The organism is Nonomuraea basaltis (genome assembly GCF_005893125.1).
Lineage (GTDB): Bacteria > Actinomycetota > Actinomycetes > Streptosporangiales > Streptosporangiaceae > Nonomuraea > Nonomuraea basaltis.
On record NZ_VCJS01000058.1, the window covers coordinates 1 to 56977 of the forward strand.

Consider the following 56977-nt stretch of genomic DNA (forward strand, 5'->3'; position numbering starts at 1 on the left):
CGGCCGGGCGGCGGGCCGGGACGGGGCGGCGTTCGGACAGGAACAGCGGGCCGCGGGTGCGCGAGGTGCCGTCCGGGAGCCGGAGCAGGCGGGGCAGCAGGTGGGTGGTGCCCGTCTCCCAGTACACCCGCTCGACGGCGCCGCCCTTGGACCGGACGGGCGCGCGCCGGTGCTCTAGGTCGAGGTCCTCGACGTTCAGCGCCAGGATCTCCGCGGCCCGGGCCGCCGTTTCGTAGAGCATCCGCCACAGCGCCCGCTCCCGCAGTGGGATGTCACGGCGTGACAGCAGCCGGTGGATGGCGGTCTTGGCGACCGCGCGGGTCTCGTCGGCGCTCTCCTTGCGGCGTTCGGCGTCGGCCGGGACCGATGGGGCGGCCCAGTGCTTCTTGGTCTGGCACCAGGACAGCCAGGAGGTGACGGCGGCGCGATTGCGGTTCCAGGTGGCCGGTGCGCTGGTTCCCCACAGGGCGGTGAGCGCGTGGCCGATCTCGGCGTCGGCGACCTCATCGAGCGACCGGTCGCGGCCGAGCCGCTCGATGGTGCGGTCGATGGCGGAGGCGTAGGCGCGGTGGGTGCTGGGGTTGGCCGTGCGCGGGGTGACCAGGAAAGCGTCGGCGGTGCCCTCCGCCTTCGGGTCAAGAACCGTAGGCGCCAGAGTGATGGTGTCCTGCGGAAACGTCGGTGAGGATGAGTCCATGTCCGCCTGGTGGTCAAGGACGATATCCAAGCGGCGATGGCACAGGGCTCCGGCGGCGGTCGCGATCGTACTCGTCGCGCTGGGCGCCGTGGCGATCGCCGCCCGCCTGGACGCGCCCTCGGACGGCACCCTGGTGCGGTTGGGCTGGCGGCCCGACGGCGTGGTGGTGGACGTCCCGGCCCCGGCCGGCGGCTCTGGGCTGCGGACCGGCGATCTGGTCACCGGCGTCGCCGGGCGCCCTCTCGCCGATGGCCCGGGCGCCGTGGACCGTCCGCCGCCGGGGACGACCGTCCCGTACGACGTGGTACGCGAGCGGCCGGCCGTCGTGGCCGTCCGGATGGCACGCCCGGACCCGTACCCGCTCGTCCGGGAAGGCTGGGGCAACCTCGTCTTCGTCGTGGCGCTCGCCGGGCTTGCCACCGCGCTGTACCTGCGACGGCCCGACGAGCCCGCCACGGCCCCGTTGCTGGTCCTCTCGGCGGGCCTGCTGGGCAGCACGTTCACCGTCGCCGCCGGGCTCCCGGCCCTCGTCCTGGCCACCGGCGGGCCCCAGCTGTGGCTGTTCCACCTCAACGCGATCGGGGCGTACTCGATCTCCTGGGGAGCGCTGCTCGCCTTCACGATCGCGTTCACCTCCCGCCGCCCGGAGTCGGCCCGGAGCCGCAGGGCGATCGCCGTCGTGTACGCCGCGCCGCCGGCCGCGATGGCCCTGTGGAGCGGGGGCGCCGCGCTGCTCGCACCCCACCCTCTCGGCTGGCTCGGGCTGCTCCACACCGGCCAGACCGCGGTCGTGGCGTTGGCCCTGGCCACGTCCACGATCTGGGGTTTCGTCAGCTACCGCGGCAACCGGGATGCGGTGATGCGCGGCAGGATGCGCTGGCTGCTCGGCGGCGCCGCCGTCACGACCGTGCTCGGGCTCGCGGGCTGGCATCTCCCGGAGCTCGTCGCGGGCGCCCGCCCGCTCCCGTGGGGCGCGCTCGGCCTGACAGGGCTGCCGTTCGTGGCCGGCATCGGGGTGGCGTTGCGGCGCCACCGGCTGTTCGACATCGAGCGGCTGGCGAACCGGTCGCTGGTGTACGCCGGCGTGGTCGCGATCCTGGTCGCGGGCTACGCGGCCGTCGTGGCGCTGCTGGTCGGCGGGCTGAGGCTGTCGCAAACGATGGCCGCCGCGCTCACCGCGGCGGGGGCGGCGCTCGCGCTGGCGCCGCTGCGCAACCTCGCGCAGGGCACGGTCAACCGGGTGATGTACGGCGACCGCCACGACCCAGCGGGCGCGCTCGCCCGGCTCGGCACCCGGCTGCAGGCGGTGCTGCTGCCCGCCGACGTGCTGCCCGCGATCGTCGAGACCGTGGCGCGGTCGCTGCGGGTGCCGTACGTGGCGATCGACCTCGCGGACGGCGCGGGCATGTGCCACGAGGCCGCCCAGCACGGCGTCGCCGTCGGCGTGGTGCACGCCGAGCCCCTGCACTACCACGGGACGCTCATCGGCCGGCTGCGGGTCTCGGCGCGTGACAGCGACGAACCCCTCGATCCGATCGACCTGCGCCTGATCGCCTCGCTGGCGCAGCAGGTGGGCACCGCCGTGCAGGCGGTGCGGCTGCACGGCGACCTGGTCCGGTCGCGTGCCGAGGTGGTGGCCTCGCGGGAGGACGAGCGCCGCCGGCTGCGCCGCGACCTCCACGACGGACTGGGCCCAACCCTGGCCGCCATCGGGCTCAAGGCCGGGCTCGCGGCCCGCGCCGTGCCGGCGGCGTCGCGGGCGCGTCCCCTGCTCGACGAGATCTCGGCGGAGGCGTCCGCGTCGCTGACCGACGTGCGGCGCCTGGTCGAGGCGCTGCGCCCGCCGGCCCTCGACGAGCTGGGTGTGGTCGGCGCGATCCGGATCCGTGCGACCGCACTGGCGGGCGGCATGTCCATCGAGGTCACCGGTCCCGAGGAGATGCCGGCGCTGCCGGCCGCTGTCGAGACGGCGGCGTACCGGATCGCCGTCGAGGCGATCACGAACGCGGTCCGCCACAGCGGCGCCGCCCGCTGCACCGCCACGATCGCGCCGGTGGACGGCGGCGTCGAGGTGACGGTCCGCGACGACGGCCGTGGACTCGACCCCGATCGGCCGGCCGGCATCGGGTTCCACTCGATGCGGGAGCGCGCCGCCGAGGTGGGCGGGACCTGGACGGTACGCTCGGCGCGCGGCGACGGCACCCATGTGCGCGCCTTTCTGCCGACGAGTCTGGGAGGGACCCGATGATCCGGCTGATCCTCGCTGATGACCATCCCATGTTCGTCTCCGGGCTGCGGGCCGTGCTGGACGCCGAGCCCGGGATGACGGTGGTGGGAGTCGCCGCCACCGGCGCCGACGCTCTGCGCCTCGCCGTCGAGCACCGGCCCGACGTCGCCGTGCTCGACGTCAACATGCCCGGAGGCGACGGGCTCACGGTCATCGCCCGCATGGGCGCCGCGGGGCTGCCCACCCGGTCCCTGATCCTGACGATGTACGACGACGACGAGAACGTCCTGGCGGCCCTGCGCGCGGGCGCCCGCGGGTACGCGCTCAAGGGCACGGGCGGGGAGGAGATCGTGGCCGCGGTGCGAGCCGTCGCCCGTGGCGAGGCGGTGTTCGGCGCCGGCGTGGCCGCGCAGATGCTCGCCCATTTCGCCCGCGTCGCGACGGCGTCCCCGTTTCCCCAGCTCACCGAGCGCGAGCACGAGGTGCTGGAGCTCGTCGCCCGGGGGCTGGGCAACGCGGCTATCGCTCACCGGCTCGGTGTGAGCGCCAAGACCGTGCGCAACCACGTCTCGAACATCCTGGCCAAGCTCCACGTGGCCGACCGGTCGGCCGCGATCGTCCGGGCCCGCGAGGCGGGTCTCGGCGGCCCGCACGAATCCGGGTAGCGCCGCCGAGATTCCCGGACCGGCCGGGACAGACGTCCCGTGACTCCGGGACACGGGCCCGCCCATCCTGGCCGCCATGTGGACGCAGATGGTCAGCGGACTCGGCCTGATGGTCTCGGCGCCGATCTGCCTCGCTGGGTCCCTGACGGGCTCGGCATCCCGCGATCTCGTCTGGAGCGCCGGGGCATGGCTCGCCGTCGCGGCGGCCGCGTTGGTGTACCGCGACATCGCCGGTCATGCCCGCCGCGCGCCGACCGCCGTCGCCATGGCGCTGCTGGGCGTCGTCGCGTCGGCCGGGACGGTGGAGGCGACGCTCAGGGCGGCCGGCGACCGGTGGCTCGCGGCGCATCCGGTCCTGCTGCTCGCCCTGGTCTGCGGTGCTGCCGCCGGCGTCGCGGGGCTGGCGTACGCGGCCGGCCGGGCTGGGCTGATCCCGCCGGCGGCCGGTGTGATCATCGCGGTGGCCGCGATGCTCGGCACGCTCACCGCCGACCCGAGCGCTCCCTACCTCCTCGGCGCCGGCCCGCTCGGCGCCGTTCTGCTCGCCGAAACGATCCGATCATGTGCGTTGAAGGGACAGGCATCATGAGAACCGTCTACAAGATAACGGCGTACGTCATCGCGGCCGAGGTCGCGATCCAGGCCATGGCGATCGTTCTGACCTTCACGGGGCTCGGCAAGTGGATCAACGAGGGCAACGTGTTCGACAGGTCCGTCATGGAGAGCGAGGAGCTCCCGTTCCCCGAGATCATCGGCATCATCGTGCACGGGATCAACGGCGGCCTGGTGATCCCGGTCCTCGCCCTGCTGCTGTTGATCTTCTCGTTCTTCGCCCGGATTCCCGGCGGGGTGAAGTTCGCCGCGCTGGTGCTGGGCCTCGTCGCGGTGCAGGCCACGCTGGGCTATGCCCACGTGCCCTGGCTGGGCGCGCTGCACGGGCTCAACGCGATGCTGCTGTTCACCGCCGCGCTGCACGCCGCCCGCCGGGTGCGCCCCGTGACCGCCGCCGACACGGCCGCCACGACCTCGGTCTGAGAGCGGGTCATGGAGCTCCCCCGCCGCCTGCGGCTCGCCGCGGCCTTCGCCGCGGCGCTGGCAGTCGTCGGCCCGCTCGCCTGGATGTGGCAGGCCAGCCTGCTGCCGCCGGCGTACTCCATCACGGACATGGGGCAAGCCGACCACGGCCGCCCAGGGCACGGCCACCACGCGGGCGGCGCACGGGACATCACCTCCCTGATCACCGACCGGCGGCGGGCGCCGGACGTCGACGTGACGCTGACGGCGCGCCAGCAACGTTTCCGGCTGGCGTCGGGCCGTGAGGTCGACGGGTACACGCTCAACGGCCGCTCCCCCGGACCGGAGATCGTGGCCACGGCGGGCCAGCTCGTCCAGGTGCGGCTGGTCAACGAGTCGGTGTCCGGCGGCGTCACGCTGCACTGGCACGGTGTCGACGTCCCGGGCGGCGAGGACGGCGTCGCCGGGGTCACCCAGGACGCGGTCGGGATCGGCCGGGACTTCGTCTACCGGTTCGTCGCCCGCCAGGCCGGCACGTTCTGGTACCACTCCCACCAGCTCTCCCACGAGCAGGTCGCCGGCGGCCTCCTCGGCGCCCTGGTCATCCGTCCCGCCCATGAGCGCAGCCCCGCCGTGGACGTCATCGCCTTGACGCATCTCTACAACGGGATCCGCACGATCAACGGATCCGAGTCCGACCTCGTCGTCCCGGCACAGCCAGGTGCCAGGGCACGGGTACGCGTGATCAACACCGACAACGGGCCCACCTCGACGTGGGTCACCGGCGCCACCCCTCGCCTGGTCGCCGTCGATGGCACCGACCTCCACGCACCAGGACCCGTCGGGCGGGCCGCGATCCTCGTGACGTCCGGTGGCCGAGCGGACGTCGAGGTGACCATGCCCGCCGACGGCAGCCCCGTCCGCGTGCAGATCGGCGGCCCGCTGTCGGTCGTGCTGACCGGCTCTTCGCACCGGACCTCTCCCGCACCGGCGAGCACCCGGCCGGCCGCGACGCTGGACCTCCTGGCCTACGGCAGCCCCGCCTCCATCCCCTTTGACGCGGCTCGCCCGGACCGCACCTTTCGCTACGAGATGGGACGCCGGCCGGGCTTCGTCGACGGCCTCCCCGGCTTCTACTGGACCATCAACGGCCACCTCTATCCCGACGTGCCGATGTTCATGGTCGCCGAGGGCGACGTCGTCCGCATGACGATCGTCAACGACAGCGGCGAGGTCCACCCGATGCACCTGCACGGCCACCACGCGCTGGTCCTGAGCCGCAACGGCGTGGCCGCCACCGGCAGCCCTTGGTGGATCGACTCACTGAACGTGGAGGACGGCGAGTCGTACGACATCGCGTTCCTCGCCGACAACCCCGGCATCTGGGCCGACCATTGCCACAACCTGCCTCACGCCCAAGAGGGGCTCCTCGTCCACCTCATGTACGAGAACGTCACGACCCCGTTCCTCATCGGCGGCCCTGCCGATAACTCCCCAGAGTGAAGGACACCCCCATGAACACGGCAATCCTGCTCCCCCTGCCCGCACCCGTGCGGTGGTCGGCAGCCGCCAGCGGCGTCATCGGCCTGATCGCGAACGCCTTTCTGATCCTGTTCCTCGTCACCGCGCAACCCTGGACCGACGCCCCCGACGACGGCTGGTTCGGCTGGGCCAACGACGTACTCATTGTGGTCCAGTTCGCCGCCCTCCTACCGGTGATCCTCGCTTTGGGCCGCCTCATGGCGGGCGACGTCCGCGCCCGCGCATGGACCTGGATCGGCCTGGCCGCCGCCGTGGCTGTCATCATCCTGCAGGTCCTGCTCGTCACGGGGACGCTGCCGTTCGCGACGCAGATCGTCCCCGTGAGCGTGAGCGTGGTCGTCGCCATGTGCTGGGCGGGCGCGATCAGCACCGCGGGGACCCGCACCCGCACCCTGCCCGCGACGGTGACCCGCCTCGGCCGCACCAACCTGATCATCCTGCCGATCGCCGTCGTCGCGTACGGCGTGGGCGCCCTCGTCACCGGCGTGCTCGACGTGCCCTGGGCCTGGGCCGCCGGCGGGATCCCTGGCGTCGTCCTCTGGACACTGTTCCCCGCGTGGACCCTGCTCCTCGGTCTGAAGCGGTGACGGCCCCGGAGGCGTCAGCAGCGCCGGCCGAGCGACACGCATCGTCTGGAGCCCGTGCCGGGCAGGGCACCGGACGTCGGCTTCCCGCCGAATCCAAAAGCCAAGACATCCGATGACAGGGTCCCCTGCACCAGGCCCCGGCGAGCATGGACGACGCGCTGGGTCGCGTGAATGCGGTGGCGCGCGACGGCCAGCTGGTCGGCGGCCTGGTCACTGTGCAGATGTCCTGAGCCGTGGATCAGGGACGTGGTCCTGGACATGCGGGGCTTCGGAGGAACGCCACCCATCAGGTGCTGTCGCGAAGTTGCCGAAAGAACGCTCAGCGTCCCCGGCCCTGGCGCCGTTGATGCTCTCGCCGGTCGACGACCGACTGCATCCGTTGGGAGGCCTCTTTCAACTCCCGGTTGCAGCGGGTGTCCGGTGGAAGTTACCAGTTCCGGCACATCAGCCTGCAGGAACGACTGGCCGCCCAAGCACTGGACACGCTCGGCGAGCAGCGGGGGGCGGCCGGCCGGGTGCGCGCGCGCCCGCTGATCGCGCTGGGGGCCGTCGTCCTGCTGATCGTCACCTGCCTCACCACCATCGGGACGCTTGCGCGCGACGCGTCGCGCACGGTGCACGTCGGGCATGCCGCCGCAGTGCGAGCGGTGGTGGTGGGGCGGCTAGGGGACAGGACCATCGCCGTGAGCCAGGACACCACTGACCTGGTCCGAGCGTGGGACGTGGCGACGGGCCGGCTGTTCGGCACGCCCTTTGCCGCTCCCTCCGGCGAGGATTGGGCGACGGAGCCGGTCGGGGTCACGCGGCTCGGCGACCTGGACGTCGTGGTCATGTACGCGGAGGACGGACGGACGCGGGTATGGGATCTCGGCACGGGCAGGCCCTTGCGGGGCTGGAGCGAGAACGTGGCCACGCACATGCGGAATCTCGGTGACTGGCGGCACGCGGGCACGGCCATCGTGGTGGATCACACCGTGGCGGCGGCCGTGCAGCAGGGCGGCGCGGTGCGGACCTGGGACGACATACGCGGAGAGATGTCCAGCAGCGGCGAGGGAGGCGGCGCCGACGAGTCCATGGAGATGGCGAGGAGCTTGTGGGACGATCACCTGCTCGCCGTCATCCGCCGCGGCGACAACGCACCCCGGCTCTGGGATCTCACCACTGGCCGGCCGCTGGGCGCGCCGCTAGCCGGCGTGTCCGGCATGAGCGAGGTCGTCGTAGGCCGGCGAGCCGGGCGTATCACCGTCGTGGCGCGCCAGTACGGCAACATCGGAGCGTGGAACGCGATCACCGGCCGTCACTCCGGTGACGTGACCGCGGTCGATTCCGCTCAACAGGTGGCCATGACGGTGAGCCCGGCGACCGGCAAGGCCATCGGCGTCACGATCGGTGACCGGAATGCCCTGCAGGTATGGGATGTGGCGAAGGACCGGCTTCTACCGGCCCAGCCCCCAACGCGTGATGTCCACGAGATCACCGCGCTGGCGGCGGGCTTCCTGGGCGACCGGCTAGTAGTGATCACCGGCGGCACCGATGAGCTCGTGCGTGTGTGGGACCTGGGACGACACTGAACGCGGGCGGGCTGTGATCAGCCGGGCGGTAGCTGTGGCCCGGGCGCAGGGCTGAGCCATGGCCACCCTCACCCGTTCCCGTCCCGCCGGAAGGTCCGCCCGCTGCCGGGGAGCCGCGATGACCCCGCTCACGTTCGCCTGTCAGCACATGCCCGCGCGTCACCGTGATCTCGGTGGCCGGAGACCTGGACACCGCCAACGCCGACCAACTGGACACCTTCATCAGCCGCGCCCGCTACCGGCCGGGCGACCACCTGGTGCTCGACCTGAGCGAGGTACCGCTCGTGGGCCACTCCGGCCTGCGCGTCCTGCTCAACGTCCGGGCCCTGACCCGCCAGCACGGCGGCGACCTGCACCTGGCCGCCCTGCAGGAGTCGCCCACCCGCCTGCTGAACACCACCGGGGCCAGGCCCGTCCTGACCGTGCATCACAGCGTGGAGCAGGCCATCCTCACAGCGCTGCACGCGTCCTCATCGCGGTGACTCGGCGAAATCGAAGGCATCGACCTCACCCTCACCTTCCTCCGACAGAAGCGAGACCAGACCCGCCGGCTCGCCAACCTCACCCCGACCGAGCTCGGAATGCCAGGCATGCCGTCCGCATGCCCGTGACACGCCACCGACCTGAATCTTGGCATGCCTGAGGTGGAGCACACCTGAGGCTCAGGTGCGTTTGATACGCCGATACTGCCCGCCGGGGTCGCACGCCCGGGCCGTCGATCCGCCGAATTTGCGCCACCGATAGACTGCGTCATCATGACGCGCGCTTGGATCTTGCCGATGCTGCTTGTGGTCTGCGGCTCACTCCTTGCGACTGCGCTGGTCGTCAGGGGTATTCCCGGCACAGCCGCTGCACTGCTGCTGGTGTTTGTCCTGCTCGCAGGACTGAACTCGCCGCTGGTGTTCCCGAGGTCGATCGGTGCAGTGGAGGCACAACGCCGCAGCGCGGTCGACGGCCGACCGATCGTCTACTGGCGGCCGGGCTGCAAGTACTGCCTGCGACTGCGGATCCGGTTGGGCCGCAGCGCCCGTCAGCTGCATTGGGTCGATATCTGGCGTGACCCGGCCGGCGCGGTGGCGGTGAGGGCAGCCAACAACGGTGATGAGACCGTGCCAACCGTCGTGGTGGCGGGCCAGCCGCATGTCAACCCCGATCCCGAATGGGTGCGCGGACAGCTCTCCCCATCCGCGTGATCGGGAGCGCCAATCCCCCACACGCGCCCCCAACGTCGAACGCTGTTCACCCTTGGCGTGGTGCAGAGAAACTTCGAACTACGCAAAGTCGCCCTCGGAGTCTGCACCCGCGACTTCTGATCCCCATGCGTTCATGAACACGCCTGCACCAGATGTCCCCAACTCCGGCCGGATCCCGCCCAAATGCCCCGGCTGCAGGAAATCCGCGACCACCTCCTCGCTCGCCTCCAAGAGGCCAAGAACCAAGGCCGGCTCGGCGAAGTCGCCGCGATCGAGGTCAGCATCGCCGCAGCCGACCAGAAACTCGAGGCCATGCAACGTATGGCGGCCACGCACACCACCGTCCATCTCGGCATGCCGGACTTCCGTTCCTCCGCTGGCCGCACCGCTCCCGAGCCCTGACCCCGCAGGCGCCGTTGTCATCCCCAGTAGGGGGTCACCTCCAGGTTCGTGTGCTCAACCGAGTACGCCCAAACCTGCATATCTGGCTACACCGGAAACGACCGCATATACCGGCCGAAATTGACCTGAATTAGGTTAAGGTCAAGCGCATGGATCGCCTCTCCGAAATCACCTTCTATCTGCCCACGACTCCGGAGTCGCGCACCTTCCTCGGCGAACTACGCTCGCTGCTCGCCGAGGTCGTATACGCCACACCCGGCGGGGCGGCTGACCATCTGATCCTCACCCCGCCACAGCCCGCCGGCGCACGTCCGGTGACGGCGTTCAAGTTGGCCAACGTGCCCGCGCCGCAGGTCGTCTTCGACACGGGCCAATCCATCGGCGTCTGGGGCGGCGAAACGCCCGATGCACAGACGCCGCCGGCCACGGTCGAAATGGGGGACCTGACCCGCCGTCTCACCGGGCATGTCCAGCGGGTCGATCACACGGGTGTGAACCTGCCCGCCAGCCACACCTCGCCCGAGCAATGGCAGAACCTTGTCAACGCACTCGCCTCGGCCTCCACCATGTACCGCTTTCCCACCGGTGAAACGTGGCCTTTCGTCCTTCCCTCGACATCAGATGAGCTTCTCGGCGACATCCACGACTTCGTCGCCGGCCGCGAGCCCCGGTTCGAGCTGGTCTACGACCAAGGACTAACGCAGACGGAATGGCAGTTCGCGCTCTGGACCGACCTGACCCGCGCAGAGCTGGAGCAGCTATTCCCCGAACCCGAAGGGACCACGTTCTCAGGCCTTGAGGAGATCTTCCGTGTCGTCACGGTCAACCATCCCTGGCCGAACCTGGAGATCCGATTCGACCTGTGCTACCGCATCGAAGACGGCCCATCCGATTGGGAAACCGGCGAGTGGCTGGTCACCGAAGGCGGCCGCATCCGGTGACACCGGCCCGTGGACACACCGGCGGGTCGCTCGACCCCCGCTACGGAGCGATGACACAAGCAGCGACCACTACGCTGGCCACGGCTCGTTCGGCGAACCTTCGCCCTCGTGGTGCTGCGGACTACAGAAACGGTTCCCGACACGCCGACACGGGGACGAACGCCAAGGTTCTTTGCGCTACTTTCTGTGAGCGAAAGGCGGCCGCCAAGCCATCTGGAAGCTTAAAGATCATTTCGGTTAAGAACTGGTGGAGAAGAACGGGCGGCTGCTCGCCTACACCGCCCCGTGGTTCTCCGGCACTCCCTCCGACCCGCTGCCGCCGCGTGACCACCCCGACAGGCGCACCTTCAACCTCGACATGGTCGCGCTCGGCTGGGCCGCCACCTTCGTCATCTACCCGTCAATCCCCCGCCCCGCCGACCTGAACCTGCTGATCGACGAGGCGGAGACGGCCTGGCAGGAGCAGCGCGGCGCCTGGGCACAGTTCGGGCAGGACCTGCTGCTCGGCTATGAGTACCGGGCCTGCATCAAAAATGTTGTGGCCCTGGGCCTCGTGCGTGAGCTCGGTGATCATCGCGCAGAGCATGGTGATCCGGCCGTTGAGCGTGGTGTTCTCCTCTTCGAGCTGCTGGACGCGCTGGAGCGCGTCGGCCAATCGCTGTCGCAGGGCCTGAATGTTGGGAGAGGTCGGCCCGCGCCCGGCGGAGGTCTTGAACTCCAAGACGAGTTCGGCGTGGTGCTCATAGAGGCGATGACGGGGCAGGCCAGCCTCGATCGCGAGCGTGGCGACGGTGAGTTTGCCGTCGCTGCGCTGCGGGGTGCCGTTCAGGAGTCGTCGGGCGGCCTCGCGCAGTCGCCGCTGCTCGTCTTCGTGTCGGGCATGGCGGTCAACGGACCTCATGGCTGCTCCCTGTCTTCTGGTCGGTGGTGGCCTGCGGCTTGGTGGTTTCGTGCTCGGCGAGGGCTCGCTGGTGTTCGTCGAAGCGTGCTTGGACTCGCTGGCGCAGCGGTTCAGGAATGTCCAGGGTCGTCAGATCGGCTTGGAGACCAGGGTGCCGGCGTCGGGCAAGGCGGTGATGCCGTCTTGGCCTGACGCACCCCGGGCCCGCGAACGCAGAAGGCCGCCCCTTGCCCGGGACGGCCTACCAACGCCGGCACCGGAGCGACCCCCACAGCAACGCACACGCTGGTGCAAATGCAGATGCAAGAACCAGGGGAAATATCTCCCATTTGCAGCGTGCAGGCAGGTGAAGTCCCACCCCGAGTGGAACAGGCATCTACCTGACGATGAGGCAAACACAACCTGGCTGTCGATCGCCGTCCACGGGTGGTCTCGCGATGCCCTACCGTCAGCCTCGGACAGGTCAGCATCTGCTTCCTGCCGCCGTTGTGCCGATCGTCCGGACGGTACCGCCGGACGGCCCTCGAGGCACCCGGGGCGGCGGCGGAGAAGGGAGGTGTGCACCGTGACGGTGCCCTGCCCGGACGGCGATCGCCATCGCCACGGCCGGGCCAGCTGGCTACGGACCGCCCTAGCGGTGGTGCGTTTCATCGGCTGGCTGGCCTGGCTGATGTGGACGATGTTTGATCGCTCCACCTCCTAGAGGTGGAACGGGCCTCCTACCTCGGGTGACCTCTAACCCCCCACTGGTAGGAGGCCCGTGGTCCGACCAGGGTAAGCCGTAGACGCAGTTTTTTGGGCGAATCAAGATCCATGCGAGATCCACAGGTGAAATACCTGCTCGGTCGGGATGGACCTTGTCTCACTCAGGTTGAGGCTTTCCCCTCTGCTCGCGTCTCAATACCCACCAAAACGGACAAGGTAAAGGATCTTGCTTCCTTGCGCACTTCAAGCTCGTGGACTGGCGAGAGGTCGCCGCCACGCTCGATTAGCAGAACGGAACCCTACGTTCCTATACTGAGGGTATGACCAGCGCACCCATGAGCGGCCGCAAGGCGCAGGCCGCACGCAACGACGAGCTGATCCTCCAGGCGGCACGGGCCGTCTTCACCGCCGATCCCGGCGCCCCGATCGCTGCCGTGGCCGAGCGGGCGGGCGTCGGGATCAGCGCACTCTACCGCCGATACCCCAGCAAGGAAGCCCTCCTGCAGAAGCTCTGCGGCGACGGGCTCAAGCTCTACATCGAGGTGACGGAGCGGGCGCTGGCCGACGAGGGCGACCCGTGGGAAGCCTTCGCCGGCTACATGCACGGCATCGTGGACGCCGACACCAACTCGCTGACGATCAAGCTGGCGGGCACGTTCCAGCCGACGGAGGAGCTCGGACGGGACGCGGCCAGGGCCGGGATGCTGGCCACCGAGATCCATCACCGGGCTGTCGAGGCGGGCGTGCTGCGGCCGGACGTGACGGTGGCGGACATCGCGCTGCTGTTCGAGCAGATCGCCTCGATCAAGCTCGGCGACGAGCGGCGCATCTTCCAGCTGCGCCACCGCTACCTGGCACTGGTGATGGACTCGCTGCGGGTGCCGCCGGCCCACCGCGACCTGCCCGGCCCGCCGCCCGTGGACGAGGAGCTGTCGGCCCGCTGGTGGAGCCCGTCCTAGTGCTCGCCGTCGTGGTTCAGCGGGCCGCGGTCCGGCCCTCCGGGGGCTCATCGCCGGCGAGCCGCCGGGCCAGGGCCACGGTGCGGCGGGCTCTGGCGACGATCGGAGCGTCCACGAAACGGCCGTCGGGCAAGGCGACCGCACCGGTCCCGGACCGTCCTGCGCGTTCCGCCGCCTCGACGATCTCGGCGGCCCTGGCCGTCTCCTCTTCGGTGGGGCGGAAGGCCCGGCGGATCGCGAGGATCTGGCGGGGGTGGAGGGCGGTCCTGCCGAACAGCCCGAGCGCGCGGCCGGCCCGGCAGGAGGCGATGAGCCCGGCCTCGTCCTTGATGTCCGGGTAGACGGACATGGGCACCGGCGGCAGGCCCGCCGCGGCCGCGGCGAGAACGACCTGCAGCCTGAGGTGGTTCATGGCGGCCTCGTCGGTGATGGACAGCTCGGCGGCCAGATCCTGCTCGCCGAGCGCGACGCCGGCGACGCGCGGGTGGGCGGCGATGGCCTGCGCGTTCACGATCCCGGCCGCCGACTCCAGCACCGCGTAGGCGGGCGCGCCGGTGACCACGTCGAGCACGGCGGGCGAGCCGACTTTGGGCAGCCGCACGGCGTCGGCGAGCTCACCGACGGCGGTCAGGTCGTCCAGCCCGCGCGGGGTCGACAGGTCGTTCACTCGGACGTGCACCTGCACCGCACCACCGTCCGGGCGATCGCCGGACCCACCGTCCGCCTCCTGGCGGGCGCGCAGATAGGCCACGGCGTTGGCGCGGGCCTCGTCCTTGCGTACCGGCGCGACCGCGTCCTCCAGGTCGATGATGACCACGTCCGCCCCGGACGCGACGGCCTTGCCGAACCGCTCGGGCCGGTCGCCCGGGACGTACAGCCAGGTGACAGGCGCGTTCATGCGATCACCCCGGCCTCGCGCAGCGCGGCGATCCGTTCTCCGGCGTAGTCGAGTTCGGCGAGCACCTCGTCGGTGTCCCTGCCGAGCGGCCGCCCCGGCCAGCGGATCTCGCCGGGCGTGTCGGACAGGCGGAAGAAGACGTTCTGCATGGCGACCGAGCCGAGCTCCTCGTCGGGCAGCTCGACGAACGAGCCGAGCGCCGCGTACTGCGGGTCCGCGGCGATGTCGGTCACGTCGTAGACGGGCGCGACCGCGGCCTGGATCTCCTCGAAGCGGGCGACGACCTCCGCCGCGTCCCGCTCGGCGATCCAGGAGGCGACGGCCTCGTCCAGCTCGTCCACGTGCTGGACCCGGCCGTGCCCGCTGGCGAACCACGGCTGCTCGACCAGGTCGGGCCGCCCGACGAGGGTGACGACGCGCTCGGCGATGGGCTGGGCGCTGGTGGAGATCGCCAGCCACCGGCCGTCACGGGTGCGGTACGTGTTGCGCGGCGCGTTGCTGCTGGAGCGGTTCCCCGTCCGTTGCGGCACGACCCCGAGGGCCTTGAACGCGGTCATCTGCGGCCCCAGCAGGCCCATGATCGGCTCGATGATCGCCATGTCGATCACCTGGCCACGCCCCGTACGCTCGCGGGCGTGCAGCGCCACCATGATCGCGTACGACATGGCCAGGCCCGCGATGCCGTCGGCGAGCGCCAGCGGCGGGAGTGTGGGCGGCCCGTCGGGCTGCCCGGTCATGGCCGCGAACCCGCTCATGGCCTCGGCCAGCGTCCCGAACCCCGGCTGCTTCGCCATCGGCCCGGTCTGCCCGAACCCGGTCATCCGCGCCACGATGAGCCGCGGATTCAGCGCCAGCAGGTCTCCGGGGGCCAGGTTCCAGCGTTCCAGGGTGCCGGGGCGGAAGTTCTCGATCAGCACGTCGGACCGCTCGGCCAGGCGGCGCAGGATCTCCTGGCCCTCGGACCGCGACAGGTCGACGGCCGCGGAGCGCTTGTTGCGCGACAGCGTCTTCCACCACAACCCCACCCCGTCCACGGAGGCGCCGTGGCCGCGGGAGGGGTCGCCGCGCCGGGGATGCTCGATCTTGATCACGTCGGCGCCGAAGTCGCCCAGCATCATCGCGGCGGAGGGGCCGGCGAACAGCGTCGCCGCGTCGATGACCCGCAGGTCGGCGAGGCTCGTCATGGGTATGTAACTTATAAGAAATATGTCATAGGTCAATACACATCCGTTCTGCGAGACACTTGGGGACATGTCAGGCATCGAGCCGCGGCCGCCCATGAGCAAGGCCGAGTACGTCTACAGCGTGCTGCTGGACGACATCCGCTCCGCGCGGATCCCCGGCGGCACGGCGTTGCGGGCCGGGGAGGTGGCCAAACGGCTCGGGGTGTCGGTCACGCCGGTGCGCGAGGCCCTGCGCAGGCTGGAGAAGGACCGGCTGATCAGCTACGAGGCGCACCACGGGGCGACCGTGGTGGATCTGGGCGAGGAGGCGCTGGCGGAGTACTACGGCCTGCGCGCGGTCGTCGAAGGGCTGGGCGCGCGCCTGGCGGCGGCCCGGATCACCCAGCCGGAGCTGGCCGCGCTGCGCGAGCTGCACGCGGCGATGGCCGACGACGCCGCGCACGGCAGGAACGACCGGCTCGGCGAGCAGAGCATGGGGTTCCACCTGCGGATCGTGGACATCGGCGGGCCCGCCTTCCTGGGGGCGCACGCCAGGTCCGTGCGCAACAGCGTCCCGGTGCCCGCCGAGGCGTCGCTCTGGCTGGACGAGACGCAGGTCAAGGCCCAGCTCGAGGCGCACGAGGGCATCCTGGCAGCACTGGAGGCCGGCGACGGCGACACCGCCGAGCGCATCATGATCGGCCACGTGCGGCAAGCCGGCGACTACCGCTCACACCACTGACCATCCGCCACGCCACGCACCGCCGACCGACCGGCAGGCCGCGCAGGACCGGCTGGTCGTCACGCAGCGCGGCGCGCCGGCCCGTCACCCGGCCGCGCGGATCCCGTCCAGCACGTCCGGCGTCGCGTCCACCGGATACGCCGTCAGCGACAGCCGCGCGAACGCCTGCTGGTGCTCCTCCACCCGCCGCCGATCCTCCACGATGACCGGGGCGTGCAGCAGGTGCAGCACCAGCACGTCGGCCCGGCCCCCGCCGGGGAAGCGCAGCAGCGTGAACGGCGGCCCCTGGTAGAGGTGCCCGGACTCAGCGGCCGGCCGGGTGATCTGCACGGCGACGTGCGGCTGCTTGGCGGCCAGCGCGAGCGCGTCGAGCTGGGCGAGCCGGTCCCCCGGCCCGGCCAGCGGCGGGTCGAGCAGCGCCGCCCGGTCCAGCACCGCCCACAGGTGCGGGCCCCGATGCCGGTCGAGCACCTGCTGCCGGCGCGCCACCAGGTCCGCGGCGCAGCCGACCCGGGCGGGCATGGCGCCGGGCGGCAGCGCGGCGCGTACCGCGGACTCGGCATAGGCGCGGGTCTGCAGCAGCGGCGGCACGTGCCCCGGGCCGTACGTGTAGATCACCTGCGCCTGGTCCTCCAGCTCCAGGAACTCCGACAGCCCCAGCGGCACCCCCGGGGCGTCCCACCAGCCGGGCACGCGCTCCTCGCGCAGCAGCGACAGCAGCCGCGGCGCGTGCTCGCCCTCGCCGTACAGCTCCAGCAGGATCCGTACGGTCGACTCGCGCGGGGCCACGAGCCCGTGCTCGATGCGGAAGATCGTGGACGTGTTGAGCCCGGCCGCCTGCGCCGCGGCCTTCATCGACAGCCCGCACCCCGCCCGCAGGGCCGCGAGACGGACCGCCACCACGCTCAACTGCATACGTACGTCACGGGCATCTATGACAAAAATCAGCGTTTACACCTGGTCTATTGCAACAGAGTGACGGGTGATGCACGATGGCCACTCTAGTGGTCTGACACGTAATGCATACGCCAATCCGAAAGGGCAGAGACTGTGGCGGACGCGTGGATCCTGCATCCCGACTACCGGACACCTCCGGTCCCCACAGACCCAGGCATCGCCCCCGGCCCATGGCGGCACCCCGAGTGCGGCCAGGTCATGAACGGCACCTACGAGCGCTTCCTCCCCGAGCGGCAGGTCGAGGTCGTGACCATCTGGTACGGCTACGCGCTCAGCCACTGGCACGGCCCGCGCATGCCCCGTTTCAGCAGCCCCCTGGTGTCGGCCTGGAACCCGGTGCTGTCCCAAGGGCTGACCCTCGATCCGGCCGCTCCCGTACCGTACCGCGACGAGCTGTGGTGCGACCGGTGGATCGCCGAGGCGCTGCTGTACGGGCGCAAGCCGTACGGGGCGTTCACGCTGCCGGTCGAGGGCGCGCTGCGCTGGTTCGCCAAGAGCGGCGGCACCGGGCTGGTGTACCACGCGCAGCCGGTCGGGGAGCTGATCCGGGTGGTGGCGGGCACGACGGAGCAGTACGCGCTGCTGTTCGACCTGGACGCGCTGATCGCCGACTACCGGGACGCGCTGCCGCCCGAGCTGGCCGAGCCGGAGGTGGCGGCGCTGGAGGCGCACCGCGGCCACTCCCCCGCGCTGCACTACATCCTGACCGACAACGCCGAGGCCCGCTTCGCCCAGGTCCCGCTGGCGGTACGCGGCCTCACCCTCGGCTATCCTCCCCGCGAGACCGCCGCCCGCATCGCCGCCGCGGCACTGTCGTGACCTCCGGGGGGCAACCGTCATGATCAAGGGAGTCCTGTTCGACCTGGACGGCACCCTGCTCGACCATCGGGCCGCCGCCGACGCCGCGATCACGGCCTGGCTGTCGGCGCACTGCCCCGGCCATCCGCGCCTGGCCGAGGTGCCCGGGCTCTGGGAGGGGCTGGAGGGACCGTACCTGGCGATGTGGCAGGCGGGCGAGTGCTCGGTGGACGAGCAGCGCCGCCGCCGGTTGCGCGCCCTCTGCCGGGAGCTGCTGGTGGAGGAGCCCGCGGACCTGGACGCGGCCTACGCCGGCTTCGCCGAGCGCTACCGCCGGGGCTGGGCCGCCTACCCGGACGCTTGTGAGGCGGTGGAGGCGCTGCCGGGTCTGGCGCTCGGGGTGCTGACCAACGGCACGCAGCGGATGCAGGAGGCGAAGGTCCGCGCGATCGGGCTGGACGGCACGCTGCGAACGGTGCTGACGGGCGAGGTGCTGGGCGGCCACTTCAAGCCGTCGCCGGCCGCCTACACCGGTGCGGCGGCCGCGCTGGGGCTGGCGCCGGAGGAGGTGCTGCTGGTGGGCGACGACGTGGCCAAGGACGTGACGGGACCGGCGGCGACCGGGATGCGCTCGGTCTGGCTCGACCGCCTCGGCCTCGAGCCGGCACCGCCCGGCTTCCCCCGGATCACGACGCTGACCGACCTGCCCCGCCTGCTCTCCTGACGCCGCCCGCTTCCTGCTCCGGTCACCCCGCCCGCCATCGGCCGGGATGGGCCCGCAGCTAACTTTCTTCGCGCGGCAACCGTCCGCTCACCTCGGCCAGCGCCGACCCGGCCAGGTCGAAGCCGCCGACGTGGGCCAGGTAGTCGCCCTTCACCAGGGGGTCGCCCAGGTAGACGCCGCCCGCCTGGCGGACCAGCAGCGCCCCCGCCGCCACGTCCCACGGGTGCGACGCGGTGCCGAACGCGGCGTCCGACCAGCCCGCGGCGACGTGGGCGAGGTTGAGCGCGGCGCTGCCCGGCCGCCGCACGGCGGAGAACGACTCCAGGAGGCGCCTGTAGCGCCGCAGCGCCGCCTCGCCCTCCGCGTCCAGGTCGAGCGGCGTGGGGTAGCTGCACAGGAGCATCGCCTCGCGGTCGGCGGCCGCGCCGCGGCTGCGGATCGGGGTGCCGTTGCACCAGGCGCCGCCGGTGGTGGCGGTGAACTCGTCGTCGCGTACCGGGTCGTACACCACGCCCGCCACCAGCTCGCCGCGGACGGCGGCGGCGATGGAGACGCAGAAGAACGGCAGCCCGGCGGCGAAGTTGGCGGTGCCGTCGATGGGGTCGACGTACCAGGTGAGGTCGCCGGAGCCGGTCGAGCCGCCCTCCTCGCCGACGATCGCGCTCCCCGGCACGCGCGCGTCGATCACCGCGCGGATGGTCTCCTCGGCGGCGCGGTCGTGCTCGGTGACGGGGTCGTGGAAGTCGCGCTTGGTGGCGACCTCGGGCCGGGATCTGAACGCTTTGCGGAGCCGGGGGCCGACGGATCTGGCCGCCTCGGTGGCGGTGTCGAGCAGCAGTGTCACATCCATATTCCTTCCAGCCTAGCGGCCCAGGTCACGGCCACGGAGGCATTTGTCGGAGGCATTTGTCAGGACATTCTGACCTCGGTAAGCTGATCGCCATGACCGCGAACCTGGCCATCGACCTGGATCGATCCAGTCCCGTGCCGCTCTATTTCCAGGTGGCCGAGCAGATCGCCGAGGCGATCCGGCGAGGTGACCTGGCGCCCGGCTCCCGGCTGGACAACGAGATCCTGCTGGCCGACAAGCTCGGGCTGTCCAGGCCGACGATCCGCCAGGCGATCCAGTATCTGGTGGACAAGGGGCTGCTGGTCCGCAAGCGCGGCGTCGGCACGCAGGTGGTGCACGGCCAGGTCAAGCGGTCGGTCGAGCTCACGAGCCTGTACGACGACCTGCGCAGGGCGGGCCAGGAGCCGGCCACCCAGGTCCTGGCCCTGGAGCCGCGGGCGGCCGAGGAGGAGACCGCTCGCATCCTGGGCGTGGAGACCGGCGCCGAGATCCTCTACGTGGAGCGCCTCCGGTTCGCGACCGGGGAGCCGCTGGCCCTGCTGCACAACTGGCTGCCGCTGAGCCTGGCCCCGCTGACCGCCGCCGACCTCGAGGGCCGCGGCCTGTACGAGCTGCTGCGAGGCGCGGGCGTGCGGATGCGGGTGGCGAACCAGCGCATCGGGGCGCGGGCGGCCACCCAGGCGGAGGCCCGGCTCCTGGAGGAGCGCCGCGGGGCGCCGCTGCTCACCATGATCCGCACCACGTACGACGACCAGGGCAGGGCGGTCGAGCACGGCTCGCACGTCTACCGCGCCTCGCTCTACTCCCTCGAGGTCACCCTCATCGAACGCTGACGTTCTCAGCGCTCGCTGTCGAGCATGGCCATCTGCGGGGCGGCGTACCTGTCGCCCGCGGCGGCGTCACGCGGCACGGCCGCCTCGATCCCGGCCAGTTCCCCGGCCGTGAGCCGTACGCCGAGCGCGTCCAGCGCCTCGGCGAGCCGCTCGCGCCGCCGCGCTCCGATGAGCGGGACGATGTCGTCGCCCTGGGCGAGCACCCAGGCGATGGCGAGCTGCGCGACCGTGATCCCCTTGGCGTCGGCGAGCGCCCGGAGCGCCTCGACCAGGGCCAGGTTGTGGGCGAGGTTGTCGCCGGAGAAGCGCGGGCTGTGGGCGCGGAAGTCACCGGCGGCCGGCTCCCGGTCCTTGGACCAGTGCCCGCTGAGCAGCCCCCGGGACAGCACCCCGTACGCGGTGATCCCGATGCCGAGCTCGCGGCAGGCGGGCAGGATGGCGCGCTCGATCCCCCGGGACAGCAGCGAGTATTCGAGCTGGACGTCGGCGATCGGGTGGACGGCGTGGGCCCGCCGGATGGTGTCGGCCCCGGCCTCGGACAGCCCGATGTGCCGGACGTGCCCCTTCTGGACCTCCTCGGCGATGGCCCCGATCGTCTCCTCGATCGGGACGTCCGGGTCCACCCGCGCGATCCGGTAGACGTCCACGTGGCCGGTGCCCAGCCGGCGCAACGTGTAGGCCAGCGACGTCTTGACGGCCGCCGGCCGCCCGTCGTAGCCGAGCCAGTTGCCGTCGTAGTCGCGCTGCGCCCCGAACTTCACGCTGATCCGCACGTCGTCACGCGATCGGCCCTGGAGCGCCTCGCGGATGAGCAGCTCGTTGTGGCCCATGCCGTAGAAGTCGCCGGTGTCGAGCAGCGTGATGCCCGCGTCGAGCGCTGCGTGGATGGTGGCGATGGACTCGGACGCGTCGGCCGGCCCGTAGAGGTCGGACATCCCCATGCAGCCCAGCCCCAGGTCGGACACGACCGGTCCGCCGTTTCCCAGAGTTCTCATACGGCCAGTATGTCGATTGGGCTGACAGATTTCAATTTTTGTCAGCTACCGGCCAGCCGGCCGGCGTCGGCGCGGGAGGCTACGCGAATGAAGGTCAGGTGCGCGTTCGCCGGGTCGGCGGCCGCGCGCCGGTAGCGGTCACGGTATTTCGCCTGCGCCTTCCAGGCGTACCGGATGATCGACTCGTCCCGGTCGAGCAGGAGGCGGAACGACTCCCTGTTGCCGTTCCACAGCTCGGCGCCGGTGGCCATCCGCCGCAGTGTCCTGGACACGAGCTGGCGCATCACGGCGTGCCGCGGCAGGTCGATCCAGACCACGGTGTCGGCGCGCGACCACACCAGGTCGCGTACGGCGGAGTAGTTGCCGTCGACCACCCACCCGCCGGCGGCCGTGAACCGCTCGACCTCCGCGCGGAACTCCTCCGGGGGCCGCGGCGTCCAGCCGGGCATGTGGAAGATCGAGTCGAGTTCGAGCCAGGGGACGCCCAGCCGCTCGGCCAGCCCGGCGGCGAGGGTCGATTTGCCGGAGCCCGAGTTCCCCACCACGGATACGCGTCGCACCTGCGCCACTGTAGTCAACGGCGCAGCACCGCGACGGCAGGGCGCCACGAGCGCCGTGGTCTCCCCGGCCACGGCCCGGGCGGTGAACCGGCGCGCCGGGGACGAGCACGGCCTGGCGCGCGTCGCCGCCGAAGCCGGCCTCCATCGTGCAACCGCCGGTCAAGCGGCGTGCAATGCGCCCCGCATAGAACTTCCCAGGAAGACGGGAAATGTCGCCGCCTGGGAGGCGGCGGAGAGAACTGGGGAACGACAGTGGGCGCGACAATTTGGATGACAGTGGCAATCATGGGCGGGACGACGCTGATCCTGGCGTGCGTGGGGCTGCCGTTCCTGATCAACGCGCGGAACGGGCAGCGATTGCTGGCCACGGGGATTCCCGCGCAGGCCATGGTGGAGTCGATGGCCGACACCGGCGTGACGGTCAACGGGCAGCCGATGGTGAGCTTCGTGCTCGGCGTGCGGGCGCAGGACGGGCAGGCGTACCGGGTCACGCACCGGCAGACGCTGCCGCGCATCCCGATGGGCGTGGTGGCGCCCGGCGTGACGGTCCCGATCAAGGTGGACCCGCAGCGGCGCGACCGGGTGCGCATCGACTGGGGATCGTGGCGGCCGGTGCCCAACGGCGCATGACGGTGGCAGGCCCGATCATCGGCCGTCCGGCGAGAGCCGGGCGGCCGATTTCGTCGTTGCGTTCTCTTAGGTGCACCCGCAACCTTGGCAACACACTTCCTGACATCTATGGTTCAGTGCAATGCCACACATTACTGGAGGATCGCGTCTTCGCCAGGCTGACCGGTCTGGTCCGCGACATGGGAGGAGAAAACACCGGTGAGTGACGGCAAGCTGCCCAAGCTGTCGGAGATCCCCGCGTTCACCGAGCACATCGCCCAGGGCTGGGACACCCCCGCCCGCACCCCCGACCTGGTGCCGGGCGCCGTCGAGGCCGCGGCCGCGCACCGGGCCAGGCTGGCCGCCGCGCTGCCCGGCCTGACCGTGGTCGTGGCGGCCGGCCAGGCGCCGGTCCGCAGCAACGACACCTCCTACGGCTTCCGCGTGGACAGCGACTTCTCCTGGCTGACCGGCTGCGCGGCGGAGAACGCCGTGGCCGTGGTCAGGGACGGCGACGCCACCCTGTACCTGCCGCCGCCCGCGCGCCCCGGCGAGCCGGGCTTCTTCTCCGACGCCATGTACGGCGAGCTGTGGGTGGGCCCGTCGCCGTCGCTCGCCGAGTGGTCGGCCGCGCTCGGGAGCGAGGTCCACCCGCTGCCGGCGTTCGCCGGCCCGCCCCCCGGCGCCCTGCTCGCGGGGCCGGGCTGGGAGGAGCCCTCCGAGGAGCTCGGGCGTACCCTGGCCGAACTCCGCATGATCAAGGACGAGTGGGAGATCGCCCAGCTCCGCGCCGCGTCGACCGCACGATCGAGGGCTTCGCCGCGGTGCTCTCCGAGGTCCCCACGGCGGTGGCGGGCGCGGGCGAGCGCTGGCTGCAGGGCACGTTCGACCGTTACGCCAGGACGTACGGCAACGGCCCCGGCTACGCCGCCATCGTCGGCAGCGGCCCGCACGCCCCCACCCTGCACTGGGAGCGCTGCGACGGCCCCGTGCGCCCCGGCGACCTGCTGCTGCTCGACATGGGCGTCGAGGTACGCAGCCACTACACCGCCGACGTCACCCGCACCTTCCCCGTGTCCGGGTCCTTCTCCCCCGTCCAGCGGCAGGTCCACGACCTGGTGGAGCGGGCGCACCGGGCGGGGCTCACCCAGGTCGCGCCGGGCCGCGCCTTCACCGATTTCCACCACGCCGCCATGGAGGTCATCGCGCGCGGCCTGGACGACTGGGGGCTGCTGCCGGTCTCGGTGGACGAGGCGCTGTCGGAGCGCGGCCAGCACCACCGCCGCTACCTGATCTGCGGCATCGGCCACCACCTGGGCCTGGACGTGCACGACTGCGCCCGCTCCAGCCCGGAGGCCTACCACGGCGCCCGGATGGCGCCCGCCATGGCGCTGACGGTCGAGCCGGGGCTGTACTTCCACGTCCACGACCGCACGGTGCCACCGGAGCTGCGCGGGATCGGCGTGCGGATCGAGGACGACCTGCTGGTCACGCCGACCGGCGCGGAGATCCTCTCCGCCGCCCTGCCCATCGACGCGACCGGGCTGGAGACCTGGACCAAAGAACGGATCTGACCGCCCCGCCCCGCCCCGGCTCTCAGCGATCACGCCGAGAGCCGGTGTCGCGGGGCGGCGGCGGTCAGCCCGTGCCCGTGTAGCGGGCCTGGCGGGCGGCGGCGGTCAGGGCGGCCGCCCGGGCCGCCTCGGTGGGCGTGAACGGCAGCTCGGGCCGCCTGATCAGCAGGGCGCGGTCCGGGTTCACGGAGATCACCATGGTGGTGTTGAGCTCGGCGCCCTCGTCCACGGTGTCGCCAGGCCGCCGCCACTCGACCTGCGAGACGCGCAGCAGCTCGGCCATCGCCTCGGGCAGCCGGTCGGGGTCCGCGCTGACCCGCTGCGCCAGGACCAGCGCCTGCACGCCCGGGTCGGTGAGGTCCTTGACCTGCGCGGGCACGATGACGACGTCGTGCCCGCCGGCCTCGGTCAGCGCCCCGGCCAGCACGCCGATCGTCAGGCCGGGCGGCGCCTCGATGACGAACTCGTCGAGTGCGTCGCAGCCGGCGGGCGTGATGGCGCTGCTGCCGGTCGGCGCGATGTGCAGCGCCAGGATGTTGCAGCCGAGGCGGCCGAACGCGCCGGCCACCGTCGCCAGGCGGCCGGGACGCTCCACCACCCGCATGCGGATGCGCCACAACGCCATGGGCGCCCCCGCTCCCCCGTCCACCGGGAGCGAGGCGCTCTTCTTGCGGAGGGGCCGGTGGACCATCCGCTTGTGGATCGCGGCTCCGGCGATCAACGCCGCGCCCAGCCCGACCAGCACGACGGGACCCGGGTCCGCGTGCCCGAGCAGCGTCGCGAGCAAGTGCGCCAGGCCCACCGCGAGGAACAGCGCGGCGAGCTCCACGATCTCCCGCCGCCACGAGCGCGCCTGCTTGGTGCCATGTCCGCTACGTAGGTCAATGACCTTAGGTGCATCGCTCATGCCACTCAGTCTGCGCACGGCTTGTTACATGATCACGGTCGGCGCGGTTGCGGCGGCATTAAAGCGCGTTCACCGCGTGACCGGAACATGGCCCCGAATTACCTCCCGGCATGGACGATGATCTCGCCGCCGCCCACCTCGCTGCCCTGGTTGTCGTAGACGACCTCGCCGCTCGCCTCGTTCCAGATCCGGATCTGGAAGCGGTCGGGGGCACCGTCGAGGGCGGTGACCGTGAAGGCGTACCCGGAGCTGCCGTTGACCTTGCCGGCGCCCCGGTAGCGGACCTCGCCGCCGGTCACCACGAGCCAGTCGTAGCGGGTGGCCACGAAGAGGAGCTTCCCTGCCGGGAAGGTGAAGGCGGTCTGCCCTGTCGGGCTCGTGGCGCCCTCCTGGTACGCCGACACGAACCCGAACAGAGCCTTGCCCACCGCCGACGGCCGGCCCGGCTGCGCACCCGCCGGCGAGTCGATCACGCCGCCCCCGGTGACGTACCCGGCCTTCGGGTCGTAGACGACGACCGGGCCGGCCGTCACCGCGACCTTGCCGCCGTCGTCGTCGGAGACGGTGACCACCGGCTGGTAGATGCCCGCCTTGGCATAGGCGTGGTCCTCCTCGCACGCCCCCGAGGTGCCGTCCTTCCAGTCCATCTCGCAGGTGTGCGTGTCGGCGGCCCCCGGGTCCGTGTACGTGACCGTCACCTTCACGGGCTTGCCCGCCGCGACGGGATCCTGCGGGGCCGACGCACCGGTGATGACCGGGTCGGCGTTGGCCACCGTGACGGTCGCGGAGTCCTTGCTGCGCCCGGCGGTCAGCGTGACCTTGTAGGTGCCATCGTCCGTGCAGGTCACCGTGGTCTGCGGCGCCCCGGTGTCGGCGAAGGCGCATGTGCCCTTCGCTCCGTCGGCGGCCTCGTACCGCCAGGCCGGGGTGCCGGCTCCGGAGAACGTGCCGGTCAGCCGGATCGAGGTGCCTTCGGCACCGGAGGCGTCGGGGCCCGCGGTCACGATGGCGACGGGATCGACGCTCTCCAGCGTCGGCGTCACAGTCTTGATCAGGCCGTCGGCACCGAACTCCAGCCGGTCGATCGTGGTCTCCCGGTGCGTGCCGTCGCCGCCGGGGATGGCGAAGCGGTGGTAGGCGATGTACCAGTCGTCCGTGCCGGGCACCCGGACCACCGAATGGTGCCCGGTGCCCTTGATGCCCATGGACAGGTCCTTGCGCAGGATGACGCCCCGCCTGGTCCACGGGCCGAGCGGCGTCTGACCGGTGGCGTAGGCCACCTGGTAGTCCTCGCTGCGGGTGTCGTTCTCCGACCACATGAAGTAGTAGGTGCCGTCCCGCTTCACGACGAAGGAGCCTTCGTTGTACCCGGCCGGTTTGTACGTCTTCACCTTCGCCGCGTCGAACGACACCATGTCGGCGTTCAGCGGCACCTGGTAGGAGTTGCCGTTGCCCCAGTACAGGTAGTGCTGCCCGTCGTCGTCCTGGAACACGGCCGGATCGATCATCTGCCCGGCGTAGGTCCCGGCCGGGACCAGCGGCTTGCCGAGGGCGTCCCTGAACGGCCCCGCCGGCGAGTCCGACACGGCCACCCCGAGTTGCTTGGCCGTGTTGCCGCTGGCCAGGCCGCCGCTGAAGTAGAAGTAGTACTTCCCGTCCTTCTCGGCGATCGCCGGCGCCCAGGCGCTGTTGTCCGCCCAGGACACGTCGGGCCCCAGGTCGAGGATGACGCCGTGGTCCTGCCAGTGCACCAGGTCGGTGGAGGAGAACGCCTTGAACGCGGTCCCGCTCCAGCCGGCGAAGCCGTCGGTGGTCGGATACAGGTAGAACCGGTCGCCGAACACCGCGATGTTGGGGTCGGCGTACAGGCCGGGCAGCACCGGGCTCTTCATGACGAGCGCGGTGACCCGCCACTCCCGCTTCGTGCCGTCCGAGCCGGTCACGGTGTAGGTGACGGGCTCGGTGAGGTCCCGCTCAGCGCCGGAGACGGGGCTGACGGTCGCGCCGGGGGCGAGTGTCAGCTGCGGCGCCAGCTTGGTGACGTCGCTGCCCTCCTTCAGCGGCAGCTTGATCTCGCCCTTCCCGGCGTCCACGATGGCGTCGACCTTGAGCTCGGGCAGGGTCACCTTGGTGATCGCGGCGGGGTCGCCGCCGAGCGCGTAGACCTCCGTCGCGGACAGCGCCCGGCCGTAGAGGCGGAAGTCGTCCACCTCGCCGGCGAAGTACGGATCGGCCGCGTACAGCGACCTGCCGATGTAGCCGGAGTAGCTCTTGGCGGCGTCGTACAGATCCGACGGCTTGATCGTCACGTTCGCGGCGCGGGCGATCTCGGCCCCGTCGAGGTACATGACCGCCGTCCTGCCCGCCGGGTCGAGGGTGACGGCGACGTGCTTCCAGCCGCCGGCCAGCCCTCCGGTGTGGGGCAGCTTCGACTCGCCCTGCCAGCTCCCCAGCGTGACCGCCGAGAACAGGACGCCGCCGCCGTTGCGGGGCGTGGTGAACAGGTACTTGTTGCTGTCGGGGCCGAGGCCGTAGATCCACTGGTTGGCCGTGGTGGAGGCGTTCCACTTCACGTGGAAGGCCACGGTGAGGGCGGAAGCGTCCTTGAGCACGCCGTTCGGGATGGTGACGTACGGCGAGCCCGAGCCGCCGGACATCTTGAACGACCGGCCGCCCACGCCCTCGCCCCACGCGGGGGTCCGCTCGTAGGCGCCGTCGTTGCCGCGGCCGGACGCGTCGCCGGCCACGCTCCCGCCCGTCTCGTCGAACTCGTAGCGCAGCAGCAGGTCAGGCGGGATGTCCGAGGCGACCTCGACGGGGATCGTGACGCTCTTGGACGCGTCGGCGGTCCGCACGGTGATCTGCGTCCGTCCCGCCGCCACGGTGGCGACCAGACCCGTGGCGCTCACCGTCGCGACGGCGGGGTCGGCGCTGGTCCAGGTCAGGGCGCGGGCGGTGGCGTTGGCCGGCAGCACGACAGCCTTGACCTGACGGCTCACCCCGGCACCGAGGCGCAGCTCCGCGGGCGACACCGTGAGGCTCTCGACGGGCACGCCCTCGGCCGACACGGTGACCGTCGCCTTGGCGCGGAGGGCCGCGCCGTCGGGCAGCGTGCCCTCGACCGTGAACGTCCCGGCCTGCGCGTACGCGGACGGCGGGATCTCGTCCCAGGTGACGGCCACATCGCCGGTGCCGCCGTCGGCGAACGCCGCCTTCACCGTCTCCGGCAGCACCGGCGCGTCACCGATCCCGGTGACGACCTCCACGTCCGCCACGCTCCGCACGAGCTGTCCCGGCGCGTACGTCTCCAGCAGCCGCTCGTACTCGGCCCTGGTCACGGGCAGCACCGTGCCGTGCCGGGGCCGGGCGGGCAGCGAGTAGCCCGTGGACGGAGTCCACCGCCCCGAGTCCAGGTCGGTGGTCTCGAACGGCACGTAGCCCCGCCCGCCGAACTCGTCGATGAACAGGTACCACTTCTCCTCCGTGTTGGACTTGAAGATGGTCGGCCCCTCGCCTTGGGCGATGGCGTTCTTGCCGATGCACTCGGCCACGAAGTCCCAGTCGAGGTCGCGCAGCGACGTGGACTTCTCCTCGACGATGAACTTGCTGCACGGCGTGGTGGAGGTGTTGTTCCGCTCGTCCTTGGTGAACCGGTAGTAGGTGCCGCCGTGCTTGACCACGGTCGAGTCGATCACCGAGTAGCCGGGGTCCACCCACACGCGCGGCGCGGTGAAGGTGCGGAAGTCGCGGGTGGTGGCGTACATCATGCGGTTGTAGGAGGACCCGGTGTGGCCGGGGTCGTCGTCGGCGTACAGCTTGGACGCCCAGAACACGACGTACGCGCCGATCGTGTCGTCGTAGTACGCCTCCGGCGCCCACGTGTTGCCCGCGTTGTCGGACGACACCTTGACGAGGCGCTGGTCGGTCCAGTCCACCAGGTCCGTCGACTCCCACACCATGATCGACTTGCTGCCGGTGCGCTGGGCGGCGTCCCAGTTGCCGTTGCCGTAGATCCGCAGGTCGGTGGCGATCTGGTAGAACTTGTCGCCCTCCGGCGAGCGGATGATGAACGGGTCGCGCAGCCCTTTCTCCCCCAGCGTGGAGGTGAGCACGGGGGCGCCCCCGTTCAGCTCGCGCCATCTCAGCGGGTCGTTGCCCCGGCTCAGCGCGAAGGAGAGCTGCTCGCCGTCCGCGGTCCCCTCGCCGGTGAAGTAGCTGAACAGGTAGCCCTGGTAGTCCTGCCGGGCGGGCAGTTCGGGCACCTTGGCGGTGAACGTGCGGGTGGCGGTGGCCTCGTTCCTGGCGACGGTGGCCGTCAGCTCCACGGTGACGGCGCCGGCGCCGTGCGCCGGGCGGGTGACCTCGCCGGTGGCGGTGATGACGGACGGGTGGTCCGAGGTCCAGGAGACCGTGGTGCCGTTCTCGCCGGTGACGGGGAGGGTGAGGTTGCCGCGTACGTCGTCGATGCCGGCCACCTTCAGCGCGGCGGCGGCCGCTTCTACGATCGTCATGTCGTCGTACTCTGCCAGGACCGTGATCTCGAACGTCTTGGTGCCGGTGAGCGCGCCCCTGGCCAGGGTGGCCGTGAGCGTGGCCCGCGCGGCGGGCTGCCCCTTCGCGGGGCGGGTGACAGCGCCGGAGGCGGTGACCACCGCGGCGTCGCTGGTGGCCCAGGTGAGCCTGGAGCCGCCGGGCGCGGTGGCGGGCAGCGTCAGGTCGCCGGTGACCGCGCCGGTGTCGCCGAGGGTGAGGGCTTCTTTGTCGGCCGCGAGGGCGGCGGCGACGGTGGATTGCGCCAGCGCCTGCACCTCGTCCGCGCCGAGCGCCCGGTCGTAGATCCGGAAGTCCCGCAGTCTGCCCTTGAGCAGCCTGTCCGAGGAGTACAGCGACCGCCCGAGATAGTTGGCCGTGGTCGCGCCGCCGCCGATCGAGCCCGGGGTGATCGTGACGGCCGGGTTGCGCGCGATCTCCGCGCCGTCCTCGTACAGGACTCCGGTGGTGCCCGTCTGGGCGTAGACGAGGTGCTTCCAGCCGCCGCGGGCCAGGTTGTACGAGGTCGACTTGCGGGTGTTCTGCTCGGTCGACCAGTTGCCGGTCGCGACCGTGGCGCGCAGGTGGTCGCCGGTCGCGAACAGGTAGCCGTTGCCGCTGGTGCCGCTGGTGTTGCCGAATCCGTAGAGGAAGTACGGCGTGCGCTGCTCGGGGTCGATGAGCACGTCCGTCGAGACGGTGATCGAGCTCATGTCCTTCATGACGTCGTCGGGCAGCTCGACGTAGGTGTCGGCGCCGTTGAACGCCAGCCCGTCGCCCCAGCCGGGCGCGCCGTGCACGGTGCCGTTCCTGGCGTTGCCGGACGAGTCCGCCGCCACCGTCCCCGCCTGCTCGCCGAGCTCGTACCACAGCACCGGGCCGTCGGCCGCCGCCTGCGCGGGTGGGGCCACGAGCAGGGCCGCGACCACCGCCGCCAGGGACGCGAGGGCGCGCCGCCTCCTTGATCGTGCACGCGGCATCTGCGGCTCCTCCGCTGTTAGCGCTAACATTCCGCCTCGGATCACTCGGCGGTTCGCCGCACGTGAGAGGTGTTGCGTGAGTGTTAACCCTGGGAGGGCTGATCGTCAAGGGGCGCCTTCGCGGACGGCGGCCGATCCGGGCGTCGGGGGCCGGTGGATCCGGTGATCCCGGCGGCACGTCCGGAAATCGGGATAATCGCCCTTAATACGGCGGAATCACCCAGCCGTCGCACAGCATCCGTGAACGGCGCGTGAATTCTGCCGTACGGTCACCTTTCCGCCCGCGCGAACCCCGCAACCGCCATCACATAATCACAGTCATGGGGGTTATTTCACGAAACGGGGTGCGATGAAGCGTTGGATCGGCGTCATTCTGGCGGTCGTTCTCGCCGGGGTGGCGGTGGTCGCGATTCTGCTGGGTGGCCAGGAGGATGAGGGCCCGAAGGTGGCGGTGGTACGAGGGGTGATCGGGTCCGAGAAGAAGCCGTTCTTCGACGACCCGCGGGTCAAGGCGGCCTTCGCCAGGCACGGCCTGCGCGTCGAGGTGGACACCGCCGGATCACGCCAGATCGTCACCGACGTGGACCTCGGCGAGTACGCCTTCGCCTTCCCCTCCAGCGTCCCGGCCGCGGAGCGGATCAAGCGGGACCGCAAGGCGACGACGACGTTCTCGCCGTTCTACTCGCCGATGGCGGTGGCCACGTTCGAGCCGATCGCGGCCCTGCTGACGAAGGCCGGCGCGATACGCGATTCCGGCAAAGGCTACCAAACCCTGGATATAAAGAAATATCTGGAATTAGTTGCCAAGGGAACCCGATGGGATCAAATTCCGGGTAATTCGACTTACCCGGCCCGCAAACGGGTACTGCTCACCACGACCGACATCCGCACGTCCAACTCCGCCGCCATGTACCTGTCGGCGATCGGTTACGTGGCCAACGGCGAGGACGTCATCAGCTCCGACGCGCAGATCGCCAAGATCGCGCCCGTCGTCGCGCCGGCCGTGCTCGACCAGGGCTTCGCCGAGTCGACCAGCGAGGCGTCGTTCGACGACTACCTGGCGCTGGGCGCGGGCAAGACGCCGATGCTGGTCGTGTACGAGGCGCAGTACCTGGCGCACGTCTTCGCCGGCGACGGCGCGATCAAACCGGAGATGCGCCTGGTCTACCCGTCGCCGACCGTGCTCAGCAAGCACACGCTGGTCCCGCTCTCCGGCCAGGGCACCCGCGTCGGCGAGCTGCTCACCAAGGACCCCGAGCTGCTCGCCCTGGCGGCCGCGTACGGCTTCCGCACCACGAACCCCCAGGCGTTCACCGACCTGGTGGCCAAGACCAAGGCGCCGGCCGCCGCCGATCTTGTCGACGTCGTCGAGCCGCCCACGTACGAGCGGCTGGACAAGCTGATCACCACCATCGACGCCGCCCGGCCCTGAACAAGGAGATCCTTCACGTGTCCGATCTGGTGCTCACGCCGCCGGCGCCGGTCGCGCCGGTCCCGGCCGAGACGGCGGCCACCATGCTGCCGATGGCCGGCGAGCGCGCGGCCGAGCTGACCGCCAAGGCGCGCGACTTCGCCGGGGAGCTGAGCGGCCTCGACCCGCGCTCGCCGGAGTTCTCCCGCAAGGTGCACGACATCTCCTCGATGGGCGACACCGAGATCAGGTCCGCCTCGCAGGTGGCCAACCGCATGCTCAAGCGGCCGGTCGCCGCGCTCGGCGCGGCCAAGGGCGAGGGCTCCGACGCCCAGGCCATGGTCGCCGGCAAGCTTGTGGCGCTGCGCCGTACCATCGTGGACCTGGACCCGAAGCAAGCCGCGAGCGGGACGCGCAGGCTCCTGGGGCTCATCCCGTTCGGCGACCGGCTGCGCGACTACTTCGCCAAGTTCCACTCCGCGCAGAAGCACATCGACGACATCATCCGCGCGCTCAAGTCCGGCCAGGACGAGCTGCTGCGCGACAACGCCGCCATCGAGGGCGAGAAGGCCGGCCTGTGGGAGGCGATGACGCGGCTGCAGGAGTACGCGGTCATGGCCAAGGCCATGGACGCGGCGCTGGAGGAGCGGATCGCGCTGGCCGACGAGCAGCGGGCCACGGCCCTGCGCTCGGACGCGCTGTTCGCGGTGCGGCAGAAGCACCAGGACCTGCTCACCCAGCTCGCCGTGTCGGCCCAGGGCTACCTGGCGCTCGACCTGGTGCGCAAGAACAACCTGGAGCTGAGCAAGGGTGTGGACCGGGCCACCACGACGACGGTCTCGGCGCTGCGCACGGCGGTGACGGTCGCGCAGGCGCTGGCCGGGCAGAAGCTGGTGCTCGACCAGATCGCCGCGCTGAACGCCACGACCAGCGACCTGATCCTGGCCACCAGCGAGATGCTGCGCACGCAGGCGGGCGCGATCCAGAACCAGGCCGCGTCGGCGACCGTGGACCTGGACACGCTGCGCCAGGCGTTCGACAACGTCTACGCCACGATGGACATGATCGACTCCTTCCGGGCGAAGGCGGTCGAGAGCATGGCGACCACGGTGGACAGCCTGTCGGCCGAGCTGGATCACGCGAAGACGTACCTGGAGCGGGCCAGGGAGAGCGCCCGATGATGCGGGTCTTCCCAGCGGGCCGTACCCGCCGCGCGCTCGCGATCGCCCTGCTGCCCGCGCTGCTCCTCACCGCCTGCGGCGAGTCCGGGGAGGCCGCGGACGGGCCGGACGTGCTCCGGGTGCTGGCCGGCAGCGAGATCAAGGACCTCGAGCCGCTGCTGCGGCGGGCCGGGCAGGAGGCCGGCGTCCAGGTGCGGCTGACCTACACCGGCACCCTCGACGGCGCCGAGCAGGTCGCGAACGGCCGTGCCGCCGACCGGGTGGACGCGACCTGGTTCTCCTCCAACCGCTACCTGTCGCTGATCGACGGCGCCCAGGCCAAGCTGTCCACGCAGACCAAGACCATGGTCTCCCCCGTCGTCCTGGGTCTGAAGCCGGCCAAGGCCGCCGAGCTCGGCTGGGACGGCAGGCCGGTCTCGTGGGCGGACATCGCGGCCGCGGCCAAGGAGGGCCGCTTCAGCTTCGGCATGACGAACCCGGCCTCCTCCAACTCGGGCTTCTCCGCCCTGGTCAGCGTGGCGGCGGCGCTGTCGGACGCGGACGGCGCGCTCAGCGCCGAGCAGGTGGGCGCGGTCACGCCGAAGCTGAAGGAGTTCTTCTCCGCGCAGCGGCTGACGGCCGGCTCGTCGGGCTGGCTGGCCGACGCCTACGCCCGCGACCCGCGGGTGGACGGGATGGTGAACTACGAGTCGGTGCTGCTGGGCCTGCGCGAGCCGGTCACGCTCGTCTACCCGAGCGACGGCGTGGTCAGCGCCGACTACCCGCTGACGCTGCTGGCCTCCGCCCCGGAGGAGAAGAAGGTCCTGTACGGCAAACTCGCCGCCTGGCTGCGTACGCCCGCCGTGCAGAAGGAGATCATGACCGGCACGCACCGCCGGCCGATCGTGCCCGGCGTGGCGCGGGACCCGAAGTTCGGATCCGCGCAGCTCATCGAGCTGCCGTTCCCGAACCGGCGCAGCACCGCCGACGAGCTGATCGCCACCTACCTCAACCAGGTCCGCGTCCCCGCGGAGGCGACGTTCGTGCTGGACACGTCCGGCTCGATGGCGGGTGACAGGATCGACGCGCTGCGGCAGGCACTGGTCGCGCTGACCGGCGCGGACACATCCGCCTCGGGCGCCTTCACACGCTTCAGCAACCGCGAGGCGGTGACGATGATCCCGTTCAACGGCTCGGCGCGCACGCCGGTCCCCTTCACCGTCCCCGACCGCGACCCCGGGCCGGTCCTCCAGAGCATCAAGACGTTCGCCGAGGGCCTGAGCGCGGCGGGCGGCACCGCGATCTACGACGGCCTCAAGGCGGCCTACGACCGGCCCGCCACGCCGGGCCACTACACCTCGATCGTGCTCATGACCGACGGCGAGAACACCGACGGCATCGACTACGCCGGCTTCGAGGCGCACTACCGGGCGCTGCCGGAGGAGCGGCGCCGCACGCCGACGTTCGTGGTGCTGTTCGGCGAGAGCGACGTCGAGGAGATGAACAAGGTCGCCCGGCTGACCGGCGGCGCCGTGTTCGACGCCCGCTCGACGTCGCTGAGCGGCGTGTTCAAGGAGATCCGTGGCTATCAGTGACCGGGTCCTGCGCTACCTGGGCTCGACGAGGAACATCGCCGGCTCCTGCCTGGCGCTGCTCGGCCTGCTGGGTCATTTCCTGGGGCTGGCGGGCGCGTTCTGGCCGGTGGTCGTGGCCGCCCTGTACGGGGTGGGCGCGCTGCTCGCCCCGCCCGACCGCGTCCGGCTGACGATCTCGCACGCCGAGGTGGAGACCGAAGCGCTGCGGGAGGACCTCGACACGCTGCTGCGGCGGATCGAGCGGCGCTTCCCCGGCGACGTGGACACGGCCGTGCGGGCGCTGGCCGAGGTGATCAGGGGCGTGCTGGGCCGGGCCGAGCAGCTGGCCGCCTCTCCCGACCAGCTGCACGTGGTGTCGCAGACGATCCGCAGCTACCTGCCAGCCAGCCTGGAGGCGTACGCGAACCTGCCGCGCGGCTACGCACTGGCCCGCCGGGCCGACCGGGAGCGCAGCGCACACGAGGAGCTGCTGGCCCAGCTCGCCCTGCTCGACGCCCAGCTGCGCAAGGTCGCCGAGGCGATCCACCGGGGCGACGAGCAGGCGCTGCGCGACCAGGGCCGGTTCCTGCGCGACAGGTTCGGCGGCTCGGAGCTGGACCTGAACTAGCGGTCTCAGAAGTCGGCATGAGATCGCATGTCACAGCCCGCCACCTTCACCACCTCGATGACCAGCACCGACGTGGGCCGGAGGGCCGGGGCGGGCAGGCCCAGCTCGCCCAGCGCGGAGCCGGGCAGCCGCACGGGGGTGGCGGCCCACTCCGGCATCGCCGCCCCATCCGGCACGGGCCCGGCCACGCGTACCTCGTAGAGCGCGGCCGGGTCGAGCCCGGGCAGCCGCAGCGGCGCGGCCCCGGAGCCGACCCGGGAGGTGAGCTGGACGAAGCCGAACACGCCGCGCTCGGGCAGCACCACGCCGTGCAGCAGCGCCGACGGGTCGGGGTGGTCGGCGCGGACCACGTTCCCGGCGTGCAGCACCGGCCGCAGCCGCTTGTGCAGGGCGATCCAGGTGGCCAGCTCCTCCAGGTCGGACTCGCTCGCCGAGGTCAGGTCCCACTCCACGCCCATGTGGCCGAACAGCGCGGTGCCGGCGCGGAAGGCCAGCGGCAGCGACCGGCCGGTGACGTGGTCGTGCGGGGCGCCGACGTGGGAGCCCATCCGCTCCGGCGGCACCAGCAGCCCGGTCCAGCGCTGGATGGCCTGCCGGTCGAGGGCGTCGTTGCTGTCGGAGGTCCAGACGCGGTCGGTGCGGGCCAGGATGCCGTAGTCGATGCGGGCTCCGCCCGACGAGCACGACTCGATCTCCAGCCCGGGATGGCGGCGGCGCAGCTCGTCCAGCAGCCGGTAGGTGGCCAGGGTCTGCGCGTGCACTCCGGGCACGCCGTCGTGGACGGGCTCGGCGATGTCGCGGTTGTGGTCCCACTTGATGTAGTCGAGCGCGTACTCGGCGACCAGGGTGTCGAGCCGCTCCAGCAGGTAGTCGTACGCCTCGGGCCGGGCCAGGTCGAGCGTCTGCTGGTGGCGCTGCGGCGGCGGCATCCGCTCCGCCCGGCCGAGGATCCAGTCGGGGTGCTCGCGGATCAGGTCGGAGTCCGGGTTGACCATCTCCGGCTCGAACCAGAGCCCGAACTGCATGCCGAGCTTGCGCACGTGGTCGGCCAGCGGGTGCAGCCCGTCGGGCCAGACCTGCTCGTCGACGTACCAGTCGCCGAGCCCGGCGCGGTCGTGGCGGCGGTGGCGGAACCAGCCGTCGTCCAGCACGAACCGTTCGATGCCGGCCGCCGCGGCCTTGTCGGCCAGCTCCAGCAGCCGGTCGAGGCCGTGGTCGAAGTAGGTGGCCTCCCAGTTGTTGAGCGTGACGGGCCGGACCGGGAGCGCGCGCCCGGCCCGCAGATGGGCGTGCAGCCTGGCGCTCGCGTCGTCGAGGCCGGCGCCCGACCAGGTGAAGTACACCTGCGGCGTGCGGTAGCTCTCTCCCTGCGCCAGGATGATCTCGCCGGGCTCCAGCAGCTCGCCCGCGGCCAGCAGCGCCACCCCCTCATGGACGCGCTCGGCGTAGTGGACATGGTCGCCGCTCCAGCCGGCGTGCACCGCCCACACCTCGCCGCTCCTGCAGCCGAACGCCTCGGTCCCGGCCACGAGCAGCCCGGTGGCGTCGTGCCCGGTGCGGCCGCGCCGGTTCTCCCTGGACCACACGCCGTGCCCGAACGCCCGGCGCTGCGGCACCTTCTCCAGCGCCCACCGCCCGGTGAAGTCGAGCAGCTCGGCGGCCCGCTCGGGCACCGGCAGCGCACAGGTCAGCCCTTCCAGCCGGTACGGCGTGGCGGCGGTGTTGGTCACCGTGTGCCGCATCGTCACCAGGCCGCCCGCGTCCATGGCCAGCTCGCTCACCAGCTCCAGCCCCGCCCGCGGGTCGGAGGCGGCGATCGTCACCGTGCCGCCGGCGCCCGGGGTGGCTTCCGCGTCGAGCCGGTCCAGGGTCCACCGCACCGGCCAGTGCTCGCCGGTCCTGCTCCCCGACAGGCCGGGGCGGCCGTACCAGCTGTCGCCCTGGGCGGGCAGCAGCGGCACGGCGGGAGCCGCCAGCGCGGGGAGGAGGTCGGGCCCGGCGACGGGACCGAGGCCGGCGCCGAAATGGCGGACCCGCGGCAGGCCCTGCCCGCCGGTGTCCAGCAGCAGGGCGGCGCCCGCGGCGGAGAGGATGAGGGGGGACAAGTCGGGCTCCTTACTCACGGCAGGCGCCGGACCCGCGGCCCGGCGCCCATTCAGCTCACCTGAGTCGAGACGCTACCCGAACCCGTTGCGCCCTCCGAGCAGAGGGAGGCCCCTCCGGGGCGGGCGCCGGAGGGGCCTCTGCGCGGGAGGCGGTCAGACGGAGATCCGGCCGGCGCCGGCGCCGGCGGTCACGATGGACTTGACGTTGGAGGCGGTGTCGAGCGAGTAGGAGTAGGGGATGGAGGCGACGCTGCCGCTGGTCTGGCCGCTGCCGGAGCTGACGAAGTGGTTGTTGCGGGCGACCAGGCTGCCCGGGTCGGACGAACCCTCGCCGGGGTGGAAGGGGTCGTCGGTGTTCTCGAAGTAGTTGCCCTCGACGAGCACGCCCGCGCCCTCGGTGGAGGCCACGCCGTAGTCGGTGACGCCCCCGTAGAAGTTGTTGTAGACGTGCACGGGGTTGCCGAAACGCACGCGCGGGTGCCGGCTGTTGGTGCCGTCGAACCAGTTGTGGTGGTACGTCACCCGCAGGTGCCCGCTGTCCTCGCTCGCGTTGTCGTCGCTGTGGCCGAGCAGCATGGTCTTCTCGTGGTTGGAGACCTTGTTCCACGAGATGGTGACGTAGTCACTGGCCCGCTTGACGTCCACGGCGCCGTCGTAGCCGTTGCTGAAGGAGTTGTGGTCGATCCACACCCGGGTGGAGTACTGGACGTTGATGGCGTCGTCGTTCCAGTCGCGGAAGGTCAGGTTGCGGACGATCACGTTGGAGGCTTCGGAGACGTTGAACCCGCACCCCGCGATGGTCGCGCCGGAGTTGCCCAGCACGGTCTTGTTGGAGGCCACGCGGAGCATGCCCGAGCAGGAGATCGTGCCGGACACCCGGATCACCGCGGCGCCGCTGGCCGACAGCGCGCTGGTCAGGGCCGAGGCGGAGTTGACGGTGACCGGCGAGGCGCTGCCGCCGCCGGTGGTGCCGCCGCCCTGGGTGGCCCAGCCGACCAGGCCCGTCGGGTTGCCGGGACCAGGCGTCGTCGGCGTCACGGTGGGGGTCGGGCCGGGGTCGCCGCCGCCGGCGGGGACGAGCCGCCACTGCTTGGTCGCGACCGAGTCGCAGGAGTTCTGCTGCACCAGGGCGCCGGACGCGGTCGAGTTGTCCTTGGTGTTGAGGCACTTGCCGCCGTTGGCGTTGACGACCCTGAGGGTGGAGCCGGACTCGGGCAGCGTCCACGTCTGCGACGACGCGCCGGTGCAGCTCTCCTGCTGCACGGCCTTGCCCGCTGAGGTGCTGGCGTCCCGCACTCCGGCGCATTTGCCGCTGTGGGCGGCCTTGAGCGTGTAGCCGCTGCCGCCGGCGGTCAGGTTCCAGGTCTGGCCGGAGCCGCCGCAGCCGCTCTGGGTGAGCTGGACGCCGTCGGACGAGCTGGATCCCGGTACGGTGAGGCACAGGCCGCTGCCGTTGTTCACCACGCTGTACGTCCCGGGCGCGGGCGCGGCCGCCGCCGACGAGGCCGCGGCGATGCCTGCCACCGTCGTGCCGGTCAGGGCGATGACGCCCGCGATGACCGCAGCGGTTCTGCCGTTGATTGTTCGTCGCACGATTCAAGCTCCTTGCTGCCGGAGCAGACCGGATCGGCCTGCGACATGATGTCCCCCCAGCGAGCTCTCGTTCACATATGTGGCTGCCATACCTGTGAGCGAACACGCCACAAGATAGGTAAGCGCTTTCCCGCTGTCAATCAGCTGTGAAACTTTCATCACAACCCGAGTCACCGGCTGTGCGGAGCCACTCCGACCTGCGCCTACGCCAGCCCGCATGCGCCATACGACGGTCCGCGCACGGCTCCCGAGGTGGCCATGTCCACGACGATCGTTTAGGTTAGGCTCACCTAATATCGATGGAGAGGCCGGGATGTTCGCGCCGTATCACATGTTCCATGTCCAGGTTGACCGGCTGCAGCGGCTGAGCCCGTCGTTCCTGCGGGTGACGTTCACCGGAGACGATCTGCGTCACTTCGCGGACAACGGGTTCGATCAGCGCATCAAACTCATCCTGCCGGTCCCCGATCACGGCCTGGCCCACTTGCCGACCGGCCCGGACTGGTTCGTGAAATGGCGGCAACTCGATGACGACAAGCGCAACCCGATGCGCACGTACACCGTCAGGCAGGTCCGCCAGGAGGCCCGCGAGGTGGACGTCGACGTGGTCATGCATCCGGACGGCGGCGGCCCGGTCGCCCGCTGGGCGGAGCAGGTGCGGCCCGGCGACGTCGCCGTCCTCATGGGCCCCGACGCGCGCTACGAGGGAGAGCACGGCGGCCTGGAGTTCCGCCCGCCCGCCGGCGGCAGGACCGTGCTGCTGGCCGGGGACGAGACCGCGGTCCCGGCCATCTGCTCGATGCTCGAACGCCTGCCCGCCGGCGTCGCGGGCGAGGCCCTGATGGAGGTGCCGTACGAGGAGGACTTCCTCCGGGTCGAGACCGCCTGCTCGGTCAAGGTCGGCTGGCTGGCCAGGAACGGCGCCGAGCGCGGCGGCCTGCTCGTCCCCGCCGTGCGGAAGGCCGCAGACCGGCTGCTGCCGCCGCTGCCGCTGCCGGAGACGTTCGACGACGTGGACGTCGACGCCGAGGAGCTGTGGGAGGTCCCGCAGGAGCAGACCACGGACCCTCTGTACGCGTGGCTGGCCGGCGAGGCGGCGATGATCCGGACGCTGCGGCGGCACCTGGTCGCCGAGCGCGGCATGGACCGGCGCGCGGTGGCGTTCATGGGCTACTGGCGGCAGGGCCGCGCCGAGGCTAACGAGTGACGCTCCGGCCCTGACGCTCCAGCGGGTCAGCGCAGCTCGGAGGAGTTCGCCGCCTCCGCCACGATCCGCCGCTCCTCCGGCGTGGGCGGCCGCACCCAGGTCAGCCCCGGCCCGCCGGCGGCGACGACCCCGGGCACGACCTCGCGCAGCAGCTCCCCCGCCGCCGCGTCCGGCCGCTTCTCGCGGGCCTCCAGGTAGAGGTCGAGGACCCGGCCCAGGTCCAGCAGCATCGTGTTGGCGTACCGGCCCCCGGGTCCGGGGGCGCCCTCCGCGACGTGGTCTTCCATCGTCGCCGTGGCCAGGCCCGCGGCGGCGGTCCGCCCGTTGACGTGTGACGGCGTCTCCTCCTCCGGGTCCGGATGCCCGGCGAGCACGCGGACCTGCAACGCTCCAACGCCGTGCTCACCCGGCCAGGCACCGAGGCCTTCGGCGCCCGGCGGGCACACGATCTCGCGTACGGCGCCGGCGAAGCTCGTCCGGTCCATGCCGGCCACGTCACCGTCCGGCCACTCCCGGCGCAGGTGCAGCACCCCGGGCTGCTCGGTGGCGCCGGACCGCGCGATCAAGGCGGCGACCGTGCCGTGCGGGTCGTGCATCGCGGCGTCGCCCAGGGCCGTGAAGCCGTCGGCCAAGAGGTGCAGCGAGATCAGCCGCGGCGGGTCGTACGTCGTGAGCACCCCTTGCTCTCCGGCGACGTCCAGGGCGTTCCCCGCGTCGTGGTAGGCCCGCAGCCCCTCCGCGAACGCGGTGCCGGCGTCGGGTGTGAGGCGGAACTCCCAGCCCCACTTCCGCTCGGCCTCGAACGTGTCGTAGGCGCCGCCGCCGACCGGCTCACGGCGAAACCACCAGGCCACCACGCCTACGACGGTGGCGGCCAGCACTGCGACTGCGATCCACACGATTGCGCTGCTCCACTCCCCCTCGTACCTGCCGGAGCAGCAGCGTAGTGTGATCTTTCCCGACAAACTTGGGAATTTCCGTAAAAAGCCCGGACCGTCCCTCCGGCCCACGCCGAAGGGACGGTTCCCCTCCTGGGCTCCCCCCGCAGGACACGCCGGGACGGGCTCGGCGACCGGCCTCCCCCTGACCGATCGCCGCCATCCCGTCCGCTGGCGTCCTGACCATCAGTAGACGCGCATGGCAGCGGCCGGGAAAAGGTAAAAATCCACACAACCGCCCGGCGCCTGCGCAGGCCGGGACGGCTGACAGAATTGGGAATGTGACAGACGGCATCCTGACGCCCGACCAGATCCTCACGGCCGCCCAAGACGTCCTGCGCCGCTACGGCCCCGCCAAGGCCACGGTCGTCGACGTCGCGCGGGCGCTGGGCGTCAGCCACGGCAGCGTCTACCGGCACTTCCCCAGCAAGACGGCGCTGCGCGAGGCCGTCACCCAGCGCTGGCTGGAGGAGTCGCACGCGGCGCTGGCCACCGTCATGGCCGGAGACACGCCCGCCGGCGTGCGGCTGCGCGACTGGCTGAGCACGCTGTTCGCCGCCAAGCGGAAGAAGGCGCTGGACGACCCCGAGCTGTTCGCCACGTACATGGTGCTGGTCAAGGAGGCCAGCCAGGTCATCCACCGGCATGTCGCCGACCTGGTCGGCCAGATCGAGCAGATCATCGCCGCCGGCGTCGCACGAGGGGAGTTCGCCGCCCCCGACCCTGCCGCCACGGCCCGCGCCGTGTTCGACGCCGCCATCCGCTTCCACAATCCGGCACACGCCGCGGAATGGAGCCTGCCCGGCATCGAGGACGACTTCGCCGCGCTCTGCGATCTTCTCCTTCTCGGCCTGAAACGCCGTTAAGGTGTGATTTTTTTCTTCCCGGTCATGGGAATTGTTTTCCTGAGGAATTCTCCTGTCCACCCGATTCGCCGCGCACGCTCTCGACGTTCACCCCCAGACAGGTACACTTCACTCCGAAAGCATGCTGTCGCGCTGTGTGACACGCGCATGGCATCTGGTGCATCAGGCAAGGGCGGGTCCGCGCCACCGAGAGGATTGTTCCCGGCCCTGACGGAGCGCGGAGCCGGACATGGAGCCACTACACCTGACCACCAGCCGCCGCAACGGGACCGTGACGGTCGCCGTGTCCGGCGAGCTGGACCTCGCCACCACCGAGCCGCTCCGCAGCCATCTGCTGGAGCTGCTGCGGGAGGCGGGCCGCGCCGGAAACGTCGCGGTGGTCATCGAGGTGAGCCGCCTGTCCTTCATCGACGCCGCCGGACTCGGCGTCCTCGTCTCGGTCCGCGACCACGCCCTTCGCCAGCAGACGCCGCTGCGCCTCGCGGGGGTCCCGCCGGCCATGCGGCGGCTGCTGAGGATCACCGGGCTCGACGTCCATCTCACATGATCAGAGCCGCCCGCATACCCCGGTAGGTTGTGGGCGTGTCGATGATTCAGGTTCCCGAAAAGATTCCCGTCAGGCTGGAAGACGGGTTCGACCGGATCACGCGGGAGCTCGCCCTGGCGGGCGGCTTTTCCCGCGCCGTGCTCGACGAGGCCGAATGGGTGGCGCAGGTGCCGGAGCTCGCGCGGCCGGGCACCAAGGACCTGGCCGACGTGCCGTTCGTGACCATCGACCCGCCCGGCTCGATGGACCTCGACCAGGCCGTCCACCTGGAGCGGCTGCGCGCCGGTTACCGCGTCTGGTACGCCATCGCCGACGTCGGCGCGTTCGTCCGTCCCGGCGGGATCATCGACGCCGAGGCCCGCTCCCGGGGCGAGACCGTCTACCTGCCGGCGGGCAGGGTGCCGCTCCACCCGAGGGTGCTGTCAGAGGGCGCGGCCAGCCTGCTGCCCGGCGCGCTGCGGCCGGCCGCGGTGTGGCGGATCGACCTCGACGCCGACGGCCGCACGGTCGGCGCCGACGTCCAGCGCGGCCTCGTACGCAGTCGCGAGCGCCTGGACTACGCCTACGTGCAGGCGGCCGTCGACACCGGCACCGCCGACGGCACCCTGGGACTGCTGGCCGAGATCGGCCGGCTCAGGCTGGGCCTGGAGCGCGAGCGCGGCGGCGTCACCCTGCCCACGCCCCGGCAGGAGGTGGTGCCGGCCGACGGCGGCTACCGCCTGGAGTTCCGGCTGCCGCTGCCGGCCGAGGCGTGGAACGCGCAGATCTCGCTGCTGACCGGCATGGCCGCGGCCGCGATGATGCTCGACGCCGAGATCGGCATCCTGCGCGTGCTGCCCCGGCCGCGTCCCGGCGACCTGGCCAAGGTGCGCCGGGTGGCGGGGGCGCTGGGTGTGCCGTGGCCGGAGGGGGCCGGGTACGGCGCCGTGGTGCACGACCTGGATCCGAAGAACCCGCAGCAGGCGGCGTTCCTGCACGAGTCGAGGGTGCTGCTGCGCGGCTCCGGCTACGAGGCGTTCGACGGAGCGCCGCCGAAGGAGGCCGGGCACGCCGCGGTGGCGGCGCCGTACGCGCACGTCACTGCCCCGCTGCGGCGCCTGGTCGACCGGTACGCGACGGAGGTGTGCCTGGCGGTCGCCGCGGGCGAGCCGGTCCCCTCCGACGTCCGGGCGGCGCTGGCGAGCCTGCCCGCCCTCATGTCGTCCTCCGCGCGGCGCGCGTCGGCCGTGGACCGGGCATGCGTGGACCTGGTGGAGGCGTTCCTGCTGCGGGACCGGCTCGGGCAGGCGTTCGAGGCGGTGGTGATCGACGTGGACGAGCGGCGCGGGGGCGGGCAGGTCCAGCTCGTCGAGCCCGCCGTGATCGCCCGCTGCGACGGGCCGCTCCCCCTGGGCGAGCCGGTCACCGTACGCCTGGCGCAGGCGGACCCGGCCACCCGCGAGGTCCGCTTCACCCTGGCCTGAGCCCTGTCTCTGCGGCGTCCTGGCAAGCGGGAACAAGAGGCTCAGTGCGGCTCGGCCCGCATCCCGTCACAGATCACATCCGCCATCCGCACGGCCCCGCCCCTGGCCCGCGCCCTCCGCTCGGCCGCCAGGCACCCCCGCAGCAGGTCCTGTACGTCGTCCACCACCAGGTCGCGCCGCACCGCACCGGCCCGCTGCGCTCTGTCCAGCAGCCGGCCGAGCGCGCCGGCGAAGTCGTCCTCCAGCGTCGAGCCCGGCCGGAACGCCATCGCCGAGCCGCTCTCCAGCATGTCGCACAGCGCCTGGTTGGCCGAGACCTGCTCGACCACCCACGCGAACCACCCGAAGAACGCCCTGCCCGGGTCCTCGGCCGTGGCCAGCGCGCGGGCGTCGGCCACGAACCGCTCGATCCGCCCCAGCAGCACCGCCTCGAACAGCGCCTCCTTGGTGGGGAAATGCCGGTAGACGGTGCCGACCCCGAACCCGGCCCGCCGGGCGATCTCGTCGAAGGAGATGGTCAGGCCGTCGCTGGCCAGGGCCTCCTGGGCGATCTGCAGGACCCGCTCGCGGTTGCGGCGGGCGTCGGCGCGCAGCGGCCTGGCCGTGCTGTGGTCGTCGCCCATGACGTACACCTGCCCTTTGGACAATTCGGGTCGAACCGGAGAGGCCTCTCCGATTCTATCGAGGAGATTCCATGACATACACGCGGCCCCTATGAGGGCGCGGATGCCTCTCCGGTCCGTGCCGGCGAAACGCCCGCCCCTCAGGGCGGGCGTCGGGGCCGGCCGCGCGGAGCTACGGCAGGTGAGTGCCGCGGACCGGATCGGGCGCCGCCTGGCGAAGGCCCCTCACCGGATCGGGCGGTGCCGCCTGGCGAAGGCCCCGGGCCGGGTCCGGCGCGGCGGCCCGGCCAGGAACGCGGGCCGGGCCGGGTGAGGCGGCCCGGCGAGGGCCTCTGGCCGGGTCGGGCGGGGCGACCCGGCGGGCGGGGGTGCCGACGCGCTTCAGCCGGATGCGTTCCTCCCGTGGCACGGGCTCCAGCCGCACCACGCGCGCTCCCTCCGGCACATGCCGCAGGTCGTGCGTGATGAGGATCGTCGTCCGACCGGCCATGAGCCGCCACAGCGGCTGCATGACCTGTGCGGCCGTCGCCTCGTCGAGCCCGTTCACCGGCTCGTCGAGCACCAGCACCGGCGCGTCGCGCAGGATGGCCCTGGCGATCGCGATCCGCTGCCGCTGCCCGCCGGACAGGAGCCGCCCCCGCTGCCCCACCGGCGTGTCGTATCCCTGGGGCAGCAGTTTGGCGAAGTCGTGCACGCCGGCCGCCTCGGCGGCCCTGATCACCTCGTCGAGCGAGGCGCCCGGGCGGCCGTAGGCGATGTTGTCCCGTACCGACCCCGAGAACAGCAGCGTCTCCTGGTGCACGACGGTGACGTTCGCGCGCAGCGACTCGCGCGTCAGGCCGCGGATGTCGGCGCCGTCCAGCAGGACGCGCCCCGTGTCCGGGTCGTAGAAGCGCAGCAGCAGCTTGGCCAGCGTGGACTTGCCCGCCCCGCTGGGCCCGGTGAGCACGAGCAGCTGACCGGGCTCGGCGGTGAACGACACGTCCCGCAGCACCGGCCGCCCCCGCCCGGGATAGCCGAAGCCGACCCGGACGAACTCCACCCGTCCCCGGCTCTGCCCGGCCGGCACGGCGCCGGGGGCGTCGGTGACGGCGGGCCTGGTCCGCAGGACCTCGATGATCCGGTCCGATCCGGCGGCCGCCTCCGACACGGTCAGGGCCAGCTCGCCGAGGCTCTGCACGGCCGGATACAGCAGGGCCAGGTATGCGGCGAAGGCGAGCAGGCCGCCGATCGTCAGCCGGCCGGCGGCGATCTCCCACGCGCCGAATCCGAGGATGACGATCAGGCAGGCGGTCTCGATGACCTGGACGGCAGGACCGTACAGGCTGCCCAGCCAGGCCTGCGCCATGTTGGCGCGCAGCCACGTCCGCCCCTCGCCGTGCAGGCGGCGGGCCTCGGTGCTCTGCCGGTTGTACGCCTGCACCAGCGGCTGGTTGGCCAGCCCTTCCTCCAGGACGCTGTTCATGGCGCCGTTGCTGTGCCGCTCCCGCGCCGCGGCCGTCCTGAACCTGGCCGCGAACACCTTCGACACCAGCAGGAACGCCGGGATCAGCGCGAGCGTGACGAGCGCGAGGTCCCAGCGGATGAAGAAGGCCGCCCCGGCGAAGAACACCACGCTGGCGGCCGTGGTGAGCGCCTTGACCAGCCCCGAGCCGACGAGCTCCTCGATGGCCTCGACGTCGTCGGTGAGCCGTGCCATCAGGTCGCCGAGCCGCCGGTTCTCCGAGAAGTCCGGCGCGAGCGTCTGGATGTGGGCGAACACCCGGTCGCGCAGGCCCAGCAGGAACCGTTCGGCGCCGAGCGCGGTGACGTACGTCCCGGCGAAGGACGTCACCCCGGCGACCGCGGCGAGCCCGAGCCAGCTGAACGCGGGGCCCCAGAACGCCCCCAGGTGCCGGGTGGTGAGCACCTCGTCCGTGATGTGGCCGAACAGGCGGATTGCGGCGACCTCGCACAGCGCGGCCAGGACGGCGAACACCACACCGGCGGCGAACAGCCGGCGCAACCCGCGGGTGTCCGGCCAGAACTCGCGAAAAGTCCGGCGAAGGGAAATCGCCGGCGCGAGTTCGCTGCCGGAGGCGGTCAGCGAGAGCCGACGGCTGGGCCGCCGGCTCTCACAGGATGGATCTACCACCACCACCGCCTACGGCAGCCGCAGCGCCACCGGCGACGACGACAGCGGTGTCCCATCTGGTATCCGACCTGTGTCAGCGGCGTGCGAGCCATGATTCCTCCCCCGTTGAACGGCTGAACACATTGACAAATCGGACGTTAGCACCCGAATTCAGATAAATCACGACATAGTCGGCAATTTAAAAGAGTCTTGACCTGTGAAGCCAATCCAGAAAGGCGATTCCGTTTACTAGTTAAATGAGCTGTAAATTGCGCAGAACCGCCAACGAAGGTAATAAAGCCGCCAAAGATGCTACTTAGAACTGGTTCTCAGGTGCATGCCGGCCGGCCACTTCTCCGGCCTGCCGGCGCGCGCGGCTCGACGGCGGCATGCCGACGGCCGTCAGCGTCGGCGCGGGCCTGCCGGACCTGGTGCTGACGGCCGTCGGCGTCGTCGAGGCGACGACCAGCGGGTGCTCAGGTGAGCGAGGAGTAGGCCACCACCCCGCGCCGCATGGCGTCCACGGCCTTGACCGCGGTCTGCTTGACCTTGCTGCCCGGCGGCGCCGCGTTGCCGAGCTGGCCGAGCAGGTCCATCAACTGCTTGACCCACCGTACGAAGTCGCCGGCGGCCAGCTCGTTGCCGTTCACGCCCTCCATGAGCACGGCGTCCAGCGTGTGCCCCTTCGTCCAGCGGAAGGCGGCCCAGGCGAAGCCCAGATCGGGCTCCCTGATGGTGGACAGCCCGTGGTCGGACTCGATGCCCTCCAGCTCCCCCCACAGCCGGATCATCGCCGTCAGCGCGTCCTGGGCCCGGCCCGCGGGGATCTTGGGCCGGCGGGCGTCGTCGGCGGCCCGCGACTCGAACACCAGCGCCGACACGCACGCCGCCAGCTCGGCCGGCTCCAGCTCCTCCCACAGCCCCTTGCGCAGGGACTCGGCGGTCAGCAGGTCCAGCTCGGTGTAGAGGCGGCCCAGGCGGCGGCCCTCGTCGGTGACCGCCTCACCGTCGAGGTAGCCGAGCTGCACCAGCACCGAGCAGATGCGGTCGAACGTACGGGAGATGACGTGCGACCGGCCCTCGACGCGGCGGCGCAGCCCTTCGGTCTCGCGCAGCAGCTTGTAGTAACGCTCGGCCCAGCGGGCGTGGTCCTCACGCTCGTCGCAGCCGTGGCAGGGGTGCTGGCGGATGCGCCGGCGCAGCTCGTTGACCTCCTCGTCCTCCACGGCGTGGTCACGCGCCCGGTCCGGCTTGCCGAGGTCGCGGTCGCCGAGCTTGGCGAGCAGCGTGGAGACGAGGTTGGCGCGCTCCTTGGGCGAGCGGCCGTTGAAGTTCTTCGGGATGCGCAGCTTCTCGAGCGGCTCGACCGGCACCGGGAAGTCGGCCGGATCGAGCTTCTTGACCTGCTTGCCGATCGTCAGCACGAGCGGGCTCGGCCCTTGGCCGCGCGGGTTGCGGCCGGGGTCGAGCACGATCGCCAGGCCTGCCCGGCGCCCGCCGGGCACCCGGATGACGTCGCCGGGCTGCAGCGCCTCCAGCGACCGCACGGCGGCGGCTCGCCGGGCGGCGCCGCGCTGCTTGGCCAGCTCGGTCTCGCGGTCGGACAGCCGGCGGCGTAGCGCCGCGTATTCGGGGAAGTCGCCCAGGTGGCACGTCATGGCCTCCTGGTAGCCCTCCAGCGCGTCTTCGTGCTTGCGCAGCTGCTTGGCCAGCCCCACGACCGCCCGGTCGGCCTGGAACTGCGCGAACGACTCTTCCAGCAGCGTCCTGGCGCGTTCCCGGCCGAACTGGCCGACCAGGTTGACCGCCATGTTGTAGGAGGGCTGGAAACTGGAGCGCAGCGGGTAGGTGCGGGTGCCGGCCAGGCCCGCCACCGACAGCGGGTCCATGCCCGGCTGCCACAGCACCACGGCGTGCCCCTCGACGTCGATGCCGCGCCGCCCGGCCCGCCCGGTGAGCTGGGTGTACTCGCCCGGCGTGAGGTCGGCGTGGGTCTCGCCGTTCCATTTGTCGAGCTTCTCGATCACCACGCTGCGGGCCGGCATGTTGATGCCGAGCGCGAGCGTCTCGGTGGCGAAGACGGCCTTGACCAGCCCGCGGGTGAACAGCTCCTCCACGACCTCCTTGAACGCCGGCAGCATGCCCGCGTGGTGTGCGGCCAGGCCGCGCTCCAGGCAGTCGCGCCACTCCAGGTAGCCCAGCACCGCCAGGTCCTCGTCGGGCAGGTGCGCGGTGCGCTCGTCGACGAGCTGCCTGATCTCGTGCAGCTCGCGGTCGGTGGTGAGCCGGATGCCGGCGTGCAGGCACTGCTGCACGGCGGCCTGGCAGCCGGCCCGGGAGAAGATGAACGTGATCGCCGGCAGCAGCCCCTCGGCGTCGAGCTTCTCGATCACCTGCACCCGGTCCGCCGGGCGGGAGCGCTGCGGCCGCCCGTAGCCGCGCCGGCCCCGGCCCGCGGTCAGCCGCTCGGCGTCCCGCGTCACCCGCATCAGCGCGGGGTTGATCCGCGGCGTCAGGTCGTCGGCCATGAACATGTCGTAGATCAGGTTGCCGACCATCATGTGCTGCCACAGCGGCACCGGCCGGATCTCGTCGACGATCACCGTGGTGTCGCCGCGCACGTCGCCGAGCCACTCGCCGAACTCCTCGGCGTTGCTCACGGTCGCCGACAGCGCCACCAGCCGCACCGACTCCGGCAGATGGATGATGACCTCTTCCCACACCGCGCCGCGGAAGCGGTCGGCCAGATAGTGGACCTCGTCCATGACCGCGAACCCGAGCCCGGCCAGCGTCGCCGACCCGGCGTAGAGCATGTTGCGCAGCACCTCGGTGGTCATCACCACGATCGGGGCGTCGCCGTTGATGCTGTTGTCGCCGGTCAGCAGGCCGACTTTGGCAGTGCCGTAGCGCTTGACCAGGTCGTTGTACTTCTGGTTGGACAGCGCCTTGATGGGGGTGGTGTAGAAGCACTTACGGCCCTGCTCCAGGGCGAGGTGGACGGCGAACTCGCCGACGACCGTCTTGCCCGACCCCGTGGGCGCCGCCACCAGGACGCCGTCGCCGGCCTCCAGGGCGCGGCACGCGTCGAGCTGGAAGTCGTCCAGCGCGAAGTCGTAGTGACCTCGGAACGATCTGAGAGCGGCGCCGTCGTCCCCGTACTTCTGGCGGAAGGCCGCGTAGCGTTCCGCTGGCGTTGTCATACCCGTCAGCCTACCGAAATCGCCATTCCGGTCTGTCCAGCCCATTCCGCCGTCCCGCCCTCCGATCGCACCCGCCGCACTCCGGGCCGAGGTCCTTCGGGGTGGCGGGTCTGGTTGACACGCGCCGACGCCTTTACAATGTAGATCTCAAACGATGACCCGCAGCGCCCCCGGCCGCACCTCGCACTCCACCGGCACCGCCCCGATCCGTTCGCCGTCCGCGTACGCCACCACGTCGGCGGCCTCCAGCCGCACGCTGCGCACCCTCCGCACCGACACCGCCCGGTGCCCGACGTGCGTCCCCCGGTACACGCTCGGGAACACCCGCAGGAACTCGCTCTTGGAGAGGGCGTCCACCATCATCACGTCCAGCAGCCCGTCGTCGGGCCTGGCGTCGGGGCAGACCCGCATCCCGGCACCGTAGGAGCAGGTGTTGGCCACGGCCACCATCATGGCCTCCCGCTCGATCACCTCGTCCCCGTCGAGCGTGACCCGGAACGGTATGGGCCGGAACGAGCGCAGCTCGCCCGCCACCGCGACCATGTACCGGGCCGTCCCCGGCGGCCAGGTGAGCCGGTTGGCCCGCTCGTTGACGCGCGAGTCGAACCCGCAGCACAACACCCCGGCGAACAGCTCGTCGGCGCGGCCGGCGCGGACGCGGGCGACGTCGACCAGCCGGGACTTCATGCGCAGCACGGTGCGGGCCGCCGCGACGGGATCCTTGCACGGCACGCCGAGCGCGGCCGCGATGTCGTTGCCGGTGCCCGCGGGGATGATGCCGAGCGGCACGTCGGTGCCCGCCACGGCCTGCACGGCCAGGTGCACCAGGCCGTCCCCGCCGAAGGCCACGAGCGCGTCCGGGCGTTCGGCGACGGCGGTGCAGGCGCGTTCCAGCGCGTCGGCGGCGTCGTCGCCGACGATCACCGACAGCTCGGCCCCGCCGGCCCGCAGGCGGCGCGCCACGGGCTCGAGCAGGGGCAGCGTACGGCCGCCGCGGGCGGCCGGGTTGACCAGCAGGGCGAGTTGAGGGGACACGCCCGGAACTTATCGCCTATCGCACCGAACCGGAATCCTCTTCGGATCGCTTGTCCCCGGGATCGTCGTCGAGCGGCGTGTCCTCGGGCAGCGGCGAGGCCTCGTCGTCGGACAGATTCTCGAACTCGCTCTGCGGACGCCGCCTCTCCCGCAGATACATGATCAGCTCGGCCACCGAGAACAGGACGATCATCGGCGCGGCCAGCGCCATCATGGTGATGGGGTCGCCGCCGGGCGTGACCACGGCGCCGAACACGAACATCAGGAAGATGACCAGCCGCCGGTGCTTGGCGACGGTGGCGTGGGACAGCACTCCGATGAAGTTGAGGAACACCAGCATCAGCGGCAGCTCGAACGACACCCCGAAGATCAGCAACATGATCAGGACGTAGTCGAGATAGTCGTCGATCGAGATGGTGGCGACCGTGCCCTCGAGCGAGAAGCCCAGCAGGAACGACAGGGCGGTGTCCATGATGACGTAGGACAGCGCCGCGCCCAGCGTGAACAGCGGGATGGCCAGCCCCAGGAACGCCAGCGTGTAGCGCTTCTCAGCGCGGTAGAGGGCCGGGGTGACGAACGCCCAGATCTGGTAGAGCCAGGCGGGTGACGACACCACCAGGCCGACCATCAACGAGACCTTCAACGTGATGAAGAACGACGAGAAGATGCCCGTGTAGGTCAGGCTGCACTCGCCGGTGAGCTGTTGGGACTGATCGGTGGAGCAGTAGGGCTCCTTGAGCAGCTCCCACACCGGGGTGGAGACGATCCAGCCGACGACCAGGCCCAACGCCACGGCGGCAAACGCGATGAGCAGCCGGTTACGCAACTCCCGCAGATGCTCCATGAGGGGCATGCGGCCCTCGGGATCCTCCCCGCGTTTGGGGCCCGACCGTTTCAGCAGCGCCATCTAGCAGTCCAGGTGACGAGGGGACGGGTGGTCAGGGACGCTTGTCGGACTGGGCGCCGGCGCGCAGCCGCGCGGCCTGCTCCTCAAGCTGACGGGCCTGCTCCTCGGCGGACACCTCCGGCGAGGGCGGCGCGGCCGGGATCTGCTGCGGCGGCGTCGGCTGTGCCTGGTGCTGGGCCTGCACGACGGTCGGCTTGTCGTCGTCGACGTCCTCGGCCATCTTGCTGGTCTCCGCCTTGAAGATGCGCAGGGACCGTCCGACGCCACGAGCAAGGTCCGGCAGCTTCTTGGCGCCGAAAAGCAAGACCAAGGCCACCAGGATCAGGATGATCTCCGGAGCTCCCAAGTTCATGTGCCGTCCTTCATGGTGAGCGGAGTGCTGTTCTTAGCCCCGATCGTACGCTGCCAGGGGCTCTGCCTCATCCCCTGAGGTCCTCTTTGCTCCTGAATTGCGCGTGAACTTGGTTCATTTCCCTGTTCAACCCCCGTGCCGCGGCCGCGACCCGGGCGCCCGCGACCCCGAGCACGACCAGCCCGGCCACGACCAGCCCGGCGGCCAAGAAGATCCACGTCATGTCCGGTGAGCGTACAGGGCCAGGGCGCGCTCGGCCTCCCGGCGCACGGTCTCGGCCATCTCGGGCGGCGACACGACCCGGCCGGTGTCGCCCAGGCGCAGCGCCAGCTTGAGTATCCAGTCCTGGTCGCGGGCCCGCAGCGCCACCCGCAGCCGGCCCTCGCCCAGCTCGGTGACCTGCTCGCAGGGGTAGTACTCGGCCACCCACCGCCCGGCCGCGCTGACCTCCAGCTCGACCAGCTCGTCGGTGGGCGAGGGCCGGAAGACGCCCCGGGTGACATCGATGGGCTCGGCCTCGTCGGGCGGGTCGGCGGGCACGTCGAGCACGTCCACGCCGAGCATCCGGTCGAGCCTGAACAGCCGCATCGCCTCGGCCCGGTAGCACCAGCCCTCCAGGTAGGCGCGGCCGTCGACGACGACGACCCGGGTGGGGTCGACCTCGCGCGGCGTCACCTCGTCGCGGCCCGGCACGTAGTAGCGCAGCGACAGCCGCCGCTTCCTGGTGAGCGCCTCGCGCACGCGCGGCAGCGCGTCGGGGGCGGCGTCGACGTCGACGGCGACCTGGCTGCTGACGGTGGCGGCGCCCTCGCCGGCGGCCCGCTCCAGCTTGGCCATCACACGCGGCAGCGCGTCGCCCGGCACCTCCGCCAGCTCTGGAGTGGCGGCCAGCATGCGCAGCGCCACCAGCAGGGCGCTGGCCTCGTCGATGCCGAGCCGCAGCGGCCGGGCGATGGTGTCGGCGTTGTCGATGATGATCTCGCCGCCGTCCCAGGACACGTCGATGAGGTCGCCGGGCGTGTGCCCGGGCAGCCCGCACATCCACACGAGCTGCAGGTCGTCGATGAGCTGCTTCTCGCTCAGCCCGAACACCGCGGCCACCTCGCCGACCTGCGCCCCGGGGTGGGACCTCAGGTACGGCACCAGCGCCAGCAGCCGCGGCAGCCGATCCGCCGACCCACTCATGCGAACCCTCCGGCGGATCCCGTGGTCGCCGCTGTCATGCCATGGCCCCCTTCAGTCTGCGGATGACGGCCTCGCGGGCGTCCGGCGGCTCGACGACCTCGACGTCGCCGCCGAGGCTGGCCATCCAGCCGGCCAGCCGCTCGGGGTCGGAGAAGGCCAGCTCGGCCTCGTCCCACCCATCGGTGCCTGGGTGGACGGCCCTGGCGAGCTGCCGCACCCCCTCGCACGCCCCCTGGCGCACGCGGACGACGGCGACCCGCTCGTCCATCGGCTCGTCGGGGAAGCCGACCATGGCCCGCAGGTCGATTCCCTCGGGCACCTCGACGGCCCTCGCCTTGCCGAAGGCGGCGACCTGCCCGGTGATGCGGCTGAGCCGGAAGGCGCGCGGCGCCTGCCGGTCGCGGTCGTACCCCGCCAGATACCAGCGGCCGCGGCGGCTGACCACGCCCCACGGCTCCACGGTGCGGCTGCGCACGGTCTCGCTGCCGGCACCGCGGTAGTCGAAGCGCACCACCCGCCGGTCGCGCACGGCGTCCCACAGTGCGGGGAAGGCCGGGTCGCGAGTGTCGACGCGCAGCTCCAGCGCGCCCCCGCCCATCGGCCCGCCGACCGGCTGGTCGGTGGCCACGCCGCCGGCGCGCAGCTTCAGCAGGGCCCCCGAGGCGGCCTCGGCCAGGCTGGCGCGCTGCCACACCTGGGCGGCCAGGCCGAGCACGGCGGCCTCGTCGGGCTCCAGCGTGATCTCCGGCAGTTCGTACGACTGCCGCTCGATCCGGTAGCCGGGCTCGTCCTCCCACGGGTCGCGCACCACGTCGATGGGGATGCCGATCTCGCGCAGCTCGTTCTTGTCCCGCTCGAACATGCGCTGGAACGCCTCGTCGCCGTCGCGGTCGTAGCCGGGCACGGCCTGGCGGATCTGCTCGGCCGACAGCGGGCGCCGCGTGGCGAGCAGGCAGATCACCAGATTGAGCAACCGTTCTGTCTTCCGGCGCGACATCTGCCTCACTCCTCCTTCATCGACGCTACCCTGCCCCCGTGATCAGATGGCGCAAGGGCGAGGTCGTACGGATCCGGCGCGAGTGGCCGGGAGCGGTGGAGCTGGACGTCGCCGTCCCCGAGGGGGAGTGCCGGGCGCTCGCGTACCCGCCATTGGTGGGCCGCCCGGAACCCGGCGACGAGGTGCTGCTCAACACGACCGCGCTCGCGATGGGTCTCGGTACGGGAGGTTACGCCATGGTGGTGGCCGTCCCGAACCGTTTGCCGGAAGATCCCGAGGGACCGGGGCACCTGGTGAAGGCCAGGTACACGCCGCTGCAGGCCACCGTGCTGGGCGCTGACGAGCAGGATTCCCCGCATCACGACAAATTGCGGGAGGCGGACTCGCTGGACGGCATGCCGGTGATCGTGGCCGATCTGCACTCGGCGCTGGCCCCGATCCTGTGCGGCCTGTACGAGGCGGCGCCCGGGACACGGGTGGCGTACGTGATGCTGGACGGCGGCGCGCTGCCGGTGTGGTTCTCGATGGCGGCCGCCCGGCTGCGCGAGGTGGGCTGGCTGGCGGGCGTGGTGACGGTCGGGCAGTCGTTCGGCGGCGACGTGGAGGCGGTCACCGCGCACACCGGGCTGCTGGCGGCCAGACACGTGCTGGAGGCCGACGTGGCGATCGTCACGCAGGGCCCCGGCAACCTGGGCACGGGGACCAAGTGGGGCTTCTCGGGCGTGTCGGCGGGCGAGGCGGTCAACGCGGCGGCGGTGCTACGGGGCCGGCCGGTGGCGGCGCTGCGGGTCAGCGAGGGCGACCTGCGCGAGCGCCACTACGGCGTCTCCCACCACTCGCTGACCGCCTACGGCCGGGTGGCCCTGGCCCCGGCGGACGTGCCGGTGCCGGAGCTGCCCGGCGAGTTCGGCGAGCGGGTCAGGGACCAGGCCGAGCTGCTGGCCGTGCGGCACCGCCTGGTGCCGGTGCCCGTGGACGGCCTGCACGAGGCCCTGCGCGCCGCCCCGCTGCGGATGTCGACGATGGGCCGGGGGCTGGAGGAGGACCTGGCCTACTTCCTGGCCTCGGCGGCGGCGGGCAGGCTGACGGCCTCGCTGCTGTCGTAGGCATCCTTGAACGTGAACGCCTCGGGGCTCGGCCCCTCCGCCTTGAGGCGTTCCAGCCGCGCCATCCCCTCGGCCAGCGACGGGATGTACCCCTCGGGGATCCACCACATCACCATGTACGGCTCCGCCATCCGCAGGAACCACTCCCTGCGGCGGCGCAGCACGCCCAGGTGGGCGCTGCGGTAGGCGTAGTTCCACAGCGTCTCCAGTGACTCCCACACCGAGAAGTTGACCAGCAGGTAATCGCCGTAGTCGTGGATCACCGTGGCGGTGGGGTCGCTCTCGCTCTCCTTCAGCCGCCACACGAATCCGGGGGCCTCGTCGGCGACGGTGTTGACGGGCTCGAGCAGGGCGACGAATTCGGCGAGCTCGGGGGCGTCGATGGGGGCGCGCAGGTGGGCGACGTTCAGCTGGGCGAGATGCATGACGCTCAGCACACCATCCCTCCCCTTCTATGTCAATCTTTATTTGTTTTAGAAAGGGAGACGCAGCACTCCCCCGGCCGCGGATCCAGCCTCGCCCTGGCGGGGTCGTCGCCGAGCCCCTCCAGCAGGCCCTGGCACAGGGCCAGGTTGATGGAGCACACCAGCAGCGGCTGCTTCTCGGCCAGCACGTGGAACGGGCAGTTGCGCAGCCGCAGCACCCCGCCCTCCTCGTACGGCTCGTAGCCGCGCTCCCCCAGCACCCGCTCCACGGGCTCGCCGGCGTGCTCGCCCGCCATCCGCGCGCCCGCGCCGCGCGCCGCCCGCTCGGCCTGCTCCTCGGCCCCGAGGAGGTCCACCACGTCCGCCAGGACCGAGGCGAGGGTGGCGTAGTCGCGCGCCGGCAGGCTCACCGACCGCTCTCCCCTGGCCCTGCGGTAGACCTTGGCCGGCCGGCCACTGCCCGGGCCCTTCTTCTCCTGCGGCCGGAAGCCGCTCTCCAGCAGCCCGGCCTCGACGAGCTTGTCGAGGTGGTGCCCGGCCAGCGTCCTGGACACGCCCGTCGCCTCGGCCGCCTCTCCCCTGCCCACGTCGCCGCCGCCGGCCGTGACGGCGTCGTACAGGCTGCGGCGTACGGGGTCGTGCAGCAGGGCCAGCGCGTCGAGGTCGTCGCTACTCACAGGCGGAGTCTATGAAAGCTTCCGCCCGGCGCGCTCATGCCCTCGGTGCTCAGTAGGCGGCGATGACGTCCACCACGAAGACGAGGGTGTCGGAGCCCGTGATGCCGTACGCGGGGTGTCCCGGGGCGCCGTACCCGTAGGAGGGCGGGACGATCATCAGGACGCGACTGCCGACCGGCACGCCCACCAGCGCCTTGTCCCACGCCTTGATCACGCTGCCGTCACCGATCCGGAACGCCTTCGGCTGCCCGGTCGTCCACGTGGCGTCGAAGACGCGGCGCCGGCTCCAGATCGCGCCCGCGTACTGGGTGACCACCAGCTGCCCCGCCTGCGTCCTGCGC

At 71.7% G+C, this 56977-nt stretch carries 53 protein-coding genes and 1 pseudogene (1 of these 54 cut by a window edge); 29 read left to right on the forward strand and 25 right to left on the reverse strand.

The features are described from left to right. Nucleotides 1–697, reverse strand: a 697-nt coding sequence (locus tag EJK15_RS26175) for a site-specific integrase (RefSeq protein WP_171074541.1), incomplete at its 3' end; no start/stop codon positions are given. On the opposite strand from EJK15_RS26175, the gene EJK15_RS26180 reads away from it, so the two are divergent. The 13 genes from EJK15_RS26180 to EJK15_RS26245 all read left to right on the forward strand — a co-directional run bounded on the left by EJK15_RS26180 (nucleotide 696) and on the right by EJK15_RS26245 (nucleotide 13404). Next, nucleotides 696–2945 (forward strand): histidine kinase, encoded by a 2250-nt coding sequence (locus tag EJK15_RS26180; protein WP_138713122.1) that lies wholly within the window; start codon nucleotides 696–698, stop codon nucleotides 2943–2945. The genes EJK15_RS26175 and EJK15_RS26180 overlap by 2 nt on opposite strands. Beyond that, nucleotides 2942–3589, forward strand: coding sequence for a response regulator (locus EJK15_RS26185; protein WP_138713123.1), 648 nt, complete (start codon nucleotides 2942–2944; stop codon nucleotides 3587–3589). The genes EJK15_RS26180 and EJK15_RS26185 overlap by 4 nt, the downstream gene beginning before the upstream one ends. A 76-nt stretch (nucleotides 3590–3665) precedes the next feature. After that, nucleotides 3666–4178, forward strand: a complete 513-nt coding sequence (locus EJK15_RS26190; RefSeq protein ID WP_138713124.1) for a hypothetical protein — start codon at nucleotides 3666–3668, stop codon at nucleotides 4176–4178. Next, complete coding sequence (locus EJK15_RS26195) at nucleotides 4175–4624, forward strand: COX15/CtaA family protein (protein WP_138713125.1); 450 nt, start codon at nucleotides 4175–4177, stop codon at nucleotides 4622–4624. Before EJK15_RS26190 ends, EJK15_RS26195 begins: the two co-directional genes overlap by 4 nt. 9 nt (nucleotides 4625–4633) lie before the next feature. Continuing rightward, nucleotides 4634–6106 carry a multicopper oxidase family protein gene (locus EJK15_RS26200; protein ID WP_138713126.1) on the forward strand — a complete coding sequence of 491 codons (1473 nt, stop codon included), beginning with the start codon at nucleotides 4634–4636 and terminating at the stop codon, nucleotides 6104–6106. Between the two features lie 11 nt (nucleotides 6107–6117). Continuing rightward, complete coding sequence (locus tag EJK15_RS26205) at nucleotides 6118–6732, forward strand: hypothetical protein (RefSeq protein ID WP_138713127.1); 615 nt, start codon at nucleotides 6118–6120, stop codon at nucleotides 6730–6732. Between the two features lie 413 nt (nucleotides 6733–7145). Beyond that, entirely contained in the window at nucleotides 7146–8303 is a 1158-nt protein-coding gene (locus EJK15_RS26210) for a WD40 repeat domain-containing protein (protein WP_138713128.1), read from the forward strand. Nucleotides 8304–8467: 164 nt separating this feature from the next. Then, nucleotides 8468–8785 (forward strand): STAS domain-containing protein, encoded by a 318-nt coding sequence (locus EJK15_RS26215; RefSeq protein WP_138713129.1) that lies wholly within the window; start codon nucleotides 8468–8470, stop codon nucleotides 8783–8785. 273 nt (nucleotides 8786–9058) lie between these two features. Further along, a complete protein-coding gene (locus EJK15_RS26225) occupies nucleotides 9059–9496 on the forward strand; it encodes a glutaredoxin domain-containing protein (RefSeq protein WP_138713130.1) in 438 nt (145 codons plus the stop codon). A gap of 183 nt (nucleotides 9497–9679) precedes the next feature. Further along, on the forward strand, nucleotides 9680–9898 hold the full coding sequence (locus tag EJK15_RS26230; protein WP_206061117.1) for a recombinase: 219 nt from the start codon (nucleotides 9680–9682) through the stop codon (nucleotides 9896–9898). Nucleotides 9899–10047: 149 nt separating this feature from the next. Beyond that, nucleotides 10048–10839: a hypothetical protein gene (locus EJK15_RS26235; RefSeq protein ID WP_138713131.1), complete on the forward strand. Its 792-nt coding sequence runs from the start codon at nucleotides 10048–10050 to the stop codon at nucleotides 10837–10839. A gap of 247 nt (nucleotides 10840–11086) precedes the next feature. After that, entirely contained in the window at nucleotides 11087–11932 is an 846-nt protein-coding gene (locus tag EJK15_RS72975; RefSeq protein ID WP_206061118.1) for a hypothetical protein, read from the forward strand. A gap of 833 nt (nucleotides 11933–12765) precedes the next feature. Further along, nucleotides 12766–13404 (forward strand): TetR/AcrR family transcriptional regulator, encoded by a 639-nt coding sequence (locus EJK15_RS26245; RefSeq protein WP_240777214.1) that lies wholly within the window; start codon nucleotides 12766–12768, stop codon nucleotides 13402–13404. A gap of 16 nt (nucleotides 13405–13420) precedes the next feature. Here EJK15_RS26245 and EJK15_RS26250 read toward each other — a convergent pair whose 3' ends face one another. Both EJK15_RS26250 and EJK15_RS26255 read right to left on the reverse strand, forming a co-directional pair. Further along, nucleotides 13421–14302 (reverse strand): HpcH/HpaI aldolase/citrate lyase family protein, encoded by an 882-nt coding sequence (locus EJK15_RS26250; protein ID WP_138713132.1) that lies wholly within the window; start codon nucleotides 14300–14302, stop codon nucleotides 13421–13423. Further along, on the reverse strand, nucleotides 14299–15486 hold the full coding sequence (locus EJK15_RS26255) for a CaiB/BaiF CoA transferase family protein (protein WP_138713133.1): 1188 nt from the start codon (nucleotides 15484–15486) through the stop codon (nucleotides 14299–14301). The genes EJK15_RS26250 and EJK15_RS26255 overlap by 4 nt, the downstream gene beginning before the upstream one ends. A gap of 67 nt (nucleotides 15487–15553) precedes the next feature. Here EJK15_RS26255 and EJK15_RS26260 point away from each other — a divergent pair, with 67 nt between their 5' ends. Further along, complete coding sequence (locus tag EJK15_RS26260; RefSeq protein WP_240777215.1) at nucleotides 15554–16207, forward strand: GntR family transcriptional regulator; 654 nt, start codon at nucleotides 15554–15556, stop codon at nucleotides 16205–16207. Nucleotides 16208–16291: 84 nt separating this feature from the next. Here EJK15_RS26260 and EJK15_RS26265 read toward each other — a convergent pair whose 3' ends face one another. Then, on the reverse strand, nucleotides 16292–17110 hold the full coding sequence (locus EJK15_RS26265; protein ID WP_171074542.1) for a Scr1 family TA system antitoxin-like transcriptional regulator: 819 nt from the start codon (nucleotides 17108–17110) through the stop codon (nucleotides 16292–16294). 147 nt (nucleotides 17111–17257) lie between these two features. Here EJK15_RS26265 and EJK15_RS26270 point away from each other — a divergent pair, with 147 nt between their 5' ends. Beyond that, entirely contained in the window at nucleotides 17258–17983 is a 726-nt protein-coding gene (locus EJK15_RS26270; RefSeq protein ID WP_138713135.1) for a hypothetical protein, read from the forward strand. A gap of 19 nt (nucleotides 17984–18002) precedes the next feature. Next, entirely contained in the window at nucleotides 18003–18686 is a 684-nt protein-coding gene (locus tag EJK15_RS26275) for an HAD family hydrolase (protein ID WP_138713136.1), read from the forward strand. A gap of 58 nt (nucleotides 18687–18744) precedes the next feature. Here the strand turns inward: EJK15_RS26275 and EJK15_RS26280 are convergent, their stop codons facing one another. Beyond that, nucleotides 18745–19530, reverse strand: a complete 786-nt coding sequence (locus EJK15_RS26280) for an inositol monophosphatase family protein (protein ID WP_420847088.1) — start codon at nucleotides 19528–19530, stop codon at nucleotides 18745–18747. Between the two features lie 98 nt (nucleotides 19531–19628). On the opposite strand from EJK15_RS26280, the gene EJK15_RS26285 reads away from it, so the two are divergent. Next, nucleotides 19629–20369, forward strand: a complete 741-nt coding sequence (locus EJK15_RS26285; RefSeq protein ID WP_138713138.1) for a GntR family transcriptional regulator — start codon at nucleotides 19629–19631, stop codon at nucleotides 20367–20369. Nucleotides 20370–20374: 5 nt separating this feature from the next. Here EJK15_RS26285 and EJK15_RS26290 read toward each other — a convergent pair whose 3' ends face one another. Next, nucleotides 20375–21364 carry an aldo/keto reductase gene (locus tag EJK15_RS26290; RefSeq protein ID WP_138713139.1) on the reverse strand — a complete coding sequence of 330 codons (990 nt, stop codon included), beginning with the start codon at nucleotides 21362–21364 and terminating at the stop codon, nucleotides 20375–20377. Between the two features lie 41 nt (nucleotides 21365–21405). After that, a complete protein-coding gene (locus tag EJK15_RS26295; protein WP_206061119.1) occupies nucleotides 21406–21924 on the reverse strand; it encodes a P-loop NTPase family protein in 519 nt (172 codons plus the stop codon). Between the two features lie 270 nt (nucleotides 21925–22194). On the opposite strand from EJK15_RS26295, the gene EJK15_RS26300 reads away from it, so the two are divergent. Continuing rightward, the gene (locus tag EJK15_RS26300) at nucleotides 22195–22554 is read left to right on the forward strand and encodes a hypothetical protein (protein WP_171074543.1); all 360 of its coding nucleotides are present in this window, start codon (nucleotides 22195–22197) and stop codon (nucleotides 22552–22554) included. Between the two features lie 131 nt (nucleotides 22555–22685). Here EJK15_RS26300 and EJK15_RS74810 read toward each other — a convergent pair whose 3' ends face one another. Further along, complete coding sequence (locus tag EJK15_RS74810) at nucleotides 22686–22955, reverse strand: hypothetical protein (RefSeq protein ID WP_240777216.1); 270 nt, start codon at nucleotides 22953–22955, stop codon at nucleotides 22686–22688. Between EJK15_RS74810 and EJK15_RS74815 the strand changes: the two are divergent. Then, nucleotides 22924–23127, forward strand: a pseudogene (locus tag EJK15_RS74815) (aminopeptidase P N-terminal domain-containing protein); the annotation flags it as partial. The gene EJK15_RS74810 and the pseudogene EJK15_RS74815 overlap by 32 nt on opposite strands. 173 nt (nucleotides 23128–23300) lie before the next feature. Beyond that, nucleotides 23301–24107 carry a M24 family metallopeptidase gene (locus EJK15_RS74820; RefSeq protein WP_240777217.1) on the forward strand — a complete coding sequence of 269 codons (807 nt, stop codon included), beginning with the start codon at nucleotides 23301–23303 and terminating at the stop codon, nucleotides 24105–24107. Between the two features lie 64 nt (nucleotides 24108–24171). Here the strand turns inward: EJK15_RS74820 and EJK15_RS26310 are convergent, their stop codons facing one another. Then, nucleotides 24172–25014, reverse strand: a complete 843-nt coding sequence (locus EJK15_RS26310) for an ACT domain-containing protein (RefSeq protein ID WP_138713141.1) — start codon at nucleotides 25012–25014, stop codon at nucleotides 24172–24174. A 98-nt stretch (nucleotides 25015–25112) separates the two neighbouring features. After that, nucleotides 25113–30524 carry a family 43 glycosylhydrolase gene (locus EJK15_RS26315; RefSeq protein WP_171074544.1) on the reverse strand — a complete coding sequence of 1804 codons (5412 nt, stop codon included), beginning with the start codon at nucleotides 30522–30524 and terminating at the stop codon, nucleotides 25113–25115. A 349-nt stretch (nucleotides 30525–30873) separates the two neighbouring features. On the opposite strand from EJK15_RS26315, the gene EJK15_RS26320 reads away from it, so the two are divergent. The 4 genes from EJK15_RS26320 to EJK15_RS26335 are packed head-to-tail and all read left to right on the forward strand — an operon-like array spanning nucleotide 30874 to nucleotide 35297. After that, entirely contained in the window at nucleotides 30874–31956 is a 1083-nt protein-coding gene (locus tag EJK15_RS26320) for a hypothetical protein (RefSeq protein ID WP_138713143.1), read from the forward strand. Between the two features lie 17 nt (nucleotides 31957–31973). Further along, the gene (locus EJK15_RS26325) at nucleotides 31974–33116 is read left to right on the forward strand and encodes a toxic anion resistance protein (protein ID WP_240777218.1); all 1143 of its coding nucleotides are present in this window, start codon (nucleotides 31974–31976) and stop codon (nucleotides 33114–33116) included. Further along, nucleotides 33113–34690: a vWA domain-containing protein gene (locus EJK15_RS26330; RefSeq protein ID WP_240777219.1), complete on the forward strand. Its 1578-nt coding sequence runs from the start codon at nucleotides 33113–33115 to the stop codon at nucleotides 34688–34690. Before EJK15_RS26325 ends, EJK15_RS26330 begins: the two co-directional genes overlap by 4 nt. Then, nucleotides 34677–35297, forward strand: a complete 621-nt coding sequence (locus EJK15_RS26335; protein ID WP_138713144.1) for a hypothetical protein — start codon at nucleotides 34677–34679, stop codon at nucleotides 35295–35297. Before EJK15_RS26330 ends, EJK15_RS26335 begins: the two co-directional genes overlap by 14 nt. 5 nt (nucleotides 35298–35302) lie before the next feature. On the opposite strand, the gene EJK15_RS26340 is transcribed toward EJK15_RS26335, so the two are convergent. Together EJK15_RS26340 and EJK15_RS26345 are read right to left on the reverse strand one after the other, a co-directional pair. Next, on the reverse strand, nucleotides 35303–37402 hold the full coding sequence (locus tag EJK15_RS26340; protein ID WP_138713145.1) for an alpha-galactosidase: 2100 nt from the start codon (nucleotides 37400–37402) through the stop codon (nucleotides 35303–35305). A 153-nt stretch (nucleotides 37403–37555) separates the two neighbouring features. Then, complete coding sequence (locus EJK15_RS26345) at nucleotides 37556–38995, reverse strand: pectate lyase family protein (protein ID WP_138713146.1); 1440 nt, start codon at nucleotides 38993–38995, stop codon at nucleotides 37556–37558. 313 nt (nucleotides 38996–39308) lie between these two features. On the opposite strand from EJK15_RS26345, the gene EJK15_RS26350 reads away from it, so the two are divergent. Next, the gene (locus EJK15_RS26350; protein WP_240777220.1) at nucleotides 39309–40202 is read left to right on the forward strand and encodes a siderophore-interacting protein; all 894 of its coding nucleotides are present in this window, start codon (nucleotides 39309–39311) and stop codon (nucleotides 40200–40202) included. Nucleotides 40203–40228: 26 nt separating this feature from the next. Here the strand turns inward: EJK15_RS26350 and EJK15_RS26355 are convergent, their stop codons facing one another. After that, the gene (locus EJK15_RS26355; RefSeq protein WP_138713147.1) at nucleotides 40229–41101 is read right to left on the reverse strand and encodes a hypothetical protein; all 873 of its coding nucleotides are present in this window, start codon (nucleotides 41099–41101) and stop codon (nucleotides 40229–40231) included. A gap of 320 nt (nucleotides 41102–41421) precedes the next feature. Here EJK15_RS26355 and EJK15_RS26360 point away from each other — a divergent pair, with 320 nt between their 5' ends. The 3 genes from EJK15_RS26360 to EJK15_RS26370 all read left to right on the forward strand — a co-directional run bounded on the left by EJK15_RS26360 (nucleotide 41422) and on the right by EJK15_RS26370 (nucleotide 44016). Then, nucleotides 41422–42006: a TetR/AcrR family transcriptional regulator gene (locus EJK15_RS26360; protein ID WP_138713148.1), complete on the forward strand. Its 585-nt coding sequence runs from the start codon at nucleotides 41422–41424 to the stop codon at nucleotides 42004–42006. Nucleotides 42007–42235: 229 nt separating this feature from the next. After that, nucleotides 42236–42553 carry an STAS domain-containing protein gene (locus EJK15_RS26365; RefSeq protein ID WP_138713149.1) on the forward strand — a complete coding sequence of 106 codons (318 nt, stop codon included), beginning with the start codon at nucleotides 42236–42238 and terminating at the stop codon, nucleotides 42551–42553. A gap of 41 nt (nucleotides 42554–42594) precedes the next feature. After that, the gene (locus tag EJK15_RS26370; RefSeq protein WP_138713169.1) at nucleotides 42595–44016 is read left to right on the forward strand and encodes an RNB domain-containing ribonuclease; all 1422 of its coding nucleotides are present in this window, start codon (nucleotides 42595–42597) and stop codon (nucleotides 44014–44016) included. Nucleotides 44017–44057: 41 nt separating this feature from the next. Here the strand turns inward: EJK15_RS26370 and EJK15_RS26375 are convergent, their stop codons facing one another. The 9 genes from EJK15_RS26375 to EJK15_RS26410 form a co-directional block, all read right to left on the reverse strand. Beyond that, the gene (locus EJK15_RS26375; protein ID WP_138713150.1) at nucleotides 44058–44639 is read right to left on the reverse strand and encodes a TetR/AcrR family transcriptional regulator; all 582 of its coding nucleotides are present in this window, start codon (nucleotides 44637–44639) and stop codon (nucleotides 44058–44060) included. 172 nt (nucleotides 44640–44811) lie between these two features. Beyond that, entirely contained in the window at nucleotides 44812–46776 is a 1965-nt protein-coding gene (locus tag EJK15_RS26380; RefSeq protein ID WP_240777221.1) for an ABC transporter ATP-binding protein, read from the reverse strand. Nucleotides 46777–47228: 452 nt separating this feature from the next. After that, the gene (locus tag EJK15_RS26385; RefSeq protein ID WP_171074545.1) at nucleotides 47229–49952 is read right to left on the reverse strand and encodes a DEAD/DEAH box helicase; all 2724 of its coding nucleotides are present in this window, start codon (nucleotides 49950–49952) and stop codon (nucleotides 47229–47231) included. 147 nt (nucleotides 49953–50099) lie between these two features. Then, entirely contained in the window at nucleotides 50100–50987 is an 888-nt protein-coding gene (locus EJK15_RS26390) for a diacylglycerol/lipid kinase family protein (RefSeq protein ID WP_138713152.1), read from the reverse strand. A gap of 16 nt (nucleotides 50988–51003) precedes the next feature. Then, nucleotides 51004–51894, reverse strand: coding sequence for a twin-arginine translocase subunit TatC (gene tatC, locus EJK15_RS26395; RefSeq protein WP_240777222.1), 891 nt, complete (start codon nucleotides 51892–51894; stop codon nucleotides 51004–51006). A gap of 31 nt (nucleotides 51895–51925) precedes the next feature. Further along, nucleotides 51926–52246, reverse strand: coding sequence for a Sec-independent protein translocase subunit TatA (gene tatA, locus EJK15_RS26400; protein WP_138713153.1), 321 nt, complete (start codon nucleotides 52244–52246; stop codon nucleotides 51926–51928). Nucleotides 52247–52313: 67 nt separating this feature from the next. Beyond that, nucleotides 52314–52469 carry a hypothetical protein gene (locus tag EJK15_RS70860; RefSeq protein WP_171074546.1) on the reverse strand — a complete coding sequence of 52 codons (156 nt, stop codon included), beginning with the start codon at nucleotides 52467–52469 and terminating at the stop codon, nucleotides 52314–52316. Continuing rightward, nucleotides 52466–53431: a helix-turn-helix transcriptional regulator gene (locus tag EJK15_RS26405; protein WP_138713154.1), complete on the reverse strand. Its 966-nt coding sequence runs from the start codon at nucleotides 53429–53431 to the stop codon at nucleotides 52466–52468. The genes EJK15_RS70860 and EJK15_RS26405 overlap by 4 nt, the downstream gene beginning before the upstream one ends. A 34-nt stretch (nucleotides 53432–53465) precedes the next feature. Further along, nucleotides 53466–54428 (reverse strand): helix-turn-helix transcriptional regulator, encoded by a 963-nt coding sequence (locus tag EJK15_RS26410; RefSeq protein ID WP_138713155.1) that lies wholly within the window; start codon nucleotides 54426–54428, stop codon nucleotides 53466–53468. 38 nt (nucleotides 54429–54466) lie between these two features. Between EJK15_RS26410 and EJK15_RS26415 the strand changes: the two genes are divergently transcribed. After that, nucleotides 54467–55534 (forward strand): DUF3866 family protein, encoded by a 1068-nt coding sequence (locus tag EJK15_RS26415; protein ID WP_138713156.1) that lies wholly within the window; start codon nucleotides 54467–54469, stop codon nucleotides 55532–55534. On the opposite strand, the gene EJK15_RS26420 is transcribed toward EJK15_RS26415, so the two are convergent. The 3 genes in view from EJK15_RS26420 to EJK15_RS26430 are tightly spaced (at most 49 nt apart) and all read right to left on the reverse strand, a layout consistent with a single transcriptional unit that may run on beyond the window. After that, nucleotides 55480–55971, reverse strand: a complete 492-nt coding sequence (locus EJK15_RS26420) for a DUF3291 domain-containing protein (protein WP_138713157.1) — start codon at nucleotides 55969–55971, stop codon at nucleotides 55480–55482. The two genes, EJK15_RS26415 and EJK15_RS26420, sit on opposite strands and share 55 nt — an antisense overlap. Before the next feature lie 20 nt (nucleotides 55972–55991). Further along, nucleotides 55992–56636, reverse strand: a complete 645-nt coding sequence (locus EJK15_RS26425) for a helix-turn-helix transcriptional regulator (RefSeq protein ID WP_138713158.1) — start codon at nucleotides 56634–56636, stop codon at nucleotides 55992–55994. A 49-nt stretch (nucleotides 56637–56685) separates the two neighbouring features. Further along, nucleotides 56686–56977, reverse strand: partial view of an FKBP-type peptidyl-prolyl cis-trans isomerase gene (locus EJK15_RS26430; protein ID WP_138713159.1) — the final stretch only. The gene runs 608 nt beyond the window's last position; 292 of the gene's 900 nt are visible here — the last part of the coding sequence; its start codon lies beyond the right edge, outside the window — the gene reads right to left on this strand; it ends in the stop codon at nucleotides 56686–56688.

Bases quoted from the DNA above. Each gene is read 5' to 3' on its own strand.
- EJK15_RS26370 (WP_138713169.1), top strand. From the start codon at position 42,595: ATGATTCAGGTTCCCGAAAAGATTCCCGTCAGGCTGGAAGACGGGTTC.
- EJK15_RS26365 (WP_138713149.1), top strand. From the start codon at position 42,236: ATGGAGCCACTACACCTGACCACCAGCCGCCGCAACGGGACCGTGACG.
- EJK15_RS26275 (WP_138713136.1), top strand. From the start codon at position 18,003: ATGATCAAGGGAGTCCTGTTCGACCTGGACGGCACCCTGCTCGACCAT.
- EJK15_RS26310 (WP_138713141.1), bottom strand. From the start codon at position 25,014: ATGAGCGATGCACCTAAGGTCATTGACCTACGTAGCGGACATGGCACC.
- tatC (WP_240777222.1), bottom strand. From the start codon at position 51,894: ATGGCGCTGCTGAAACGGTCGGGCCCCAAACGCGGGGAGGATCCCGAG.
- EJK15_RS26315 (WP_171074544.1), bottom strand. From the start codon at position 30,524: ATGCCGCGTGCACGATCAAGGAGGCGGCGCGCCCTCGCGTCCCTGGCG.
- EJK15_RS26250 (WP_138713132.1), bottom strand. From the start codon at position 14,302: ATGAACGCGCCTGTCACCTGGCTGTACGTCCCGGGCGACCGGCCCGAG.
- EJK15_RS26350 (WP_240777220.1), top strand. From the start codon at position 39,309: ATGTTCGCGCCGTATCACATGTTCCATGTCCAGGTTGACCGGCTGCAG.
- EJK15_RS26235 (WP_138713131.1), top strand. From the start codon at position 10,048: ATGGATCGCCTCTCCGAAATCACCTTCTATCTGCCCACGACTCCGGAG.
- EJK15_RS26330 (WP_240777219.1), top strand. From the start codon at position 33,113: ATGATGCGGGTCTTCCCAGCGGGCCGTACCCGCCGCGCGCTCGCGATC.
- EJK15_RS26205 (WP_138713127.1), top strand. From the start codon at position 6,118: ATGAACACGGCAATCCTGCTCCCCCTGCCCGCACCCGTGCGGTGGTCG.
- EJK15_RS26410 (WP_138713155.1), bottom strand. From the start codon at position 54,428: ATGTCGCGCCGGAAGACAGAACGGTTGCTCAATCTGGTGATCTGCCTG.
- EJK15_RS26180 (WP_138713122.1), top strand. From the start codon at position 696: ATGTCCGCCTGGTGGTCAAGGACGATATCCAAGCGGCGATGGCACAGG.
- EJK15_RS70860 (WP_171074546.1), bottom strand. From the start codon at position 52,469: ATGACGTGGATCTTCTTGGCCGCCGGGCTGGTCGTGGCCGGGCTGGTC.
- EJK15_RS26190 (WP_138713124.1), top strand. From the start codon at position 3,666: ATGTGGACGCAGATGGTCAGCGGACTCGGCCTGATGGTCTCGGCGCCG.
- EJK15_RS26375 (WP_138713150.1), bottom strand. From the start codon at position 44,639: ATGGGCGACGACCACAGCACGGCCAGGCCGCTGCGCGCCGACGCCCGC.
- EJK15_RS26230 (WP_206061117.1), top strand. From the start codon at position 9,680: ATGCCCCGGCTGCAGGAAATCCGCGACCACCTCCTCGCTCGCCTCCAA.
- EJK15_RS26320 (WP_138713143.1), top strand. From the start codon at position 30,874: ATGAAGCGTTGGATCGGCGTCATTCTGGCGGTCGTTCTCGCCGGGGTG.
- EJK15_RS26225 (WP_138713130.1), top strand. From the start codon at position 9,059: ATGACGCGCGCTTGGATCTTGCCGATGCTGCTTGTGGTCTGCGGCTCA.
- EJK15_RS26385 (WP_171074545.1), bottom strand. From the start codon at position 49,952: ATGACAACGCCAGCGGAACGCTACGCGGCCTTCCGCCAGAAGTACGGG.
- EJK15_RS26195 (WP_138713125.1), top strand. From the start codon at position 4,175: ATGAGAACCGTCTACAAGATAACGGCGTACGTCATCGCGGCCGAGGTC.
- tatA (WP_138713153.1), bottom strand. From the start codon at position 52,246: ATGAACTTGGGAGCTCCGGAGATCATCCTGATCCTGGTGGCCTTGGTC.
- EJK15_RS26300 (WP_171074543.1), top strand. From the start codon at position 22,195: ATGACAGTGGCAATCATGGGCGGGACGACGCTGATCCTGGCGTGCGTG.
- EJK15_RS26405 (WP_138713154.1), bottom strand. From the start codon at position 53,431: ATGAGTGGGTCGGCGGATCGGCTGCCGCGGCTGCTGGCGCTGGTGCCG.
- EJK15_RS26185 (WP_138713123.1), top strand. From the start codon at position 2,942: ATGATCCGGCTGATCCTCGCTGATGACCATCCCATGTTCGTCTCCGGG.
- EJK15_RS26260 (WP_240777215.1), top strand. From the start codon at position 15,554: ATGTCAGGCATCGAGCCGCGGCCGCCCATGAGCAAGGCCGAGTACGTC.
- EJK15_RS26245 (WP_240777214.1), top strand. From the start codon at position 12,766: ATGACCAGCGCACCCATGAGCGGCCGCAAGGCGCAGGCCGCACGCAAC.
- EJK15_RS26290 (WP_138713139.1), bottom strand. From the start codon at position 21,364: ATGAGAACTCTGGGAAACGGCGGACCGGTCGTGTCCGACCTGGGGCTG.
- EJK15_RS26255 (WP_138713133.1), bottom strand. From the start codon at position 15,486: ATGACGAGCCTCGCCGACCTGCGGGTCATCGACGCGGCGACGCTGTTC.
- EJK15_RS26200 (WP_138713126.1), top strand. From the start codon at position 4,634: ATGGAGCTCCCCCGCCGCCTGCGGCTCGCCGCGGCCTTCGCCGCGGCG.
- EJK15_RS26285 (WP_138713138.1), top strand. From the start codon at position 19,629: ATGACCGCGAACCTGGCCATCGACCTGGATCGATCCAGTCCCGTGCCG.